This window comes from Dryocola sp. LX212, from assembly GCA_041504365.1.
Classification (GTDB): Bacteria; Pseudomonadota; Gammaproteobacteria; order Enterobacterales; family Enterobacteriaceae; genus Dryocola.
This window is the reverse complement of record CP167917.1, coordinates 2,819,141-2,873,105: the sequence shown is the minus strand read 5'-3', so window position 1 is coordinate 2,873,105 and position 53,965 is coordinate 2,819,141. Positions and strand designations below refer to the sequence as shown.

Annotated in this window: 74 protein-coding genes and 3 tRNA genes (2 of these 77 cut by a window edge); 59 read left to right on the top strand and 18 right to left on the bottom strand. The window is 51.8% G+C overall.

Translation table 11 applies throughout. The annotated features are described in order from the left end of the window. Positions 1–575: the start of a flagellar basal-body MS-ring/collar protein FliF gene (gene fliF / locus ACA108_13955; protein XEX94487.1), read on the bottom strand. Its footprint begins 1,120 nt before the window's first position; the window shows 575 of its 1,695 coding nt (coding positions 1–575); it begins with the start codon at positions 573–575; the stop codon falls past the left edge of the window. 229 nt (positions 576–804) lie between these two features. Here fliF and fliE point away from each other — a divergent pair, with 229 nt between their 5' ends. From fliE to yedD, 3 genes are all read left to right on the top strand, one after another. Continuing rightward, on the top strand, positions 805–1,116 hold the full coding sequence (gene fliE, locus ACA108_13950; protein ID XEX94486.1) for a flagellar hook-basal body complex protein FliE: 312 nt from the start codon (positions 805–807) through the stop codon (positions 1,114–1,116). Between the two features lie 1,006 nt (positions 1,117–2,122). Further along, positions 2,123–2,827: a lipopolysaccharide core heptose(II) kinase RfaY gene (gene rfaY / locus ACA108_13945; protein XEX94485.1), complete on the top strand. Its 705-nt coding sequence runs from the start codon at positions 2,123–2,125 to the stop codon at positions 2,825–2,827. Positions 2,828–3,079: 252 nt separating this feature from the next. Continuing rightward, positions 3,080–3,493, top strand: coding sequence for a lipoprotein YedD (yedD, locus tag ACA108_13940; GenBank protein ID XEX94484.1), 414 nt, complete (start codon positions 3,080–3,082; stop codon positions 3,491–3,493). 76 nt (positions 3,494–3,569) lie between these two features. Here yedD and amyA read toward each other — a convergent pair whose 3' ends face one another. The 4 genes from amyA to fliD all read right to left on the bottom strand — a co-directional run bounded on the left by amyA (position 3,570) and on the right by fliD (position 7,365). Then, positions 3,570–5,057, bottom strand: coding sequence for an alpha-amylase (gene amyA / locus ACA108_13935; GenBank protein XEX94483.1), 1,488 nt, complete (start codon positions 5,055–5,057; stop codon positions 3,570–3,572). A 93-nt stretch (positions 5,058–5,150) separates the two neighbouring features. After that, the gene (gene fliT, locus ACA108_13930) at positions 5,151–5,525 is read right to left on the bottom strand and encodes a flagella biosynthesis regulatory protein FliT (protein ID XEX94482.1); all 375 of its coding nucleotides are present in this window, start codon (positions 5,523–5,525) and stop codon (positions 5,151–5,153) included. Continuing rightward, positions 5,525–5,932, bottom strand: a complete 408-nt coding sequence (gene fliS / locus ACA108_13925; protein ID XEX94481.1) for a flagellar export chaperone FliS — start codon at positions 5,930–5,932, stop codon at positions 5,525–5,527. The genes fliT and fliS overlap by 1 nt, the downstream gene beginning before the upstream one ends. A gap of 17 nt (positions 5,933–5,949) precedes the next feature. Beyond that, positions 5,950–7,365 carry a flagellar filament capping protein FliD gene (gene fliD / locus ACA108_13920; protein ID XEX94480.1) on the bottom strand — a complete coding sequence of 472 codons (1,416 nt, stop codon included), beginning with the start codon at positions 7,363–7,365 and terminating at the stop codon, positions 5,950–5,952. Positions 7,366–7,394: 29 nt separating this feature from the next. On the opposite strand from fliD, the gene ACA108_13915 reads away from it, so the two are divergent. From ACA108_13915 to tcyN, 8 genes are all read left to right on the top strand, one after another. Continuing rightward, the gene (locus tag ACA108_13915) at positions 7,395–7,607 is read left to right on the top strand and encodes a hypothetical protein (protein XEX94479.1); all 213 of its coding nucleotides are present in this window, start codon (positions 7,395–7,397) and stop codon (positions 7,605–7,607) included. Positions 7,608–7,631: 24 nt separating this feature from the next. Next, a complete protein-coding gene (locus ACA108_13910; protein ID XEX94478.1) occupies positions 7,632–8,849 on the top strand; it encodes a FliC/FljB family flagellin in 1,218 nt (405 codons plus the stop codon). Positions 8,850–9,009: 160 nt separating this feature from the next. Further along, entirely contained in the window at positions 9,010–9,729 is a 720-nt protein-coding gene (locus ACA108_13905) for an RNA polymerase sigma factor FliA (GenBank protein XEX94477.1), read from the top strand. A 38-nt stretch (positions 9,730–9,767) separates the two neighbouring features. Next, entirely contained in the window at positions 9,768–10,319 is a 552-nt protein-coding gene (fliZ, locus tag ACA108_13900) for a flagella biosynthesis regulatory protein FliZ (protein XEX94476.1), read from the top strand. 85 nt (positions 10,320–10,404) lie between these two features. Next, positions 10,405–11,205 carry a cystine ABC transporter substrate-binding protein gene (tcyJ, locus tag ACA108_13895; protein ID XEX94475.1) on the top strand — a complete coding sequence of 267 codons (801 nt, stop codon included), beginning with the start codon at positions 10,405–10,407 and terminating at the stop codon, positions 11,203–11,205. Between the two features lie 130 nt (positions 11,206–11,335). Continuing rightward, the gene (gene dcyD / locus ACA108_13890) at positions 11,336–12,322 is read left to right on the top strand and encodes a D-cysteine desulfhydrase (GenBank protein XEX94474.1); all 987 of its coding nucleotides are present in this window, start codon (positions 11,336–11,338) and stop codon (positions 12,320–12,322) included. 80 nt (positions 12,323–12,402) lie between these two features. Continuing rightward, positions 12,403–13,071: a cystine ABC transporter permease gene (gene tcyL, locus ACA108_13885; protein XEX94473.1), complete on the top strand. Its 669-nt coding sequence runs from the start codon at positions 12,403–12,405 to the stop codon at positions 13,069–13,071. Further along, positions 13,068–13,820 carry an L-cystine ABC transporter ATP-binding protein TcyN gene (tcyN, locus tag ACA108_13880; protein XEX94472.1) on the top strand — a complete coding sequence of 251 codons (753 nt, stop codon included), beginning with the start codon at positions 13,068–13,070 and terminating at the stop codon, positions 13,818–13,820. Before tcyL ends, tcyN begins: the two co-directional genes overlap by 4 nt. A gap of 174 nt (positions 13,821–13,994) precedes the next feature. Here tcyN and ACA108_13875 read toward each other — a convergent pair whose 3' ends face one another. Then, on the bottom strand, positions 13,995–14,189 hold the full coding sequence (locus ACA108_13875) for a hypothetical protein (GenBank protein ID XEX98193.1): 195 nt from the start codon (positions 14,187–14,189) through the stop codon (positions 13,995–13,997). Here ACA108_13875 and sdiA point away from each other — a divergent pair. After that, complete coding sequence (gene sdiA, locus ACA108_13870; GenBank protein XEX98115.1) at positions 14,103–14,768, top strand: transcriptional regulator SdiA; 666 nt, start codon at positions 14,103–14,105, stop codon at positions 14,766–14,768. The two genes, ACA108_13875 and sdiA, sit on opposite strands and share 87 nt — an antisense overlap. Positions 14,769–14,839: 71 nt before the next feature. Here the strand turns inward: sdiA and ACA108_13865 are convergent, their stop codons facing one another. Continuing rightward, positions 14,840–15,064 carry a DUF2594 family protein gene (locus ACA108_13865; GenBank protein ID XEX94471.1) on the bottom strand — a complete coding sequence of 75 codons (225 nt, stop codon included), beginning with the start codon at positions 15,062–15,064 and terminating at the stop codon, positions 14,840–14,842. Positions 15,065–15,545: 481 nt separating this feature from the next. Here ACA108_13865 and uvrY point away from each other — a divergent pair, with 481 nt between their 5' ends. The 6 genes from uvrY to ACA108_13835 all read left to right on the top strand — a co-directional run bounded on the left by uvrY (position 15,546) and on the right by ACA108_13835 (position 19,094). Next, the gene (gene uvrY, locus ACA108_13860) at positions 15,546–16,205 is read left to right on the top strand and encodes a UvrY/SirA/GacA family response regulator transcription factor (protein ID XEX94470.1); all 660 of its coding nucleotides are present in this window, start codon (positions 15,546–15,548) and stop codon (positions 16,203–16,205) included. After that, on the top strand, positions 16,198–18,030 hold the full coding sequence (uvrC, locus tag ACA108_13855) for an excinuclease ABC subunit UvrC (GenBank protein XEX94469.1): 1,833 nt from the start codon (positions 16,198–16,200) through the stop codon (positions 18,028–18,030). The genes uvrY and uvrC overlap by 8 nt, the downstream gene beginning before the upstream one ends. Before the next feature lie 58 nt (positions 18,031–18,088). Beyond that, positions 18,089–18,637: a CDP-diacylglycerol--glycerol-3-phosphate 3-phosphatidyltransferase gene (gene pgsA / locus ACA108_13850; protein ID XEX94468.1), complete on the top strand. Its 549-nt coding sequence runs from the start codon at positions 18,089–18,091 to the stop codon at positions 18,635–18,637. Between the two features lie 159 nt (positions 18,638–18,796). Then, positions 18,797–18,872 (top strand) — tRNA-Gly (locus tag ACA108_13845). A 51-nt stretch (positions 18,873–18,923) separates the two neighbouring features. Further along, positions 18,924–18,997: transfer RNA gene (locus ACA108_13840), tRNA-Cys, on the top strand. Between the two features lie 11 nt (positions 18,998–19,008). After that, positions 19,009–19,094: transfer RNA gene (locus ACA108_13835), tRNA-Leu, on the top strand. Positions 19,095–19,220: 126 nt separating this feature from the next. Here the strand turns inward: ACA108_13835 and ACA108_13830 are convergent. The 11 genes from ACA108_13830 to ACA108_13780 all read right to left on the bottom strand — a co-directional run bounded on the left by ACA108_13830 (position 19,221) and on the right by ACA108_13780 (position 25,889). Further along, complete coding sequence (locus tag ACA108_13830) at positions 19,221–20,231, bottom strand: tyrosine-type recombinase/integrase (GenBank protein ID XEX94467.1); 1,011 nt, start codon at positions 20,229–20,231, stop codon at positions 19,221–19,223. Further along, positions 20,231–20,458, bottom strand: a complete 228-nt coding sequence (locus tag ACA108_13825) for a DUF4224 domain-containing protein (protein ID XEX94466.1) — start codon at positions 20,456–20,458, stop codon at positions 20,231–20,233. Before ACA108_13825 ends, ACA108_13830 begins: the two co-directional genes overlap by 1 nt. A 93-nt stretch (positions 20,459–20,551) precedes the next feature. Continuing rightward, on the bottom strand, positions 20,552–21,250 hold the full coding sequence (locus tag ACA108_13820; GenBank protein ID XEX94465.1) for a DUF551 domain-containing protein: 699 nt from the start codon (positions 21,248–21,250) through the stop codon (positions 20,552–20,554). Then, a complete protein-coding gene (locus ACA108_13815; protein XEX94464.1) occupies positions 21,247–21,549 on the bottom strand; it encodes a hypothetical protein in 303 nt (100 codons plus the stop codon). Before ACA108_13815 ends, ACA108_13820 begins: the two co-directional genes overlap by 4 nt. 3 nt (positions 21,550–21,552) lie before the next feature. After that, positions 21,553–22,170, bottom strand: coding sequence for an ead/Ea22-like family protein (locus tag ACA108_13810; GenBank protein XEX94463.1), 618 nt, complete (start codon positions 22,168–22,170; stop codon positions 21,553–21,555). Continuing rightward, a complete protein-coding gene (locus ACA108_13805) occupies positions 22,163–22,570 on the bottom strand; it encodes a hypothetical protein (GenBank protein XEX94462.1) in 408 nt (135 codons plus the stop codon). The genes ACA108_13810 and ACA108_13805 overlap by 8 nt, the downstream gene beginning before the upstream one ends. Further along, on the bottom strand, positions 22,563–22,907 hold the full coding sequence (locus ACA108_13800; protein ID XEX94461.1) for a hypothetical protein: 345 nt from the start codon (positions 22,905–22,907) through the stop codon (positions 22,563–22,565). Before ACA108_13800 ends, ACA108_13805 begins: the two co-directional genes overlap by 8 nt. Next, positions 22,900–23,358, bottom strand: coding sequence for a hypothetical protein (locus ACA108_13795; GenBank protein ID XEX94460.1), 459 nt, complete (start codon positions 23,356–23,358; stop codon positions 22,900–22,902). Before ACA108_13795 ends, ACA108_13800 begins: the two co-directional genes overlap by 8 nt. Beyond that, positions 23,346–23,885: an HD family hydrolase gene (locus tag ACA108_13790; GenBank protein ID XEX94459.1), complete on the bottom strand. Its 540-nt coding sequence runs from the start codon at positions 23,883–23,885 to the stop codon at positions 23,346–23,348. Before ACA108_13790 ends, ACA108_13795 begins: the two co-directional genes overlap by 13 nt. Positions 23,886–23,981: 96 nt before the next feature. Then, on the bottom strand, positions 23,982–24,866 hold the full coding sequence (rdgC, locus tag ACA108_13785; protein ID XEX98114.1) for a recombination-associated protein RdgC: 885 nt from the start codon (positions 24,864–24,866) through the stop codon (positions 23,982–23,984). Between the two features lie 366 nt (positions 24,867–25,232). Next, entirely contained in the window at positions 25,233–25,889 is a 657-nt protein-coding gene (locus tag ACA108_13780) for a LexA family protein (protein XEX94458.1), read from the bottom strand. Between the two features lie 66 nt (positions 25,890–25,955). On the opposite strand from ACA108_13780, the gene ACA108_13775 reads away from it, so the two are divergent. The 41 genes from ACA108_13775 to ACA108_13575 all read left to right on the top strand — a co-directional run. Then, positions 25,956–26,186 carry a Cro/CI family transcriptional regulator gene (locus ACA108_13775; GenBank protein XEX94457.1) on the top strand — a complete coding sequence of 77 codons (231 nt, stop codon included), beginning with the start codon at positions 25,956–25,958 and terminating at the stop codon, positions 26,184–26,186. Positions 26,187–26,211: 25 nt separating this feature from the next. Next, positions 26,212–26,673 (top strand): YmfL family putative regulatory protein, encoded by a 462-nt coding sequence (locus ACA108_13770; protein XEX94456.1) that lies wholly within the window; start codon positions 26,212–26,214, stop codon positions 26,671–26,673. 240 nt (positions 26,674–26,913) lie between these two features. Next, the gene (locus ACA108_13765; protein XEX94455.1) at positions 26,914–27,081 is read left to right on the top strand and encodes a DUF4222 domain-containing protein; all 168 of its coding nucleotides are present in this window, start codon (positions 26,914–26,916) and stop codon (positions 27,079–27,081) included. Next, positions 27,078–28,097 (top strand): conserved phage C-terminal domain-containing protein, encoded by a 1,020-nt coding sequence (locus ACA108_13760; GenBank protein XEX94454.1) that lies wholly within the window; start codon positions 27,078–27,080, stop codon positions 28,095–28,097. Before ACA108_13765 ends, ACA108_13760 begins: the two co-directional genes overlap by 4 nt. Continuing rightward, positions 28,094–28,576 (top strand): hypothetical protein, encoded by a 483-nt coding sequence (locus ACA108_13755; protein ID XEX94453.1) that lies wholly within the window; start codon positions 28,094–28,096, stop codon positions 28,574–28,576. Before ACA108_13760 ends, ACA108_13755 begins: the two co-directional genes overlap by 4 nt. Beyond that, on the top strand, positions 28,573–29,451 hold the full coding sequence (locus ACA108_13750) for a DNA adenine methylase (GenBank protein ID XEX94452.1): 879 nt from the start codon (positions 28,573–28,575) through the stop codon (positions 29,449–29,451). The genes ACA108_13755 and ACA108_13750 overlap by 4 nt, the downstream gene beginning before the upstream one ends. A gap of 8 nt (positions 29,452–29,459) precedes the next feature. Then, positions 29,460–29,810 (top strand): LexA family transcriptional regulator, encoded by a 351-nt coding sequence (locus ACA108_13745; GenBank protein ID XEX94451.1) that lies wholly within the window; start codon positions 29,460–29,462, stop codon positions 29,808–29,810. Beyond that, positions 29,807–30,208 (top strand): RusA family crossover junction endodeoxyribonuclease, encoded by a 402-nt coding sequence (locus ACA108_13740; protein ID XEX94450.1) that lies wholly within the window; start codon positions 29,807–29,809, stop codon positions 30,206–30,208. Before ACA108_13745 ends, ACA108_13740 begins: the two co-directional genes overlap by 4 nt. 23 nt (positions 30,209–30,231) lie before the next feature. Further along, positions 30,232–30,942, top strand: coding sequence for a phage antirepressor KilAC domain-containing protein (locus ACA108_13735; GenBank protein XEX98113.1), 711 nt, complete (start codon positions 30,232–30,234; stop codon positions 30,940–30,942). Continuing rightward, complete coding sequence (locus ACA108_13730; GenBank protein XEX94449.1) at positions 30,939–31,961, top strand: DUF968 domain-containing protein; 1,023 nt, start codon at positions 30,939–30,941, stop codon at positions 31,959–31,961. The genes ACA108_13735 and ACA108_13730 overlap by 4 nt, the downstream gene beginning before the upstream one ends. Continuing rightward, complete coding sequence (locus ACA108_13725) at positions 31,954–32,370, top strand: antiterminator Q family protein (GenBank protein XEX94448.1); 417 nt, start codon at positions 31,954–31,956, stop codon at positions 32,368–32,370. The genes ACA108_13730 and ACA108_13725 overlap by 8 nt, the downstream gene beginning before the upstream one ends. A 225-nt stretch (positions 32,371–32,595) precedes the next feature. Next, positions 32,596–33,021: a tellurite resistance TerB family protein gene (locus tag ACA108_13720; GenBank protein XEX94447.1), complete on the top strand. Its 426-nt coding sequence runs from the start codon at positions 32,596–32,598 to the stop codon at positions 33,019–33,021. Next, complete coding sequence (locus ACA108_13715; GenBank protein XEX94446.1) at positions 33,018–33,173, top strand: DUF3927 family protein; 156 nt, start codon at positions 33,018–33,020, stop codon at positions 33,171–33,173. The genes ACA108_13720 and ACA108_13715 overlap by 4 nt, the downstream gene beginning before the upstream one ends. Positions 33,174–33,297: 124 nt before the next feature. Next, complete coding sequence (locus ACA108_13710; GenBank protein ID XEX94445.1) at positions 33,298–33,696, top strand: putative holin; 399 nt, start codon at positions 33,298–33,300, stop codon at positions 33,694–33,696. Further along, complete coding sequence (locus ACA108_13705; GenBank protein XEX94444.1) at positions 33,693–33,968, top strand: phage holin family protein; 276 nt, start codon at positions 33,693–33,695, stop codon at positions 33,966–33,968. The genes ACA108_13710 and ACA108_13705 overlap by 4 nt, the downstream gene beginning before the upstream one ends. 2 nt (positions 33,969–33,970) lie before the next feature. Beyond that, entirely contained in the window at positions 33,971–34,585 is a 615-nt protein-coding gene (locus ACA108_13700; GenBank protein ID XEX94443.1) for a glycoside hydrolase family 19 protein, read from the top strand. Then, positions 34,582–35,055, top strand: coding sequence for a lysis protein (locus ACA108_13695; protein ID XEX94442.1), 474 nt, complete (start codon positions 34,582–34,584; stop codon positions 35,053–35,055). Before ACA108_13700 ends, ACA108_13695 begins: the two co-directional genes overlap by 4 nt. Continuing rightward, positions 35,048–35,284 carry a hypothetical protein gene (locus tag ACA108_13690; GenBank protein ID XEX94441.1) on the top strand — a complete coding sequence of 79 codons (237 nt, stop codon included), beginning with the start codon at positions 35,048–35,050 and terminating at the stop codon, positions 35,282–35,284. Before ACA108_13695 ends, ACA108_13690 begins: the two co-directional genes overlap by 8 nt. Before the next feature lie 77 nt (positions 35,285–35,361). Continuing rightward, positions 35,362–35,580 (top strand): hypothetical protein, encoded by a 219-nt coding sequence (locus ACA108_13685; protein XEX94440.1) that lies wholly within the window; start codon positions 35,362–35,364, stop codon positions 35,578–35,580. 177 nt (positions 35,581–35,757) lie between these two features. Continuing rightward, positions 35,758–35,985, top strand: a complete 228-nt coding sequence (locus ACA108_13680; GenBank protein ID XEX94439.1) for a hypothetical protein — start codon at positions 35,758–35,760, stop codon at positions 35,983–35,985. Next, the gene (locus tag ACA108_13675; GenBank protein XEX94438.1) at positions 35,963–37,426 is read left to right on the top strand and encodes a glycosyltransferase family 2 protein; all 1,464 of its coding nucleotides are present in this window, start codon (positions 35,963–35,965) and stop codon (positions 37,424–37,426) included. The genes ACA108_13680 and ACA108_13675 overlap by 23 nt, the downstream gene beginning before the upstream one ends. Before the next feature lie 103 nt (positions 37,427–37,529). After that, positions 37,530–37,742: a DUF551 domain-containing protein gene (locus tag ACA108_13670; protein XEX94437.1), complete on the top strand. Its 213-nt coding sequence runs from the start codon at positions 37,530–37,532 to the stop codon at positions 37,740–37,742. A 50-nt stretch (positions 37,743–37,792) separates the two neighbouring features. Further along, on the top strand, positions 37,793–38,416 hold the full coding sequence (locus ACA108_13665) for a hypothetical protein (GenBank protein XEX94436.1): 624 nt from the start codon (positions 37,793–37,795) through the stop codon (positions 38,414–38,416). Beyond that, positions 38,373–38,741, top strand: a complete 369-nt coding sequence (locus ACA108_13660; GenBank protein XEX94435.1) for an HNH endonuclease — start codon at positions 38,373–38,375, stop codon at positions 38,739–38,741. Before ACA108_13665 ends, ACA108_13660 begins: the two co-directional genes overlap by 44 nt. Positions 38,742–38,844: 103 nt before the next feature. Then, positions 38,845–39,306, top strand: coding sequence for a terminase small subunit (locus ACA108_13655; GenBank protein ID XEX94434.1), 462 nt, complete (start codon positions 38,845–38,847; stop codon positions 39,304–39,306). Positions 39,307–39,309: 3 nt separating this feature from the next. Continuing rightward, a complete protein-coding gene (locus ACA108_13650; protein XEX94433.1) occupies positions 39,310–40,968 on the top strand; it encodes a terminase large subunit in 1,659 nt (552 codons plus the stop codon). A gap of 58 nt (positions 40,969–41,026) precedes the next feature. Continuing rightward, positions 41,027–42,964 carry a phage major capsid protein gene (locus ACA108_13645; protein ID XEX94432.1) on the top strand — a complete coding sequence of 646 codons (1,938 nt, stop codon included), beginning with the start codon at positions 41,027–41,029 and terminating at the stop codon, positions 42,962–42,964. A 200-nt stretch (positions 42,965–43,164) separates the two neighbouring features. Next, positions 43,165–44,511: a phage portal protein gene (locus ACA108_13640; GenBank protein XEX94431.1), complete on the top strand. Its 1,347-nt coding sequence runs from the start codon at positions 43,165–43,167 to the stop codon at positions 44,509–44,511. After that, a complete protein-coding gene (locus ACA108_13635; GenBank protein XEX94430.1) occupies positions 44,508–45,401 on the top strand; it encodes a phage gp6-like head-tail connector protein in 894 nt (297 codons plus the stop codon). The genes ACA108_13640 and ACA108_13635 overlap by 4 nt, the downstream gene beginning before the upstream one ends. Continuing rightward, entirely contained in the window at positions 45,398–45,724 is a 327-nt protein-coding gene (locus tag ACA108_13630) for a head-tail connector protein (protein ID XEX94429.1), read from the top strand. The genes ACA108_13635 and ACA108_13630 overlap by 4 nt, the downstream gene beginning before the upstream one ends. 69 nt (positions 45,725–45,793) lie before the next feature. Further along, positions 45,794–46,000 (top strand): hypothetical protein, encoded by a 207-nt coding sequence (locus ACA108_13625; GenBank protein XEX94428.1) that lies wholly within the window; start codon positions 45,794–45,796, stop codon positions 45,998–46,000. A gap of 2 nt (positions 46,001–46,002) precedes the next feature. Then, a complete protein-coding gene (locus tag ACA108_13620; GenBank protein XEX94427.1) occupies positions 46,003–46,335 on the top strand; it encodes a phage head closure protein in 333 nt (110 codons plus the stop codon). Next, positions 46,328–46,813 (top strand): HK97-gp10 family putative phage morphogenesis protein, encoded by a 486-nt coding sequence (locus tag ACA108_13615; GenBank protein XEX94426.1) that lies wholly within the window; start codon positions 46,328–46,330, stop codon positions 46,811–46,813. The genes ACA108_13620 and ACA108_13615 overlap by 8 nt, the downstream gene beginning before the upstream one ends. Beyond that, positions 46,810–47,175, top strand: coding sequence for a DUF3168 domain-containing protein (locus tag ACA108_13610; GenBank protein XEX94425.1), 366 nt, complete (start codon positions 46,810–46,812; stop codon positions 47,173–47,175). Before ACA108_13615 ends, ACA108_13610 begins: the two co-directional genes overlap by 4 nt. Positions 47,176–47,236: 61 nt before the next feature. Then, a complete protein-coding gene (locus ACA108_13605) occupies positions 47,237–47,734 on the top strand; it encodes a phage tail tube protein (GenBank protein ID XEX94424.1) in 498 nt (165 codons plus the stop codon). Positions 47,735–47,772: 38 nt separating this feature from the next. Next, positions 47,773–48,153, top strand: a complete 381-nt coding sequence (locus tag ACA108_13600; GenBank protein ID XEX94423.1) for a phage tail assembly chaperone family protein, TAC — start codon at positions 47,773–47,775, stop codon at positions 48,151–48,153. A 268-nt stretch (positions 48,154–48,421) separates the two neighbouring features. Next, the gene (locus ACA108_13595) at positions 48,422–50,977 is read left to right on the top strand and encodes a phage tail tape measure protein (GenBank protein ID XEX94422.1); all 2,556 of its coding nucleotides are present in this window, start codon (positions 48,422–48,424) and stop codon (positions 50,975–50,977) included. Then, entirely contained in the window at positions 50,977–51,450 is a 474-nt protein-coding gene (locus ACA108_13590) for a hypothetical protein (GenBank protein XEX94421.1), read from the top strand. Before ACA108_13595 ends, ACA108_13590 begins: the two co-directional genes overlap by 1 nt. Beyond that, positions 51,447–51,929 (top strand): DUF1833 family protein, encoded by a 483-nt coding sequence (locus tag ACA108_13585; GenBank protein XEX94420.1) that lies wholly within the window; start codon positions 51,447–51,449, stop codon positions 51,927–51,929. Before ACA108_13590 ends, ACA108_13585 begins: the two co-directional genes overlap by 4 nt. Positions 51,930–51,938: 9 nt before the next feature. Then, positions 51,939–52,319, top strand: coding sequence for a nitrite transporter (locus ACA108_13580; protein ID XEX94419.1), 381 nt, complete (start codon positions 51,939–51,941; stop codon positions 52,317–52,319). Beyond that, positions 52,316–53,965, top strand: the 5' portion of a protein-coding gene (locus ACA108_13575; protein ID XEX94418.1) for a host specificity factor TipJ family phage tail protein. Its footprint extends 1,077 nt past the window's final position; the window shows 1,650 of its 2,727 coding nt (coding positions 1–1,650); the start codon lies at positions 52,316–52,318; the stop codon falls past the right edge of the window. Before ACA108_13580 ends, ACA108_13575 begins: the two co-directional genes overlap by 4 nt.

The following is a 53,965-nucleotide window of genomic DNA, read 5'->3' as shown; positions in this document are numbered from 1 at the left end:
ATTTGCCCTTCATCAAGGGCGCGGCCGGGCTGCAGGCTCAGGGTAACGGAGGCGGAGGGGGCTTTCTGTTCACGGACGAATAAAGAAGGCTTCGGCATGGCGAGGTGAACGCGGGCGTTTTTCACCGGGCCGAGCGTCTCGATGGTGCGGGCAAGCTCCCCCTCCAGCGCGCGCTGGTAGTTAACCTGCTCGCTGAACTGGCTGATGCCGAATTTTTCCTGATCCAGCAGCTCAAAGCCCACCGCGCCGCCTTTTGGCAGCCCCTGCTGGGCCAGACGCAGACGTAGGTCGTACACTTTGTCCGCCGGGACTTCTATCGCGCTGCCGTTGTCGGAGAAGCGATAGGGGATATTCATCTGGGTCAACTGGGTGACAATCGCACCGCCGTCCTGGTCGGCCAGGTTGCTGTACAACACTTTGTAGTCAGGCTGTTTTGCCCACAGCGCCAGGGCCACGATAATCGCGATGGCGGCCGCACCCGCGACGATTAATGGGATCTTAGGGTTTTCACGCAGCCGCGCGATCCACTCCTGAGCTTTACCGGGAGGTGTTTGTGTCTGTGCCGCAGCGGTCATTGCGTACCTCGCGGCTTAGCGAAGAGAGAAAAATTCGTATAAAGAGTGGACAAAACGAGCTCCCGGGTCGACAAACACGACAAAAGTTCCAGATAGATGGCGAGGTCATTATTTTCTTTTCGGGAAATTTCGATGGCTGAATTAGCTCTGTTTTTTACGTCTATTTAACGCCTTTGTCCTATTGACAAGATGGTAATCTTGCCGCGTTCAACAAAACTGGGGCAGAAAAATGGCAATTCAGGGGATTGAAGGCGTTATTCAGCAGCTGCAGGCAACCGCGCTTTCCGCGGGCAATCAGGTGCAGAGCTATGAGCCCAAGGTGAGCTTCGCCGGGGAGTTACAGGCCGCGCTAGGGCGCATCAGCGATACGCAGGCGGCGGCAAGAACCCAGGCGGAAAAATTTGCGCTGGGCACGCCGGGCGTGGCGCTCAACGATGTGATGGTCGATCTGCAAAAATCTTCCGTTTCCATGCAGATGGGCATTCAGGTGCGCAACAAGCTGGTTTCCGCTTATTCAGAAGTGATGAATATGCAGGTGTAGCGCGTTAAACAAGTTGATAAGTATCGTTATCACAGTGCTTTTGCGTGGTACATCTACTTAACGTGAACGATGATTTTAATCGTGAGCCGCTGGCCATTGAGGGCGATTTTTATCTGCCCGTCACTCGGGTTGATACCATGATGTAGCGTTGGTAAAAAAACAAGAGTGTTGCTCAGAGCATGTCTTCGCAAGATAAACCGCATAGAGTCACACAAGCTCCGGAGCTTATTGGTAGATAAAATCATTTGGAGGTCGTGGGCGATTAATCCCACGCAGACCTCTCTGTGGTTTACGGATAGGTAATATTCCCCACAACATCTTTGCTAAAAATCTATTAAGTAATTAAGTAATTAAGTAATTAAGTAATTAGTGTTTTTTGTCACGATATGATGAAGATAATAGAATGATTTGTTTTTTTACATTCCGTATCAAAGATTTGAATTACTTCTGTTCTGGATTGCTTTATTTTTTATCTATGGCTGAATAAGCATCAAGCAGAACAAGGAAATGGTTTATTTGTCTACGTCATATATAAAAAATCGCCTGGCTGGTTAATTTTATTAGTAGTCTGTTAAAGGATACCTTTTTACCTGCCATGGACATCAGCCATGGTAGTAGAAGAGTTTGCGATGGCGTGTTTTATCGCCGCGATTGTTCGCTTGGTGAGGGGGTGGAAATGATGAAATTAACAATCTAATTTATGATACAGGTATATTATGCCCAGTTTAGATTGATTGGCTATATCGTCTTCAACTCTGCACCGGACAACGCAAACGCTGTTTGGTGGAAGGCATCACTCGAAGACGTTTATCGTGACACGCTTTGTGCCAGCAACATTATCCCTGATAACGCAAGTGAGCTGCAGCGCCAGTCAACCCCAGTGTGCTCACAGTTTATCCCTGCTTTTGTTGAGCAACGTTTAACACAATGCTCGGTAGGTTGAAAATGTTGTGTGCCGCTTTACGCTCAAGGTTCATTATTCTGGTTCGTTATTTTTGGTAAAAACATGGCTTACTCATTGAATGTCAATAATTATTCTGTTCTAACTAAAAATTCTGATGAACGATATATTGAAATACTCAACGATGTATTTAACTATAACATATCAGTATTAAAAGTGTTTCGTAGTGTTGAAGATACAAAAGTTATGCTTATTTCTACAAAGTATGGGAGGTTTGTTCTAAAATTTTTTTCACCAAAGGCAAAAAAAATTGAAAGGTTTGCTAAATCTATGATTAAAGGTGATTATTATGAAAACCTTTTTATTCAAACTGAGCGAGTAAGGGACGAGGGATTTTATTCAGTTAATGATTTTTATCTGCTGGCTGAGAAAAAAACGTTAAGATTTGCGCATCATTATATTATGCTTATTGAATATATTGAAGGCGTAGAGTTGTCAGATGTCAACATCATCGACAGCACCCTTAAGATAAAAATTGATACAGCAATAGCAGGTTTACATCAACATGGTATGATATCAGGTGCTCCACACAAAGGTAATTTTATTGTGGTCGAGGACGAGATCAGAATTATTGATCTTTCCGGTAAGCGCTGTACCTCACAGCGACGAGCAAAAGATAGAATAGATCTTGAACGGTATTATTGTATTCCAAATAAAATAAAAGATTACGGTTTTTATTCTTTAATTTATAAGATGGTATTAAAAAAAACAATAAGAAAGTGGAAAGAAAAAATATTCGCTCGTGTTTGAATAAGCTGTCCATGCGATACGCGGCATAAAGTAGTGGGTAAAAGGTTATTACAACGTGTACCGCCCTCATACAAACAATGGGTGATCGCTGTGCCTGGATGAAGCATAGTGGAAACACATTATTCCGGTGTCCTGATTTTGCGCTCTACTACAATAATCAATATGCAGGTATAGTCGTCGGGCGGAGATAAATGCTGGCGGGCAAAGGGCTTTAATGCCAAAATTCTTTTTTCTCCGCGCTCAGGACAGACGATGAAGAAGGTTGCCATTTTTGTAGCGCTGCTCGCCCTCAGTGGTTGCGTGCAGGTTGATGATTATCGTGAAGTTGTGAAAACGCCGGCCCCGGCAGGGTATGCGGGATACTGGCAGTCGGAAGGGCCGCAAAGTGAGATGGTCAGCCCGGAGGCTATCGCCTCGCTGATCGTCACCCCGGAAGGCGACACGCTGGACTGCCGCCAGTGGCAGCGGGTGATTGCCGTGCCGGGTAAGCTGACGCTGCGTTCCGACACGCTGTATAACGTCACGTCGAAGCGTGAAATCTATAATATCGAACGTGAAGGCGATCGCCTGGAGTATGCGGGAATGACGTTAAAACGCGTTGACCGCCTGACGCAGGAGTGCGCGGATTATCTGGACAAGCATCCACAGACACCTGAGGTTAAATGATTTAAGTGGTGGATGGCGCATGCGCTTATCCACCCTACGATTGACCCGGCAAGGCGGCCACCCGCCGAGGCTTTAGTTACAGCACATCCTCCATCACCCATACGCTGACGCTGCCGCCGTTACAGGTAAAAGTGGCGCTACCGTTCTCATCCGTCGTGACCGTCTCTTCACGATTGCCCAGATAATCGCGCCAGTCTTTATTGCCGTAGTTATCCCCCAGCGCAATGGTTTTCTCGCCTTCGTCGCCGTTGGACAGCACCACGACGCAGCCCGGCATCTCTTCCGTGCCGCTGCGGCTGAAGGCAATGCAGTTAGGATGGTCGAAATAGAGCGTCTGTACGCCGTGGGCGTAAAGTTCGCGGGCGTGGATCAGGTCGGAGAGCTGCTCAATAACCGGCATGTCGATATGATAGGTTTCGCCGTCGCCCCCTTCGTCGTCGTAGCTTGCCCCGAACAGGTCCGCATAAAACACGGAGGGAACGCCGTTTTCGCGTAGCAGAATCAGCGCGTAGGCCAGCGGTTTAAACCATGGCTCTACCGGTGCCTCAAGCGCCTGCAGCGGCTGGGTGTCGTGATTCGTGACCAGCGTCATAGCGTGGAACGGGTCCGCTTCCACTAAAGTGCCGGTAAATATCTGGCTCATGTCGTAGTTGCGGCCCTCTTTGGAAGCCTGGTGGAATTTCATCTGTAGAGGCGCGTCGAACAGCAGAGTTTTGCCCTCCACCTGGGCAATGTATTCCTGCAGCTTGTCGACCTCGTGGGACCAATATTCCGCCACGATAAACAGCGGTTGCTCCGCCACTTCCTGAACGTGTTCGATCCACTCTTTGTAGAACCAGGCCGGAATGTGCTTCACGGCATCAAGACGGAAGCCGCTACAGCCGGTCTGCTCCATCACCCAGCGAGCCCAGTATTTGATCTCTTCGGTCACCGCCTTGTTGCGGAAATCGATATTTTCGCCCATCAGGTAATCGAAGTTGCCCAGCTCGTCGTCCACCTGGTCGTTCCAGCCGTCCCCGGTATAGTCGTTGATAATTTTAAAGATGCCGTCTTCGGTTGGGTTTTCGATATGGTCCACGCCGCTGAAGCATTTGTAGTCCCAAATAAACTCGGAATATTTTCCGGCGCGGGCGGGGAAGGTGTAGCGGGTCCAGGCCTCGCATTCAATCACTTCATCAGAGATTTCGTTGCGGTTATCCTGGTTGACGCGGTTAACGCGAACCTTCTCTTTTTCGTCTGCGCCCATTTTGTGGTTAACTACCACGTCCAGCAGTACGCCAACGTCATTCTCTTTCAGCGCTTTGAGAGCGGCCAGCAGCTGAGCCTTATCACCATATTTTGTCGCAACGCTGCCTTTTTGGTCGAATTCCCCCAGGTCAAACAGATCGTAGACGTCATAACCCACGGAGAAGCCGCCCGAGCTGCCTTTATAGGCCGGGGGCAGCCAGATCATATTGATACCAATTTCATTCAGATTGGGGGCCAGCGCTTCAACTTCACGCCACAGCTCACCGCCGCCGGGATAGTACCAGTGGAAACATTGCAATAAGGTCGGGTTGCGCATAGTCGAGCTCCATGAGGCAGGGATCACAATTATGGCTGATTTATCTGAATTTGCCCGGTGCGAAAAAGTGGCGGCTTTACCGCACCTCAGGGCTCAGGAGGGAACGTCCTGGCTGTCTCTTGGCGCCAGAATCTGCCCGCCCTGTTTGCCGTAGGCGGACAGCACAGACTGCTGAATTGAGGATTGCCCCACCAGCCTGGCCAGCTCATCCATGCGGGCCTGCAGGAGGCGCTTCACCTCGCTTTCATTGTCGAGAATGGCGCGAAGCACGGGGCGAAGCTGTTCCTGCGTTTGCGTGGAGATCTTAAGATCGCGCATGGATTGAGTCAGTTCATGCACCGCCTTAACGTAATCCATTTCACTGGCGATCAGATCGTCCCACAAGCCCGCCCGGGCGTTGTGCAGCATCACCTTACTTTGCTCTAACAGCTGCTGATAGAGGGTATACAGTTGCGGTGCATGGTTCATTAGACGACGTCCTGGATCCGGTTAGGCGACTGAACTTCTTTCCAGGCATCGGCAATGTTTCTCAGCAGGTTTTCGACCTCTTCGATCGCGCCGATATCATTGTGCAGGTTGGCCTGAAAAATACGTCGTACCATATAGGCATAAAGCGCGAGCAGATTCTGCGTCAGCTCATCGCCGCTTGTTTCATCGATGCCGACCTTCAGGCCGTTATCGATGATGTTAATTGCTTTGGAGAGCGACAGGCCTTTGCCCTCCAGGTTGCCGTCCTGCAAAAACAGCCGCGCGCGCACTAAGGCGTTGAGCGCACCGTCAAACAGCATGGTGACCAGCTGCTGCTGGCTTGCGCTCATCACCGCGCTTTCGACTTCCATTTTTGCGTAGGCCTGAGTACCTCTTGCGCCGTACATGTCTTCTCCTGGGTTAATTAACTTTTACTGCTGCTGGTTGACTCAAACTGCTGGGTCAGATAGCTGCTGGTGGAGTTAAGCGAGTTCATCAGCACGTCCAGCTGGGTAAACTGCGCTTTATAGCGGGCCATTTCGGTGTCGATGCGGTCGCTGGCCTTGTTGTACTGATCGGTCAGGTTGTTCAGCGTCTTGCTGACGCCGTCTTTGGCGGCCTGGATAATCCCGGTGCTGGACAGCCAGCTCGTCAGGTTGCTGCCGATGGTGGTGGTAATGCCGGAGGTTTTGCCATCGCCGACGATCATGTCTTTAACGCCGGAAGCATCTTTTTTCAGCGCCGTCTCCAGCTTGCTGTTATCCAGCTCCAGATTGCCGGTGTCCGGGTCCGTGGTGATGCCAATTTGCGCCAGCGTTTTAAAAGAAGAGCTGCTTTGCGTATTGGTCAGCAGGCCTTTCAGCTGCGTCTGGATGGTGCGTAGGGTGCTGTCGCCCAGCAGGGCGCCGTTGCTGGTGTCCTGGGCGTCCGCGCCGGTGTCCACCGCCGTGTATTTGGTTAGGGTGCCGAAGGTATCCTGCAGCGCGTTATAAGCGTCGACCCAGGCCTTAACGGCGGTTTCCGCTTTCGACGTATCTTTAGTGATGGTCAGCGTCTGGTTGCCGGTGGTGACATCCTTCAGGTTAAGGGTGATGTCTTCCAGTGCATCGCTGATGGTGTTGCTGCTGTTGGTAATTTTAATGTTGTTAACGGTCAGCTCGGCGTTCTGCGCGGTAACGCTCTCTTCCATACCGTTACCGGCGTCGGTGCTGGTGCCGCTGTAGCCCATAAAGGATTGCAGGGCGCTGTCGCCGCTGACGCTGAGGCTCATGGCGTTGTCGCTGCCGGTATCGTCAGAGGTCACGGACAGGCGGTACTGGCCGCCGCCGACGTTGATAATGCTGGCGCTGACGCCCGCTTTGGCATTGTTGATCGCGTCGCGGATGCCAGCCAGGGAAGAGTTAGCGGCGCTGATATCAATCTTGACGGGCTTTTTATCGCCGCCCTGCTGGATGGTCAGCACGCTGTCGCCGGTGGCAATCGCCGTTTTGCTGTCCGGCTGAGAATTTTTGGTCGTCAGCGTTTGCGCCTGGGCCAGCTGGGTAACGCTAATCGTATATTTCCCGGCAACGGCATTGCCGGTTGTCGTTGCGCTGAATGCCGTAGAGCTGCTGCTTGTGGACGTCGCAGAAAATAAGTCAGCTTTATTCAGTGCGCTATTCGCAGTCTGGAAGGTTTCCAGCGCGCTTTTTAAGGTGCCGTAAGCGCTGAGCTTTGCGGTATAGGAAGTCTGTTGGGTAGAGATAGGTTTTAAGGTCGCTTTTTGCGCAGCTTCCAGGCTGTCCAGAATATTGCTCAGATCCAGGCCAGACCCGACTCCCAGCGTTGAAATACTTGCCATATTTTTTCCTTAATGTATCGACGCATATAATGAATACCGGGATTATCGGCCTGGAAAACACAAAGTTTACGATTAATTTGTTTTTTTTAATGGCGGGAATAGCGGCAGCGGTAAAGAGTATTTCCGCCGCTAAAAAAATAACGGCAGGAGGAGAAAAAAAATCTAAAGGTTGTGGGGGACCAGACGATAACAGGTTTAACGGCGCAGAGCCGAAGGGTGGAAACCCAACCCATAAACCCTAGAGTTGAAACACAGGAAAACAAATCATGGCACAAGTCATCAATACCAACAGCCTCTCGCTGATTACTCAGAACAACATCAACAAGAACCAGTCCGCTCTGTCGACTTCTATTGAGCGTCTGTCTTCTGGCTTACGTATCAACAGCGCGAAAGATGACGCTGCGGGCCAGGCGATTGCTAACCGTTTCACTTCTAACATCAAGGGCCTGACTCAGGCTGCCCGTAATGCCAACGACGGTATCTCTGTTGCACAGACTACTGAGGGCGCGCTGTCCGAAATCAACAACAACTTACAGCGTGTACGTGAGCTGACCGTTCAGGCATCTACCGGTACTAACTCAGCTTCCGACCTGTCTTCAATCCAGGATGAAATCAAATCTCGCCTGTCTGAAATTGACCGCGTATCCGGCCAGACCCAGTTCAACGGCGTGAACGTGCTGGCTAAAGACGGCAAAATGTCTATCCAGGTTGGTGCTAACGATGGCGAAACTATCGATATCGACCTTAAGAAAATCGACTCTACTACTCTGGGCCTGAATACTTTTAATGTAACAGGTCCAGTTAGCGAAGCTGGTGCGTTCGGTAAAACTTCCTCAGCTACAGCTGTTACTGACTTTACAAAATACTACGGTGCAACAACGCAAGTCGCTGATGCGACAGTTGCTGAAAAAGGTGGTGCTAATACTCTGTCCACTCGTCTTGGTCTTGCTGCTGGTGGTGCAACCTTCGCAGACGATGTTTACGCAGATGATAACGGCAACCTTTTTGCGAAAGTAACTGTTAAAGCTACTACTGATGCAGAAAGCAATAACCTGAAAGCCAACGGTTTTGATATCGCTAAGGACGCACAGCAAGACTTTTATGTGGCAATTGATCCTGAGTCTGCAAGCCTGACCGATCCAACAGAAGCAGCATTTACACTGGATACTTCAAGCCTAAGTCTTTCCAGCCTGACATCCGGTGCTACTACAGATCCGCTGGCTAAACTGGACGATGCTATCGCTTCCGTAGATAAATTCCGCTCTTCCCTGGGTGCAATCCAGAACCGCCTGGGTTCCGCGGTAACCAACCTGAACAACACCACCACCAACCTGTCTGAAGCGCAGTCCCGTATTCAGGACGCCGACTATGCGACCGAAGTGTCCAACATGTCTAAAGCGCAGATCATCCAGCAGGCCGGTAACTCCGTGCTGGCTAAAGCTAACCAGGTACCACAGCAGGTTCTGTCACTGCTGCAGGGCTAATCGCCTTAAACCTGTAAAACCCTGCTCCGGCAGGGTTTTTTGTTTTTTCCGCTCCCATACCCGCAAATAACCCCTCCTTTCGCCCACTATTCTGACGATTAAAACCCCTCCAGAAACGGATAATCATGCCGATAACTCAACTAACGCAGGGCTGTTTATCGTGAATTCACTGTATACCGCTGAAGGTGTGATGGATAAACACTCGCTGTGGCAGCGTTATGTTCCGCTGGTGCGTCACGAAGCATTGCGCCTGCAGGTTCGTCTGCCGGCGAGTGTTGAACTTGACGATCTGCTACAGGCGGGCGGCATCGGGTTGTTAAACGCAGTCGATCGCTATGATGCCCTGCAAGGAACGGCATTTACCACCTACGCGGTGCAGCGCATCCGTGGGGCAATGCTTGATGAACTGCGCAGCCGCGACTGGGTGCCGCGCAGCGTCAGGCGTAACGCCCGCGGCGTGGCACAGGCGATTGGTCAACTGGAGCAGGAGCTGGGGCGCAACGCGACGGAAACGGAAGTGGCGGCGCGTCTGGATATCCCGCTCGAAGAGTACCGTCAGATGTTGCTCGACACCAATAACAGCCAGCTCTTCTCTTATGACGAGTGGCGGGAAGAGCACGGCGACAGTATCGAGCTGGTTACCGAAGAGCACCAACAGGCAAATCCTTTGCAGCATCTGCTGGAAAGCAATTTGCGCGGACGGGTGATGGAAGCGATTGAAGCGCTGCCGGAACGCGAACAGCTGGTGCTGACCCTTTACTATCAGGAAGAGCTCAACCTCAAAGAGATTGGCGCCGTTCTGGAAGTGGGGGAGTCGCGGGTCAGCCAACTGCACAGCCAGGCGATCAAACGCTTACGCATCAAGCTGGGTAAGTTGTAGGGAGTGCCGCACGACTGGCAGACCACCTGGACATTAACATGACGGTGCAGCAATCGAAAAGACGGCCCTTAAGCCGCTACCTCAAAGACTTTAAGCACACGCAGACCCACTGCGCGCACTGCGGCAAGCTCCTTGACCGTATTACGCTGACGCGCGGCGGAGAGATCGTCAATAAAGCGACCATCGCGCAGCTTGACACGCCCATTGACGAAGCCGCCTGGTTCACCGAACAGCAGCAGTGGATGGCGCTTTGCCGCTTCTGCGGCGACCTGCACTGCAAAGAGCAGGGCAACTACTTCGACATCATCGGCTTTAAGCAGTATCTGTTTGAGCAGACGGAAATGAGCCACAGCACCATCCGCGAATATGTTGTGCGCCTGCGTCGCCTGGGCAACCATCTTGCTGAACAGAACGTCCCCGCGCCTGACAGCTTACAGCAGCTGCTGGATGACTCCCTTGAGGCATGGCTGCCGCCTACCAACACCAACAACTACCGCATTGCGCTGCGTAAGTACTGGCAGTTTCAGATGCAGATCGCAAATCTGTCCGTTAGCGGGCAGGAAAATAAAGCAACTTCAGATATATATTAATATGGAATAAGTTGTAGCGGACTGGTTTTGACGGCTTACGGCAAGTCGCTACACTACGACAAAATAATGCATCGCTGGGGTAACAATGAAAATAGCAATGGTAGGACGTCAGGCGCTGATGGGTGTGCTGGCTGTGGCGCTGGTTGCCGGGGCAAGCGTAAAAACCTTCGCGGCAGAAAATTTACTCAACAAAGTTAAAGAGCGCGGCACGCTGCTGGTTGGGCTGGAAGGCACCTATCCTCCGTTCAGCTTCCAGGGTGACGACGGCAAGCTGACAGGTTTTGAGGTCGAGTTCGCCGAGCAGCTTGCTCAGCATTTAGGCGTGAAGGCCGCGCTGAAACCCACCAAATGGGACGGCATGCTGGCGTCGCTGGACTCCAAACGTATCGATGTGGTGATTAACCAGGTCACTATTTCTGACGAACGTAAGAAGAAGTATGACTTCTCCACGCCGTACACCGTTTCCGGTATCCAGGCGCTGGTGAAAAAAGGCAATGAGGGCAGCATCAAAACGGCGGCTGACCTGAAAGGTAAAAAGGTTGGCGTGGGTCTGGGCACCAACTACGAACAGTGGCTGCGTGAAAACGTGCAGGGCGTAGACGTTCGCACCTATGATGACGATCCGACAAAATATCAGGATCTGCGCGTAGGCCGTATCGACGCTATTCTGGTTGACCGCCTGGCGGCGTTGGATCTGGTGAAGAAAACCAAGGACACGCTGGCCGTAGCGGGCGATGCTTTCTCCCGTCAGGAAGCGGGCGTTGCGGTTCGTAAGGGCAACGAAGATCTGGTTACCGCTATCGACAATGCCATTGCCGATATGCAAAAAGACGGCACGATGAAAAAACTGTCTGAAAAATGGTTCGGTGCTGACGTCACCAAATAAGCACTGAGCAGATCCCCGGGCGGATACGTGAAAGCGTGATCCGCCTTTTTTATTTGTATTTGCGGGCGGCGGCCCGTGTTGGTACATAATGAGGGATGTGGATTTACCTATCGGTTTACTGGAGTAGCTCATGTCGTTGCACAATCTGACCCGTTTCCCGCGCCTGGAGTTTATCGGCGCGCCTACGCCGCTTGAGTACCTGCCGCGTTTCTCTGACTACCTTGGCCGGGAAATCTTCATCAAGCGTGATGACACTACGCCAATGGCGCTGGGGGGCAACAAGCTGCGCAAGCTCGAGTTTCTGGCGGCGGACGCGCTGCGCGAAGGTGCCGATACGCTGGTTACGGCGGGGGCGATTCAGTCGAACCATGTGCGCCAGACGGCGGCGGTTGCGGCAAAGCTGGGGCTGAAATGCGTGGCGCTGCTCGAAAACCCCATTGCCACGCATGCGGAAAACTATCTCACTAACGGCAACCGGCTGCTGCTCGATCTCTTTGATGCGGAAATCGAGATGTGCGACGCGTTGCACGCGCCGGACGCCCAGCTTGAGGAACTTGCTATCCGGCTGGAAGCCCAGGGGTTCCGGCCTTACGTCATCCCGGTTGGCGGCTCGAACGCGCTGGGTGCGCTGGGCTATGTGGAAAGCGCGCTGGAAATTGCCCAGCAGTGCGACAGCGCGGTGAGCGTCTCGTCCGTTGTGGTGGCATCCGGCAGCGCGGGAACACACGCCGGGCTGGCCGTTGGGCTGGAGCAGGTGATGCCGGACGTTGAGTTAATCGGCGTGACGGTGTCCCGCACCGTTGCCCAGCAGCAGCCGAAAGTTGAGGCACTACAGCAGGCCGTAGCGCATTCCCTCGATTTAACGGCCCGGGCGTCCATCACGCTGTGGGACGATTATTTTGCCCCGGGCTACGGAACGCCGAACGAAGAGGGGCTGAAAGCCATTAAGCTGCTGGCTCGTCTGGAAGGCATTCTGCTTGACCCGGTCTATACCGGTAAGGCGATGGCCGGGCTGATCGACGGCGTGGCGCAAAAACGCTTTAGGGATAATGGCCCCATTATCTTCGTGCATACCGGTGGCGCTCCGGCGCTGTTCGCCTACCATCCGCACGTTTAAACGGGTTTTGTAGGGTGGAAAAGCAAAGCGTCATCCACCTTTTTTATCAAAAGAACAAGCAGGACAGGGTGTAATTTACGATGCAAGAAAGTCTGCAACTGGTGATCGATTCGGCACCTTATCTCCTCCGCGGGGCTGTTTTCACGCTACAGCTGAGTATCGGCGGCATGTTCTTCGGGCTGCTGCTCGGTTTTATACTGGCGATGATGCGCCTGTCGGCATTTTTGCCGTTCTCGCTGCTGTCGCGCTTTTACGTGTCGATTTTCCGCGGCACGCCGCTTATCGCCCAGCTGTTTATGATCTACTACGGCCTGCCGCAGTTCGGTATCGAACTGGATCCTGTTCCGGCGGCGATGATTGGCCTGTCGCTCAATACTGCGGCCTACGCCTCAGAAACGCTGCGCGCGGCGATCTCCTCTATCGATAAAGGGCAGTGGGAAGCCGCCGCCAGCATCGGCATGACGCGCTGGCAGACCCTGCGTCGCGCCATTCTGCCGCAGTCTGCGCGCGTAGCGCTGCCGCCGCTCAGCAACAGCTTTATCAGCCTGGTAAAAGACACCTCCCTTGCGGCGACCATTCAGGTGCCGGAACTGTTCCGTCAGGCGCAGCTGATCACCTCGCGCACGCTGGAGGTCTTCACCATGTACCTGGCCGCCTCGCTGATTTACTGGGTGATGGCGACCGTCTTGTCTGCCCTGCAGAACTACTTCGAAAATCAGCTTAACCGCCAGGACAGGGATCCGAAATGAGTGCTATCAACGTTAAACAGCTGGTGAAAAAGTTTCACGGTCAGGCGGTGCTCCACGGCATTGACCTGACGGTGGAAGAGGGTGAGGTAGTGGCGATTATCGGGCCAAGCGGCTCCGGTAAAACCACGCTGCTGCGCTGCATCAACCTGCTCGAACAGCCAGAGTCCGGCACCATCCAGGTCGGCGAGATTACTATTGACGCCGCGCGGTCGCTCAGCAAACAGAAAAATCTCGTGCGTGAGCTGCGCCAGCATGTTGGCTTCGTGTTCCAGAGCTTCAACCTCTTCCCGCACAGAACGGTGCTGGAAAATATTATTGAAGGACCGGTCATCGTAAAAGGCGAGCCGAAAGAACAGGCCACGGCTCGCGCGCGTGAACTGCTGGCGAAGGTGGGGCTGACGGGGAAAGAGACCAGCTATCCGCGTCGGCTGTCCGGCGGTCAGCAGCAGCGCGTGGCCATCGCCCGCGCGCTGGCGATGCGTCCGGAAGTGATTCTTTTCGATGAGCCTACCTCCGCGCTGGATCCCGAACTGGTGGGCGAGGTGCTGAGCACTATTCGTCAGCTGGCGCAGGAAAAGCGCACGATGGTGATCGTGACCCATGAAATGAGCTTTGCCCGTGACGTAGCGGACCGGGCCATCTTTATGGATCAGGGGCGCATCGTGGAGCAGGGGCCTGCCAAAGCGCTGTTTGCCAGTCCGCAGCAGCCCCGCACCCGGCAGTTCCTTGATAAGTTTTTGACCCAGTAATTTGCTTTGCCCTCTCCGCATGGAGGGGGCGGAAGTAAGACCGATCATTATCACGGAACAAAACTAAATAAGTAGCGTTCTCCCTTCATTAATATTGACGCTCAGAGATGCATTCACCTGAACCGGTCGGTCGGGTAATAAATCACATATATAAATTGACTAAATGTGTTAGCGTTAGACATTCAAAACATGAATATATATAGCGATGGAGACACGCCAGATATAATGCGTGATTGCGACTTTTTTAGCTGGCGACGGGAAATACTCGGTATTTTCCAGTCTATAACTGATGCCCGCGAAATTATCACCACGATTCACCGACAGACGCAGCGGTTGGAATTTGATTACTTCGCTTTTTGCGTCAGGCATCCGGTGCCTTTTACCCGTCCCAAAACCTCGGTTATTTCCACTTACCCCGCGGCCTGGCTCGAGCATTATCATAAGGAAAACTATTTCGCTATCGACCCGGTGCTGCAGCCGGTGAATTTCATGCGCGGCTTTCTGCCGTGGAACGACGAACTTTTTAGCGGCACGCCGGAATTCTGGGACGCTGCGCGGGATCATGGCTTGCGCCTGGGCATGACCCAGTGCGTTATGTCACCGAGCAGGGCGGCGGGGCTGCTGTCGGTATCGCGAGCGTCCGTAAAGGGAAAACTGCTGCCAGACGATCAGCTAAATGCACGTTTGCAGTATCTTGCGGAGCTGAGTTTAATGACGCTGGCAAGGCTGGACGATCCTTCAGTTGAGCCGATGTCGCTGAAACTAAGCAGGCGGGAAAGAGAGATTTTGCAGTGGACGGGCGAGGGGAAAACATCGTCGGAGATAGCGATGATTTTATCGATCTCGGAGAATACCGTGAATTTTCATCAGAAAAATATGCAGAAGAAATTTAACGCGCCGAATAAAACGCAGATAGCCTGCTACGCCGCGGCGATGGGGATAATCTGAGGGACTTTACGTTCTGCGTGCCAGACGACTACGGCGGATGAAGCCAGCTTCACTCCGCCGTCACTTACCGCTTACTGGCGATAGGCTTGTTTAATTTGCTTAACAGTATTGCCAAATACTTCAGCGTGCGCCGCGTCTTCCATCTGAGCGATTTGCTTTTCCATTTTGATAATGACTTTGCCTGCATCGGCCTGGCCCAATGCTTTGAGCATCTGGGTTAACATCACTTTCAGGCAGGTGACTTCGATAGCCAGTTCGCTATGGTTATCAGCGGTGGAAAAATCAGGAGTGCTCATTTACTTTCCTCAAGTCTCAGTTAGTACACCGTCATTCAGCGCAACGGCTTTCGTAAGGCGGCGGAGTATAGCACAGAGATTCACGCAATTATTAGCGCTAAAGCCCGCGTTTAGTTTATAGCCATGTTTAGAATTTTTGCCACCGGGTCTGGTGTCCAGACATATTAGGTCACAAGATGTTAATTAAATCGAAAATGTTTAAGATTTGTTTGGTAAAGGTTAAATTGCGAGCCATGTAATCCATTGAAGTGCTTTAGAGTCTGTTCGTTAATCACCTTTTTTAAACATTCATTGAAAATAGATGTTTTTGCATAGAATTAACATGCGGGGCGTGAGCTGTACGGCGCATGTACAATTAAAGTTCCGAAAACTGCGGGCGATCCTGCTTTCTCTATTTTTACATTTTAAAGTTACTCTCAAAACCTGTTAATATGCCCGCCTGAGCATTTATCAGCGTTATCCCTTTTCTGGAGAGTTTCCTTTGATCAACGTTCTTCTTGTTGATGACCACGAACTGGTGCGCGCAGGGATACGACGCATTCTTGAAGATATCAAAGGGATTAAGATATCAGGTGAAGCAAATTGCGGTGAGGACGCCGTGAAATGGTGTCGCGCCCATCCGGTTGATGTCGTTTTAATGGACATGAATATGCCCGGCATCGGTGGACTTGAAGCCACGCGCAAAATTGCTCGTTATTCTTCAGACATCAAAATCATTATGCTCACCATCCACACGGAAAACCCACTGCCGGCCAAAGTTATGCAGGCTGGCGCTTCCGGCTATCTAAGTAAAGGCGCAGCGCCCCAGGATGTGGTGAATGCCATTCGCTCGGTGAATGCGGGCCAGCGCTATATTGCTTCGGATATCGCCCAGCAGATGGCCCTGAGTCAGATTGAGCCGGAAAAAAGCGAAACCCCCTTTGCCAGTTTGTCCGAGCGCGAATTACAGATTATGCTAATGATCACCAAAGGCCAGAAGGTCAATGAGATCTCTGAGCAGCTTAATCTGAGCCCGAAAACGGTGAACAGCTACCGTTACCGAATGTTTAGTAAACTGAATATCAGTGGCGACGTTGAGCTGACTCACCTGGCCATTCGCCATGGGTTATTCAACGCGGAGACGTTAACCAGTAGTGAGTGAGATTTTCGAACCTGCAGCCTTCCTTAAAACGGTAACCAGCAAACCTGGCGTCTATCGTATGTACGACGCAAGCAGCACGGTTATCTACGTCGGTAAAGCCAAAGATCTTAAAAAGCGCCTGGCGAGCTACTTCAGAAGCAATCTGTCTAGCCGCAAAACCGAGGCGCTGGTGGCGCTCATCCATCATATTGACGTCACCGTTACCCATACCGAAACCGAAGCGCTGCTGCTTGAACATAACTACATCAAGCTCTATCAGCCTCGCTACAACGTGCTGCTGCGCGATGACAAATCCTATCCTTTTATCTTTCTCAGCACGGACACCCATCCCCGGCTGGCAATGCACCGTGGCGCCAAACATGCGAAGGGTGAGTATTTCGGTCCCTTCCCTAACGGCTATGCGGTAAGAGAAACCCTGGCGCTGCTGCAAAAAGTGTTCCCGGTTCGCCAGTGTGAAAACGGCGTTTATCGCAACCGTACGCGGCCCTGCCTGCAGTACCAGATTGGCCGCTGCCTCGGCCCCTGCGTAGCGGGGCTGGTCTCTGAGGAGGAGTACGCGCAGCAGGTTGAGTACATCCGTCTTTTCCTCGCGGGGAAAGATGACCAGGTTCTGACCCAGCTCATCGGGCAAATGGAGCTGGCGAGCAAAAACCTCGAGTTTGAAGCGGCCGCGCGCATACGCGATCAGATTCAGGCGGTAAGGCGCATCACCGAGAAGCAGTTTGTCTCTAACACCGGTGACGACCTGGACGTCATCGGCGTGGCCTTTGACTCCGGCATGGCCTGCGTTCACGTGCTGTTTATCCGCCAGGGCAAAGTGCTGGGCAGCCGAAGCTATTTCCCGAAGGTGCCGGGCGGTACGGAGCTTGCCGAAGTGGTGGAAACCTTTGTCGGTCAGTTCTATTTGCAGGGCAGCCAGATGCGGACCTTGCCAGGCGAAATCCTGCTCGACTTTACGCTGCCGGATAAAACCCTGCTGGCGGACTCGCTTTCCGAAGTTGCCGGGCGTCGCATCCATGTTCAAACCAAACCACGCGGTGACCGTGCCCGCTATCTGAAACTGGCCCGCACCAATGCCGCCACCGCGCTGGTGACCAAACTTTCCCAGCAGTCCACCATCCATCAGCGGCTTAACGCCCTCGCTCAGGTTCTTGAGCTTCCGGACATTAAGCGCATGGAATGTTTTGATATCAGCCATACGATGGGGGAGCAGACCGTTGCTTCCTGCGTGGTGTTTGATGCTAATGGTCCGCTGCGTGCCGAATACCGCCGCTATAATATTGCGGGTATCACGCCGGGCGATGACTATGCGGCGATGAACCAGGTGCTGCGCCGTCGCTACGGCAAAGATATAGAAGAGAGCAAAATCCCGGACGTCATTCTTATCGACGGCGGGAAAGGGCAGTTAGGCCAGGCTAAAACCGTGTTCGCAGAGCTGGACGTGGCGTGGGATAAGCATCACCCGTTGCTGTTGGGCGTTGCCAAAGGCACCGATCGTAAAGCGGGTCTGGAGACGCTATTCTTCGAGCCAGAGGGCGAGGGCTTCTCTTTACCGCCTGATTCGCCGGCGCTGCACGTGATTCAGCATATTCGCGATGAGTCCCACGACCACGCCATCAGCGGGCACCGCAAAAAGCGGGCAAAAGTAAAAAATACCAGTACGCTAGAAACAATTGAAGGCATTGGGCCAAAACGTCGCCAAATGCTGTTGAAATATATGGGCGGATTGCAACCGTTAATGAATGCGACCGCTGAAGAAATCTCAAAAGTGCCCGGTATCTCGCAGGCGTTGGCAGAAAAGATCTACTACTCGTTGAAACATTGAGGTCTCTGTAGCAACATAGGGACAATTTCTCACTTACGACAGACAGTTATCCGGCACTATGCAATTTAATATCCCAACGTTGCTTACTCTGTTCCGTGTCATCCTTATCCCATTCTTTGTGCTGGCTTTTTATCTGCCGTTCACCTGGGCGCCGTTCCTTTGCGCTTTCATCTTCTGGCTGGCAGCCATCACGGACTGGTTTGATGGTTTTCTTGCGCGCCGCTGGAACCAGAGCACCCGCTTTGGCGCCTTCCTCGATCCCGTCGCGGATAAAGTAATGGTGGTGGTCGCGCTGGTGCTGGTCGTGGAGCATTATCATGCCTGGTGGGTGACCCTGCCTGCGGCGACCATGATCGCCCGTGAAATCATCATCTCCGCCCTGCGCGAGTGGATGGCAGAAATCGGCAAGCGCAGCAGCGTGGCCGTCTCATGGATTGGTAAAACCAAAACCATGGCGCAGATGCTTGCGCTGATCGGCATGCTGTGGCATCCAAACGTGTGGATTGAATACCTCGGCATCGGTTTGTTCTTTATCGCCGCAGTGCTGACTTTCTGGTCAATGTTCCAGTATTTAGCCGCCGCGCGCGGTGATTTGCTCGAACCGTGATCTAAGCGGCGTAAAATTCAGCAAACGAAACGCCAGGACGGAAAATTTCATTGACTCACTGCGCCATCTAAGTAGAATGCAACGCATCGAACGGCGGCACAGCTTGTCGGAAGATAATAAAATCAAGTGATTAGCAACACAGTCACTGATTCAAAATTTGCGGGAATAGCTCAGTTGGTAGAGCACGACCTTGCCAAGGTCGGGGTCGCGAGTTCGAGTCTCGTTTCCCGCTCCAGATTTATGTAATAGCGTTCAGCTGTTACAGCCTGCAAAGGTAAAAGATTAAGGCGCGTTAGCAAAGCGGTTATGTAGCGGATTGCAAATCCGTCTAGTCCGGTTCGACTCCGGAACGCGCCTCCACTTTTCCCAGCGCCCGGGTGGTGAAATCGGTATACACAAGGGATTTAAAATCCCTCGGCTTATGGCCTTGTGGGTTCAAGTCCCACCCCGGGCACCACGGGAATAAAAAGAATAAAATCAATGATAAGCAGTGTCGTGTAAACCTCCTACGGGAGGTTTTTTATTGCCTGCGATTTCCCTTTCACCATTGTTTCGCCATTCGATTTCGCCATGAAGAAGGGCATTACTGCCCTCCTACTACCGGCACGACTGCAATTTTTCTGTTATACCGTGCTGTCTGAGAGGCATTCTTATGGCCCGATATTTCCTGCTTCTCGTTCAGTGAGCCTTCGAGATCAGATATCCCTTTTGCCTTCAGATCGTGGAACGTGAACTGAAAATCTAGTTCAGGGAATTTCTCTGCTGCAGTTTTCTTTGCTTTCATCCATTGAGCATTGAAAGCATCGCGTGTGTAGCGAGAGCCTGATGGCTGGTGGAGGACATAAATGCTGCTCATACCTTTATTTATGTTCAGCTGGCCAGCTAAATCAGTTGCAGCACGTAGGCGTTCTGTCCAGGCTTTGATCTGGGATACAGAAGTCTTGCTTTGCTGGATCAGAATGCCCTGATCGGTTAACTGATGTTTTTTTAGATCAAGGATATCCCCTTGCCTGGCACAACAGAGGTAGGCGATTTCCATCGCCACCTTCACCGCTGTTGGGGCTACATCATATAGCGAGCGATACTCCAGATCGGTTATATAACGCGTCCTGGCCTGTTCTTTAAATTGTTTAACCCCCTGGCAAGGATTCAATTTTACCTTTCCTCGCTCATATGCCCATCGGAACACCCTCGACATAAATGCCTTTTCCCTGTTCGCCTGTACACGGCTTTTTACACCTCTTTTATCCATATACTTACGGATATGCTCAGGCTTAATATTGTCAGGTTTCATTTTCCCGAAAACGATATTTACTTTTGAAAAGTATTTGGTGTAATCCTTACGCGTTTCTGTAGCCAGTTCGTGGAAATCACCGGAATTAAAGAACTCCTGACACAATGCAGAAAAGTTGCTTCCAGTTTTAACCTCGTTAATAAACCTTTCGTATTCAGCCCATACCTGGGCTTTTGAAAGATCTGAATTACATAATCTTATTGTTCTCCCATCCGCAGAGCGAAACTCGTAAGCTGATCGTCCTCTTCGAACACGTGGAGGCATCCAGTTATCATCAGGGTTTTTTCTAACTCTAGGCATCACATATCCTTAAAGTTTGGTTCTGCCTCTTCAGGGTTAACCGGTGTTGCTCGTAGTCCAACCGGGTTGGAAACGTGTTCCCAGGTTGTACCAGGTCTGCCATCTTTCCTCGGTATGAAGAAAACTCCACACTCTTTTAATGCTTTGCACTGGAGGGAAGGGCGGCGATAGCCGGTTAATTGGTATAGATCCTCTGAAGTTAGGAAGCGTTGTGATAGTTCGCTCACGGTAAATCCTCCACATCCGGCTGCACCCGGGTTAATTTCTGAAAGCGCAGGTGCCACAACCACCGCGGGCACCTTCGCGACACACTTCGCAATTCACTGCTTTTTTGACATCACTACCTTCGGGGCGCTGGCCACTTCATCATGTTGCGGGGCGGCTGCGAGTGGCATCCAGTGTGTAACCCTGCCACTTAATGCAGCATCTGACCACTCATCACCATTCCATGAGCAATTCCATTGATAGTGGCTTTTCCCGAGGCTGTTAATCTCTTCGACGTAGCACCAGTAACGACCACCTTCTTCTGGGTTACGATCAATGCATTTAATCCAGCCTTCGGGCAACTTGTACGGGTTGCTTACAGGCTCAACTTTTAGCGAAGCAGCGCGCAACGCTTTAGCTATTTGCTCACGTAGCTGCTGTGTATCGCGGTATTTTATTGCGACATCCCGCAAATCGTTAACAAGCTCGCGGAATTCGTGCTCTTTCGTAGGAACAGTCACAGCCTGTAGTGGTGGGACTGCGTAGAGTGGTCGAACTTCGCAACCCTCCCTGGTGGCTTGCTCTGCACCACTTTTCCCAACACCAAGCCAGTCTCCGTTTACTGATTTAAATTGCCAATAAACAGGCTCCTTGCTGGCTTTGCGGTATTCCTGAAGCTCTGCGTATGCCGCCATCAGTCTGCGGGCCAAATCCTGGGCTTCACCATCAACGAGCGGCTCACCTTGCTCGATATCTTCTAGACGTTCTGGGGCAAGCCAAAAATCCTGCTCGTCTGTTAGTTTGTTATTGGTCATTTGAACCTCGATTCGGTCATGAGATTGTGCAAAACAAAATAGCGGTATTCGCTGCTAATTTTTGACAACCAGGAGAGCAAATTACGGTTGTGTTGGATAACGAATTTCTCCCACAAGTGATCACCCAACTGCTCCCCAAACCAATCCACCATTATGTAACCGGACAGATGATGCTGTAGCCGCTGGAGGCTCATCACCGCACGAGAAAAGCCGAATGCGTCCAGCTCCTTTTGCTTGGCTCGGAATGCCTCGGGATCATCCCGAAAGGATTTCATGAACACTTCGTATGCTGTGCTCATTTGTCACTCCCCCGTATCCAGTGCTATGCCCACTGCTGAGCAGGCAGTGCGGATTGATTCAATGCACTCAGCTTTAAGTGGTGAAAGGTTCACGGAAATTTCAGCACCGCCCCATCTCACCGGCCGATTGAAATTTGGCAGCTTCACGGTTAGCGTTCTGGCTTCCAGCCCTGCGATGCGATCAAGTGCCGCCAGGTGTTCATCGATTTCCTTTTCTCGCTCTCTGATGTTCTGCTTTGCGAGGCGCTTCCATGCATCACGGAAGCGATTACTGTCAGTTAGTTGCTGCTGCGCCTGCTCCAGCGCCGCTATCAGTGCCAGGACGTTTTCCGGGCGGCAGGCAACGACGAATTCAGCATTTTTAAACCCGGTTTCGTCGAAGGCTATAAAGCCATCCTCGTCATACTCTTCGCGAATTATGGCGACGTCAGAATTACTTGAGTCGAGAAGCAAATCCCCGCGCTCAGAGTAAACTCCAGCTGCCTTCCAGCCTTCGCGGCAATCATCCCCATTGCCGTAAGTGCCATCCGTATCGATATGGTCTGAATACCACTCGCCCGGCGTCGCTTTCTCCGCTGCTGCTTTCATGCTGGCAATCAGCTCTTCGGTTCCCTTATTCATGACTTGCTCCTTTGCGTGGTGCGCCGCGGTATTCTGGTTCAGGTTTGTACTGTGGCGGGGCGACAGTATTCGCCAGCACCACTTTCCATGTTGCAGCGTTATTCCTCAGCCAGCGTCCGTTGTCATCGTCAAAGAAGCCAGGCTTAACGGGATGAGTAAGAGGCTCAAGCACGTCACACGGCACGGCGACGTTGCCACAGCCGCAGTTGTAATAAGCCAGCTTCGATTTAATAAGGGTTTCCGTGTAGCGTCCGGCAGTCTCAATGCGCCCCCGGTATCCTGAGTTATTGTCAGCCCATAGCAAGATATACGGATTATTGCGCTGCGTATGAGCGACGCTAATAACGAAGTATTCGCGCTCACTCACTGGCTTCATCTGCACCTCTGCTGTGTTAGTCATTCCATGCCTCCAGCTCACCTTCGATTTCCTCGTCTATCTCGTCGTTTGTTGCGTCGCTGTCGAGAAAAACACGAGCCTCCATCAGGTAGTGCAGACGACGCTCGTTGTACCATGCAGCAAATTCTTGCGACCAGCCTATGGTTGGCCCGTCATAATCAAATTTTGCGTTATTCTCGGCCATTTTCTGGACCATGCAATCGGCAGTGGTCAACGCGCATTCACGGATACACCCATGCAGATGACGCTTCCGCCAGTACGGGCTATGCTTCGAGTCACAGCGCACTTTAAATTCAACTTCCCAGCGACGAATGCAGCGTGCGTTTAGTGATTTAGACATTGCCAGCCTCCTTGTGCAGCTGGGCTGGATTAGAACTCCCTATCTTTGCAACACAGAAATCAGTAATTCTTCTGGCCAATCCTTTGTCTTGTTTCCCACACGACAAAAGTCCGGCGGCGGTAATCACGTCAGTTAAAAATCGAGATTCTTCTATGCTCAATTGATTGGTTGCTGGAGTCTCTGGAGAATGGTCAATAGCTGGGTGCCATGCTGGATCTTCTCCAGCCCAAACATAACAACTAGTTGCAATAAAGTTATTCAGACCTGCATTCTCCGCTGACAGCGCGTCACGCTCTTTCAGTGCCTGCACTACTGCCGCAGTGTTTGTTGCCAGCCGCTCAGTTATTTCTTTCACGAGCTCAGAGTAAATCCCAACCTCAGTGATGCTGGCCGAATAGTTGCGAGCCAGGGCGACAAGCTCGCTGGTGGACATATCAATTAGGCGTTGCATGCTGCCTCCACTGTCAGTTCGTTAAAGCGCTTCATGAAAATGCTATAGGCCTGCCCAGGGCGGAGTGGATGGATTTGGAAATCAGAAGTAGGCACGACGCCTTCGAGGATTGGCCAGGTAGTTCCATCGTGAATATCCAGTTCGTGGCGCTCTGTCTCGAGCATGATCAGGTCGGCATACTTAACTGGCAGGCTCATCGCTTCTGGTAGCCCAAACTTTCTTCGGATCACTGATTCGACGTAGTTCTCTATCTGACGGTAATCAGGCAGCAGACGCTTAAGCGGGGAAGGGATGTCACACACATACGCTTCCTGGGCATCATGAAGCAATGCTTCCAGGGCGAACTCTGGCGCCACCAGTAAGCTGGTAAGAACAGAATGCTGCGCTACAGAATAGAACTCCGGCAGATGACCGGCGAAGCGGCAGCAGTTGGATAGTGCTGTGGCGATATCTTCGATCACGATATCGTCTGGGTGAATGTTCTGGAAGTCGATATGCTTCCCTGACAAGGTCTGAATATAAGACATTAGGTTCTCCACTAAATAAGAGCGCTACTGCACCGGCGCCGAATTTTGGTTATAGGAAGCCCAACCCATTGAGCATGGGCTTCTACAGTTATTCGCTTATCGCTTTGCTTCGCCGCCGAGTGCGGCAGCCAGGCCCGATATCAAAATAGAAAGTTCACCAGTGAACAGAATGAAATCCGCATCAAAACGATGAGCAGCATCTTCACGGTCAATATCATCGTTCTGCTCGAGCAGAGAATCGGTAAACTTAACTTTTCTGATCACCATGTTGTCATCCAGGGTAAAGCTCACACGATCCTGCCAATCCAGCGCCAGGCAGGTCACAACTTTTCCTGCTTCGATGTGTGAGGCCACTTCGTCACTGACGAGATCCTGGCTGGTAACGCGCGCCGTACCGCCGTCTTCAAGAACGGCCTTCAGTACAGCTTCATCGCCCATCTTTAAACCTGATGGCAGGCTGCTAGTGCGTACCCAATCGGTTAGTGTCAGTTCGATTGGCGATTCCATCGTGAGCGGCACTACTGGCAGAGAGCCTAACGTTTTGCGGAGCAGGGCAAGTGCGTCTTCTGCACGTTTGGCACTGGCCGTATCAACGATGATCAGTTGCTTCTCAGTGTCGACCCAGATACTGGTCGTGTGATTTCTGGTAAAGGCACGCGGTAGCAGAGAGTGAAGCACTTCATCGCGAAGCGCATCTTTCTCTGTTTTCTTCAGCTTGCGGCCCTGGTCCTGTTCCAACTGAGAAATCTTTTTGGACAACTCTTCCTTGATAACTGGTGCCGGTAATATTTTTTCTTCGCGTCGAATAACGAGCAGCAGCTGCGCGCCGGCAAGATGGAAGAGGCGAGTGGACAATGTCCCTAATGGTGAAACCCACCCGGTTTGGGACATGTCCTGACTGCCGCATGGTGAGAAAGCAAACGTCTGAAGCTGGCTGGCGAACGTGGCTTCATCTGAGATGATTTCCACTTCGCGGGACATGCGGTAGATAAACAGGTTTTTGAGTATTGGTTTGATCACGTTAATTCTCCGTTGGCGACCCCTGCACGGGCCGCTGGTTAGGTTCTCCACTACTACATCGGTGAACCCGCTACCTGTGCCATCCAGAGAGTAAGCGACTCAAACACTGGCGGCGGGTTCACTGATGTACCCTGGTAAAAAGCTGGCGGTTACCGCGGACATAACGGGAAAGAGACGGGCCGCCAGAACAGGGATGTAAGGCATTTCTTCGTATTAGCAGTTGACGCTATGAATGTAGGATATCTTACTCATGCGTGTCAATGCTAAAAGTAGGAAAACTTACATTGAAGGCTGAAAAAAAGCCGACAATGTCGGCTTTATCAATCGTTAGAGGTCGGTAATTATTTGGCGGACTATGCCTACAATACGACAATTACCGTTCACTTCCATTACGCGGTAGTTTGGATTAAGCGGGATTAGGTATTTCAAAGGCCCATCAATGACGAACTTTTTGAGGGTTGCTTCAGCTGAGCCTTCTATCTGAGCAACAACTATCTTTCCACTGGCTTCGTAAGGACTACCAAAATCAGGATCAACAACGACCAGTGACCCTTCAGGAATGCTTGGCGCCCCGTTTGGGTTAGTCATGGAATCACCCCTGACTTTCAGCGCAAATCCTTCATCACAGAGGCTCGCCGAGGTGTAAATCCATTCGCTAATATCGTCCTCGGTAATTGGTGCGCCTGAATCTGTCCATTCCCCAGCTTGAACCCAGGAGAGGATAGGGATTCTCTTCACGCCAAACTTCTCGGTAGGCTTACTTTGCGGAACGTCCGTATCCGGATCGCCAGCGCCATCTATCAACCACTGAGGGTTGCATTTCAGCGCAGCCGAAAGAGCCTGGAGGTTAGAACCGCCTGGCTCGTAGTCGCCAGATTCCCACCCGGTGACAGTAACTCGGTTAACACCCACAAGCTTCGCTAAAACTGCCTGAGTCAGTTTCATTTCTTTACGACGGGTGCGTATACGTTCATTCATTTTCATGTAGGCAATCCTACCATTTTATGATGTAGGATTCCTTGACCATGTGATGTAAGATATCCTACTATCATGAGGTTCCTATTAACTACAAGCGAGATAAAAATGAACAAAGATGAAGTCATTTCCTACTTCGGTGGTGTTGGTAATGTTGCAAAAGCCCTTGGCATATCACACGCGTCCGTCTCCGGCTGGGGTCCAGTTATCCCAAAGGGACGAGCATTTGAGATCCAGTCCCTGACCAATGAGGGTTTGAAAGTCGATGCATCCTTGTACGTAAAGACTAACGAACCAACAGTCTGACAGTAACTACCAAAGGAAAAACAAGATGGTAGAGCAAAGCCTCAAAGAAGTAGTGAAAGCAATGTGTAAGGCCTACCCAGGCGGCCGTGAAGCAATGGCTGGCGCGCTGGGCATGACCATGACCCAGTTTCATAACAACCTGTACGAGAAGAACGGCTGTCGATTCTTCGAAGTCGTAGAACTGGAGGCTATGGAAGACATCAGCGGGACTTCAGACCTGGCTGATTACTTTGCAAAACGCCGCGGCGCTCTGCTGGTGGAAGTGCCAAATCTGGAAGAGCTGGACCGTGTGGACCTTTTCAGCAAAGCGATGCGTACGGCAGCGGCACGCGGGCAGGTTGACCAGATTATTGAGAAAGCGCTGGAAGACGGAGTGATTGAACAACATGAAGCTGACGAAATTAATGAGCATCACCGCCGCCACCTGGCAGCTCGTGAAGAAGAGATCCGCGCTATCTGCGCTTTGTTCGGACGTAAAAAGAAGTGACGCCAGCGGGCGTGCAGGCCCCTGGCGTCTTGGCGTGTCAATTCGTGGAGAACATTAACGCATGAACAGTTTAACCAGAAACAGCTCAGTACCGCAAATCCGTTGCCGCTTAGCAGCAGGTGATCGTGATGTTGGCCCGTTCCTGTATGAAGCAAATTTACAGGGTGAGTGGGTAGTCATCAACTACCAGTTCGCCCGCTGGTTGGTAGAAGACATGCAGATCCGTCGAGAGGCAGAGCAATGCAGGAACTTGACCGTAAGTACTGGGACAGGCGCGGGATACTCGTCCATGTCATTGGATACGATCGGGCAAAGCAGCAAGTCATCTTCATGCGTGAAGACTATGAGCACGAGTGTATGCAGCCTGTTGAGCGGTTCCGCGAGAAATTCAAAAGGGTTGAAGAATGAGCACTAAGTTAAGCAGCTATGTGTGGGACGGCTGCGCGGCGGCGGGAATGAAACTGTCCAGCGTTGCTATCATGGCGCGCCTGGCCGATTTCAGTAGTGACGAAGGGGTTTGCTGGCCTTCAGTGGCTACCATCGCCCGCCAAATTGGTGCGGGTGAAAGTACGGTACGCACTGCCATGGCTAATCTGGAAAAGGCTGGATGGATAACACGTCGCCAGCGTCGTAACGGTAACCGTAATGCATCGAACGTCTACCAACTGAATGTCGCGATGCTGCACGCTGCTGCTAACCATCAACCGCCAGTTTCTGACGCATCAGAATCTGACGCGTCAAAATCTGACACCTCAAAATTTGACGGGTCGAAATCAAGCAAGAAAGCCAGTTTTCACCCTCCAGAATCTGGCGGGGATCCGTCAGTAAATTCAAAACAAGATCCATCAGAAGATAAAGACTCTTGTCAGCCTGCTGCGCAGACCGACCGTGACGTTGAAATCACTGATCTGGCTAAACAGGTCTTAACCCATCTGAACACGGTCACCGGCTCCCGGTACCAGGTCAGCAAGTCCTCAATGGAAAACATCCGGGCCCGTCTGGGGGAAGGTTTCTCGCTGGAAGACCTGCAGCTGGTTGTTGATTACAGCCAGGCGAAGTGGGGCAACGATATCAAGATGGTCGAATACCTTCGTCCAGCCACCCTGTTCCAGAACAGCAAATTCCCGGGTTATCTCCAGGCTGCAACGAAGTGGCATGCAGCCGGTCGCCCTGAGAACGTGAATGGTCAGTGGGTCAAACCTGGCGAAACTCCAGTCGGCGATACTACGGAGCGCGATGCGGCATACCGTCGGTACGTCAGCGGCACAATTTCCCCGAACAAACCAAGCGAACTTGAAAAACGGGTATGCAAGGCGGCCAATGCGGTGAACCTGCGCAAGCAGCGCCCTGAATTTGCAATGAGCCGCTGGAACGCAATCTGGAAAGAGCAGGCGCAGCGCGGTGACCAGGGGGAAGCAGCATGAGACATCAAGTCCAGAAGATGATCGTGAACTTCATAAGTGAAAACCCAGGCTCTCAGATTTCTGCCGTTGTGAAGGCGATGCCTGAAATAGACAGATCTTCGATTTCCTCAGCTCTAACCCGTCTTGCATTACTGGGGAAGCTAAATCGTAAACAGGGCGTACAAGGCTGCTTTGAATACACCCTGGCGAATGGTGAAAGTGTACCCGCAGTTATTCCGGCCGCCACCCCGGCGCCAGCACCAGTTATTCATCAGGCTGCAATTTCTCCACTGGAATGGGAATGCAAATTCAGCAAAGCGGAGGACTTGTTGAACAAGGGCATGACCCGGCGCGCAAACCATGCTTTCCTGGAACTTCTGGACGTAACGTCAGAAGCAACTTTGCGCGAAAAGGTCATCCGCCGCCGGAACTGCTGCGGAAGCAAACCACACGGTGATGATTCAACTGTCGCTGGTCGTTATGTGGGAGATCACAAATGACTTTTGGTTCTGAAGAAAACGCTTTGACGATTGCAACGCATGAAAACGCCACCCATGCACGCCCGTTCCAGCGTTCGTTCTTGAAATGGGCTGGTGGTAAGTATTCGCTACTCAGCGAACTGGACCGCTTTATTCCGGCTGGAAAACGCCTGATCGAGCCATTCGTTGGCGGCGGCAGCGTATTCCTGAACTCTGACAAACATAGCACCTTCCTGCTGGCGGATGTGAACGCTGACCTGATCAACCTTTACCAGATGCTGGCCATCGTGCCGGCGGAAGTGACCCGTGCCGCGCAGCTGATGTTCGAACGGATGAACACCCCGGAGAAGTTCGACGCCATCAGAGCAGAATTTAATGGCCATCTGCAGGATTCCATCACGCGCGCCGCGGCATTTCTTTACCTGAACAGGCACTGCTTCAACGGCCTGGTCCGCTACAACAAAAATCACCAGTTCAATGTCGGCTACGGCAAATACCCTGCACCGTACTTCCCGGCAGAAGAGATATCTGAATTCACCAGGATGGCGCACAACTGCGTATTCCTGAACGCAGGGTTCCGCCGGACGCTGGTGCTGGCGGGCGAAGGTGATGTTGTTTACTGCGATCCGCCGTACGAACCGCTTCCTGGTACGAATGGTTTTACATCCTATTCAGCTGGTGGCTTCAACTGGGAGGAACAGGTGTCGCTGGCAGAGAGTTGTGTGGCAGCGCACCAGCGCGGCGCCAGGGTAGTAGTGTCGAACTCAACAGCACCAAAAATTATCGAGCTGTACGAACAGCACGGTTTCGAAATTCACAGGGTCAGCGGACGTCGCTCTATATCGAGCAAAGGCAGCACGCGTGAATCGGCTCGTGATCTGATCGCAACGCTTTAGGAGGAACAGTGGAAGATAAAAACAAGCTATCACCTCGTCAGCAGGAAGTGCTGGCCCTGATTAACGACTTTCATAACCGGAACGGGTTTCCGCCGACCAATAGCGAAGTGGCTGAGCTCATGGGCTTCAGTTCGGCGAACGCGGCTACTGTTCACCTGCAGGCGCTGAAACGGAAGGGCTTCATAACCATCAGCAAAGGGAAGGCCAGGGGCATTCAGATCGTAGGCAGCCAGACACCATCGCAGCAGCGAGACGAGGCGCTGGCCGTCCTGCGTGATTTGTTTGCCTGCAATGTTGGATCAGCGGAGCGCGCCGCCGAGCTGCTGAGTCGCTACGAGCCAAAAGGGGAGCCGGCATGAAACTTACCCTGCCATTCCCACCAAGCGTAAACACGTACTGGCGCGCCCCAAATAAGGGGCCGTTAAAAGGTCGCCACCTGGTCAGCGAAGGTGGGCGCAAGTTCCGTAAGGCGGCCTTTGCATCAGTAGTGACCCAACTCAACCGGATCCCACAGCCGATGTTGGGCGATCTGTCGGTCAACGTGGTGCTCTTCCCGCCGACCAGACAGCGCCGCGATATGGACAACTACCTCAAGGCGCTGTTTGACTCACTGACGAATGCCAGAGTCTGGGACGATGACTGCCAGATTAAGCACATGGAAGTGAGTTGGGGTCCGGTGATAGCAAAGGGGAGCGCGGAGGTAACTATTCGCGAATTTATCAACGAGACCGTAACGGGTGCAGCCGTCGGTCAATGAAAAGTGGAGAACGTATGCAACAGATGATGAATGTCATTCCAGTATGCCCAAAGCACCACGCAGCCATGAGCGGAAAGCTGATGTCATCCAGAGAGATAGCGAAGCTGGTGCAGAGCAAACATGGTGATGTAAAACGTTCGGCCGAACGGCTCGCCGCTGGTGGTATTTTAAGCGCGCCGTTGGCGCACACCCCCTATCAACATGAACAAAACGGCCAGTGGTATGAAGAGTACTGGTTTGAAAAACGAGATTGCCTGGTCCTGGTTGCGCGTCTGTCTCCTGAGTTTACTGCGGCTGTAGTGGATCGCTGGCAGGAACTGGAGAGGGGTGGGTCGATACCACAATCTTTACCTGAAGCGCTTCGACTGGCTGCCGATCTTGCTGAGCAAAAACAGCAGCTGGAGAATCAGCTTCTGATTGCGGCGCCGAAAGTAGAATTTGTCGATCAGTATGTGGAGGCTAAGGGATCGCTGACGTTCAGACAGGTGGCCAAGCTGCTTAATGCCAGGGAGTCAGACTTCCGGCTGTTCCTGATGGATAAGCACATCATGTATCGCCTGAATAATATGCTCACCCCACATCAGCGGCATACGGAAGCTGGGCGCTTTGAGATCAAAACAGGAACAGCCAACGCCAACAGATATGCATTTGCACAGCCTCGCTTCACTCCGAAAGGCGTTAAGTGGATTGCCGGGCTATGGGCGGAACATCTACAGCAGGGCGGTTCAGTATGAGGGCTTTGCTTAAACCGGTGATCGTTCGTGAGCTCGGCGTGGTGATGCTTCGCCCTGGCCCCGAGTTATTCCCATTATTTTATGACCGCGTTCTTATCGACAGGGCCCCTGAATACATGAGCGGGGTTGCTTCGGGTGAATTGCCAGCGGCGCGCCAGGCCCTGGGTGATGATCCGGCACTAACTGCCTTCTTTGACAGTCCTAAAGTGATCAGCGCGGCGGGCGGCATTAATACGCTCGAGTCCTGGCTGCTGAGACAATCTGATGACTGCCAGTGGGCAGGATCGGATTACCACTCCAACCAGATTAAAACGGCCCGCTTCCACACCGGCGCGCTGCGCCTGTGCTGGCACTGCGATAACATGATCCACGACCACTACACAGAAAAGCTGGTGGCTATGGCCAGGACGAACGTCACAGCCTGGATTATCGATACCGCGCGCATCAACCTTTTGTTTGATGAGAGCCATGTCCTGACACTCCCGGAGCTCTGCTGGTGGGCACTGAATATGGAGATTGTGGACGCGCTGCCGGAAGATATGGCCCGCCGCGCGCTGCGCATGCCAAAACTTAGAATTCCGTCAGTATCCAGGGAGAGCGACATAGTCCACGAGTTACCGGCCACCAGCATCGTGCAGGAGAAGGCGAAGAAGGTACTGGCGCTCAAGGCAGACCCCGAGACACCTGAATCCTTCATGTTGCGACCGAAGCGCCGCCGCTGGGAGAATGAGAAGTACACCCGCTGGGTAAAGCAGCAGCCTTGCATGTGCTGCAACCAGCAGGCAGACGATCCCCACCATCTTATTGGCTCCGGTATGGGTGGAATGGGTACCAAAGCGCATGACCTGTTTGTGATCCCTTTGTGCAGAAAGCATCACGACGAGTTACACGCTGATACCGCGGCATTTGAAGAGAAATATGGCAACCAGACACAGCTGGTGATCAAGTTCCTGGACCGCGTGCTGGCAATCGGCGTGATCGGTACAGAAAAAAAGAATAGTGGAGAAAAAAATGCGTGATATTCAGAAGGTTTTAGAGCGTTGGGGCGGCTGGGCTGCCAGTGAAGGTTCGAACGTTGATTATTCTCCGATTGCCGCCGGGTTCAAAGGCCTCCTACCGCAAAGCAGCTCCAGTCGCCTGTCCTGCACTGATGACGATGGCCTGATCATTGAGAGTTGCATGGCGAAGCTTCAGAAGAAAAAGCCATACGAACATTCACTGCTGGTGGCGCATTACATCCTCGGTATATCGAAGCGCAAGATGGCGAAGGCCAGAAAGAAGGATGAGAAGATTATCAGGATAGAAATTCAGATGGCGGAAGGCTTTATAGATGGCTGCCTGGCGATGCTGGATATCAGGCTTGAAATGGACCCGGAAACAGAAAGTGAAAAAGTATTAGTGCGGTCCGCAAATAGTTTAGTAATCTGATAAGAGTGGTCACAACGACACAGCACTTATTAAATCAAAAAACCTCGCTCCGGCGGGGTTTTTGCGTATTACAGGCTCGCTTCGGCGGGCCTTTTTCATATCTGCGCCACGCTCGGCGCATTAAACCGCAGAGTCTTTCAGGGTGAGCCTTAGCAGTGGTCAGTGTGACCTCGTCTGCGGGCTGTCCACTCTGAGCGTAAGGCTCACCACTAAAGGAAGGTCACTATGTTTGGTTTGTTCAAGAAGAAAGCACGTAAAGCGATGGTTGAAGTTAAGAAGATGGAAAATCGCGATGCAGTAGAAGCTACCGTTTGGGGTTGTTACTCCATTGCTTACGCTGATGAAACTTGCGACGCATCTGAAATCGCAACGCTGGAAAAGACAATACAGGCAAAACCAGCGTTCTCTGCATTTGCGGGTGAAATCGCCAGCATGAGCAGCAATATTCGCGCGCAGTACGAAGCGTCACCACGATCTGCAAATGCTCAGGCTATGCGCGAGCTGGCAGATGTTGCTGGTACACCTGACGCGGTTGACGTGCTTTGCCTGTGCCTGGACGTTGCTGATAACGACGGTATTGGTAAAGATGAAGAAAAGCAGCTGAAGAAGATTGCTCAGTCTCTGCAGCTGTCTCTGGACGCCTATCTGTGACAGGCAAACTCCGCTGGGCCGCTGCCGCTGTGCTGTTGTTCCTGGTGGTGGCTATCGACTTCACTGGCAAGATGATGTCCATGCTGGCTGATGGTGTGCTGGTGACTGGCGTCGTTGCTTTGCTTTGGCCACTGGTCAATAAAGACAAATAGCTTTCCGCAAAAGGCAACTGAAAGGGTGCCTTTGACAGAGAGTTAAAATACAGTCGTAACTTATAACGAATCATCCCTTTGCCCTGGCCTTTGCCGGGGCTTTTTCATTTGAGGCGCACGCAATATGTCTGCTGAATCACTCACTGTCGCTGCGGTGGTGACCTCCGGAACGACAGGGGTGACGTTTGCCGCCATGTTCCCGGAAGCCACTCCAGCAGTGATGCTCTGCGCTCTTGCTGGCGCGGCAATGTACGTCCTTACTGCAGAAGAGCACCGGATCTGGAAGCAAATCATCTTCGCGCTTATTTCGTTTATCGGCGGGGTGTTCTTCGCCGGCACCGCGTCGGAAATTCTTGCGGGGCTGCTTAATGCTGCCCTGGGCGTTCTTACCCCACCAGTACACGTTAAGGTGTCGCCAGCTATCGGCGCGCTGGTGGCTTCCACAATCTCAGTCGTTGTTCTTCTGCGCATTCTCTCTAAATCAAAGACCGCCAGCCCAAAGCTGGAGGGAGGTGGTGAATGACGTGGGAATCGCTCCTGCTTAATGCCAATGCTGCCGTGTGCATGTTGATTGCGATCCGGCTTATGTTCTTCCAGAGAAACGGGCGACGACACCGCCGCCTAATGGCATTGCTTGCTTACATCATCATTCTGGCAGCTGGCTATATCTCTTTCCGCATCTGGTTCGGGCAATACATCCATGTTGACCCGGCAGAGCTGCTGCTTAACTTCACTATCTGCGTAGCCGTCTGGCGAGCCCGCGGAAACATAGCTCAGACGGTAGTCAGGAGTTAGCTTTGAACCAACAACAATTTCAACGGGCGGCTGCCATCAGCGCCGGGCTGGCCGCGCGCTGGTTTCCGGCAGTAGATGCAGCGATGCGAGAGTTTGGCATTACGGCCCCGGTGGATCAGGCAATGTTTATTGCCCAGGTCGGTCACGAGTCAGGTGGCTTCTCCGCAGTAGTAGAGAGCCTGAACTACACCCCGGCTGCGCTAGAGGCCACGTTCGGCAAGCGCATCACACAACAGCAGGCTAATGCCCTGGGCAGAACGACCCAGCAGGCGGCCCGGCAGGATGCTATCGCCAATCTGGTATACAGCAACCGGCTTGGCAATAAAGCTGCGGGCGATGGCTGGAAGTATCGCGGGCGAGGTCTTATTCAAATAACAGGCCTTGAAAACTACCGTTTCTGCGGTGCTGCTTTAAAGCTCGATCTGGTTTCCGCACCAGAGCAACTCGAGCAGGAATTGCAGGCGGCGCGCTCGGCGGCGTGGTTCTACACGTCAAAAGGCTGTATGGCATATGGTGCCGACGTTAACCGGGTTACACGCATTATCAACGGCGGCCTGAACGGTATTGAAGACCGCAAAGCTCGCTACAACAGAGCGCGGGCGGCGCTGGTGGTATGACATTCTTCAACTGGAAAACCTTCGCCGTAGGCATGCTGATCGTGATGATGGTTGTCACTGCGAAAATAGCTGCTCATGAGAAGAGGCGCGCCGAGTCGGCAGAAATAAATTTGGCGCAGGCTACCAGCACCATTGAGAATTTGAAAACCCGACAGCGTGACGTAGCCGCGCTTGATGCCAAATACACAGGAGAGCTTGAAAGTGCAAAAGCGAATATTGAGCAACTGCAGCGCGATGTTGCTGCTGGCGCTAAGCGGCTGCGCGTCTCGGCCACCTGCAAGCCAGTGTCCAAATCCACCAGCGCCACCAGCATGGATGATGCTACCGGCCCCCGACTTACTGACGCCGCTGAACGGGATTATTTCACCCTACGACAGCGTATCGAAAAAGCAGGAAAGCAAATAGCTGGCCTGCAGGAATACATCCGGCAGCAGTGCCTATCCCAACCGACAGGAAAATCAAATGAGTGAAGCAAAACCGCAGGACGGCAGCACAATTAAGGGCTATCGCACGTTATCGCCTGGCGACATCGAAGTAATGAACCGTTTTAAGGATGTCAGCCGGCACTTTTTGAGCCTGCTGGATACAGCAAAAGAAACTGGCGCTGATCCGCGTTGGGTTGCAATTGCTAAAACTGAAATGCAGAAAGCCTGCATGTTCGCCTGCCGTTCTGTTGCCCAGCCAGACGACGACTGTTAGGCATTACAACAGGCATTCACTGAGTGCCTGTGATAATGCTAACCTGTTTATGTCAAAGTAGATTAAGAGGGTTAAGCGTGAACAATATTATGACTATTAGTGAATTATTTGAAATTGGTAAATCATATTATCCCGAAGGACATTTCAGGGTTGAAATTTGGGATGTTGGTATTAGATTCGTAAACTCGGTGACTAAAAATGATGAGGAGGTTGAGGCAACGTCTTTTCTTCAGGCTGACCTCAGATCTTTAACTCCTTCAGCTGTTCGCGGATTTTTAGATGCCGAACTCCGCTGACTGTTTATTTAATAAACTGCTCGCTCTATAAAGTAAACCTTCGCCTCGCACTAGCGGGGCTTTTTTATGCGCATCGCACGCGCACATCTAAGAAAGTCTTTCAGCAGTGAGCCTAGGCAACCCGTTTACTTTCGGCGGCTTTGCCGTGCGACAGGCTCACGTCTAAAAGGAACGCACATGAACAAGCCAAAAATAGCTTGGTGTAAACGAGAGCAAATATTCAATTGCGATTCTGTTGAAAAGACGCCGGGCGAAATTTGTTTCATAAATGGTAAAGGAGAAACACCTTTCAAAGCATTCAAAGAATGGGCGTGTTTATTCAGAGTGTACATATTGAGCAACAATGCAAAGAAGCTAGATAGCGGAGGGACAGGGATTAAATATGAAACACTCAGTAATCGTTGATGGTGTTACTTATAGTCCTGAACACTTTGCTCATTCGTCCATTGGCATTGCCATAACTACTCATAACAGACCTGAAGTGCTTAAGCGTGCCATTGAGCAGCATACGAAGCATCTCCCTTCTGGTGCGCTGGTGGTTGTGATAGACGATGGGTCAAAGCCTGCGGCAGTAATTCCTGATGGCGTGAAACTGGTTCGCCATGAGTTATCACGCGGTATTGTGGCTTCTAAGAACGCCAGTCTGGCAGCGCTCTTGGACGCGGGATGTGAGCATCTCTTTCTGTGGGATGATGATGCTTGGCCCATAGCCGCTAACTGGCATCTTCCCTATATCGAATCACCTGAGCCACATCTTGCTTACCAGTTTCTTGACCTTGCAGGGCCAAAGAAGCTGAACGATATGGCCGTTCTTTACCGGGACGATAAACACGTGGCTTATACCGGCCAGCGCGGCGTTATGCTGTATTACCATCGCAGCGCCATCGAAAAGGTTGGTGGTTTCGACCCAGTCTACGGGCGTGGGATGTACGAGCATCCTGATCTGGCGTTACGCATTCACAATGCCGGGCTAACGACGTGGGCGTTCGCCGATGTGGTCGGTTCCGAAAAGCTGATTTACTCGCTGGATGAGCACGAAGCAGTAGAGCGTTCAGTGCCTCGCCCACAGCGTGAAGCTCTTGAGCGATGCAACGCGAAGATATTTGGTGAGCGACGAGACGCCGGATATACCGGGTTTGCCGAATTCCGCCAGCAGCGGAACGTAGTGATCACATCATTACTGACAAGCCAGCCAGACCCACAGCGTGGGGTGAAGATGAATGCTGACCCGGCACTATTATCAGTCTGGGCATCATCTATTCGCGGAGCTGATGCTGTTGTGCTCGCAGATGAAGTGGTTCGGCCGCCAGATGGTGCTTTGCTGGTTATTGTTCCACCTGTTGAGACGAGTGTTTATTTTGCCCGCTGGCTGCATATTTACCAGTACCTTCGAGAGCACAAAGAGATCAGGTTCGTCTGGTGTACCGATGGCACCGACGTTGAGATGCTGCGTGAACCTTGGGAAGAAATGCAACCTGGCATCATCTATGTAGGGTCGGAGCCAAAAACCTACGACGATGTCTGGATGAAGCAAAGCCACCACGGGCAGGTTTACAGCGCGTTCCTGAGTGAGAACCGAAACAGCACAATGCTTAATGCTGGCTTGCTTGGCGGCAGCCGGGAAGATGTGATGGAGTTTGCTCATCGTATTCTCCGTTTGTATTACCGTATCGAAAGCCACCGCTTCTGGGGTACTGAAAAATCACCTCAGACAAAGGTAGATATGGCAGCGTTCGGCATTGTTGCTAAATCATTTGGCGATAGAATAGTTACCGGTCCGAAAATCCATACAGTCTTCAAGACTGAGGGGATCGGCAAGAAGTACGCTTGGTGGCGCCATAAATAGTACAGATGTGAAATAATAAATGAGTGGCTAGGGTAGCTCCTGAAAAGCGACATCGTCATCGCCTGCCACTCATTCTTTGACGAGCAACTAAGACGAGGTTGTTATGGGCATTGATAAAAGCCAGTGGATAAGCGTTGAAGATAGGTTGCCAGAAAGCAAAAAAGATAGGTGGTCCGCTGAAGTAATAGCGCTTAGCGATACCGGAGACGTGTTCAAATTAACCTGCATGGGAACGTACTGGCAAAGAACGCAGGCATTCGTTGATTCCGGGTCTGAAAAGATAACCCACTGGATGCCGTTGATATATCCAGAATAAAGAAAAGGTCGCTAAGGCGGCCTTTTTTATTGTGAGCTGAAAGGTCAATCATGATCGATATAAAATTCGTGGTAGTAGGTCATCATTCACGCCGTGAAATGGCGACCAACCTTGCAGCATTGCTTGGTGCTCACCTACTTATTGATGAAGCAGAACACGGTGCAAACTGGAATCATCGTCGTGCTTTAGTCTGGGCAGAAGAGCAGGATAGTCGCGTTGTAGTTCTGGAAGATGATGCGACCCCCGTTAGTGGCTTTGCTGAGTTAGCCAACGAATGGCTATCCAGATTCCCCGAAACCCTTATCAGCTTTTATTTGGGAACCGGTCGCCCACCGCAGTATCAGCTCGAGATAGCTACGAAGCTGGTGCTGTCTGATAAGAACCGAACTGACTACATTACGATCCCCCGGCTTATTCATGGCGTCTGCTACAGCATACCGCCGCAGCACCTCGCCAAAGTCTTATCAAGATGGAACCACAGCAAAGCGGCTGACTATGCCGTCGGCGATGCTTACGGTGGTCCTGTGCTCTACCCATGCTACTCACTCGTTGACCATGCTGATGGCATGCTTGCTGAGAAGCCGAAGGACAACATGCCACGCCTGGAAAGGCGTAAAGCCTGGAGGTTAAATGGCAAAGCTCACAACGTTACAACCACGACTCAAAGCGATTGAAACGCGACGACTCAAGCCAGTGTATGGCGAGCATCGGCGCATCAGCGGTAGTGCCAGGGTTGGGATGAAACGGAGGGTCTACAAGCGCGACGGCGGACATTGCTGCATGTGCAAGCGAGTAGTTGACCTGTATGACAGCCAGCTTGATCACCGCGTCGCCCTACAGTTCGGCGGGAACAATGACGAAACCAATCTCTGGACCATTTGCACTGAATGCCACACGGCCAAGTCAGCACGCGAAGCATCAACTGGTCAGCCCGATGAGGAAGCCATGAAGCATAGGGTTCCTGAGTGTCGTGACGGCCTCGATACGGTCGTTATTTGACATGTAAAGGGTGGGGGGGTATCAACAAAAGTAAACCCAAAATGCGCTGGACACCACGCCCCCTCTCACGCGCAGAAAAAATCCCCTTTTGGAGGGTGTAAACATGTTAACAGGACAGAAGCGCAAGTTTGCTATCGCGCTGATGTCCGGCTCAACTCAGACTGCCGCTGCTATAGAGGCTGGTTATTCTGAGAAATCCGCGCGTTCCAAGGGTTCGCAGCTGGCTAAAGACCCGGATGTCATCGCGTTTATGAAGAAGAAGCGTGTTCCGGAAACCGCTGTAGAAGTCTCAGCCGCCGAGCCGAAAACCCCACCGCCGGTTGTTAACAATCTGTCCGGGAATTTCGATGACCCGCTCGAATTTTTAAAATCAGTAATGAACGATCTCTCCGAGGATACTGACGTCAGAAAAGACGCAGCAAAGGCCATGCTGCCTTATATCCATCCGAAGAAGGGAGAGGGCGGGAAAAAAGACGCCCGTAACGCTGCGGCCAAGATAGCAGCAGGGGCCAGCAAATTTGGTGCGATGGCACCGCCTAAGCTTGTCGTGAATAATAAGGGGTAATCTATGGCTGAATGGACCACGGCCTGCCTCGACTGGGAGAACAGGCTGGTCGAAAAGGCTTCGATTATTCCACCCCCGATATTTCCAGAGCAGGCCGAATACGCCCTGGGCATTTTTAAAGAACTCCGGGTATCAGATCTACCGGGTAAGCCGACTTTTGGCGAGTGCTCGGAACCCTGGGTTTTCGATTACGTAAAAGCTATTTTTGGCGGATATGAAGCCGAGACGGGAAAGCAACTGATCCGAGAATATGGTCTGCTTATCTCGAAGAAAAACACAAAATCAACCATTGCCGCGGGCATTATGCTGACGGCGGTTATCCTCTGCTGGCGAGAAGATGAAGAGCATCTGATTCTGGCACCAACTAAAGAAGTCGCGGACAACAGCTTTAAACCGGCGGCCGGGATGATTCGTGCCGACGACGAGTTGTCGGATATGTTCCAGGTGCAGGACCACATCAGGACTATCACCCACAGGGTGACGCGCAATACCCTAAAAGTTGTGGCAGCCGATACCGATACGGTTTCCGGTAAAAAGGCCGGCAGGATACTTGTTGATGAGCTCTGGTTGTTCGGCAAGCGGCAAAATGCTGAAGCCATGTTTATGGAAGCACTCGGCGGGCAGGTGTCCCGTGAAGAAGGTTGGGTGATCTTCCTGACTACGCAAAGTGACGAACCGCCTGCCGGTGTATTCAAAGAGAAGCTTCAGTACTGGCGAGACGTCAGAGACGGGAAGATTCACGACCCCAAAACGCTGGGCGTTCTTTATGAATTCCCGGAATCAATGGTGGAGAAAAAGCAGTATCTGCTTCCTGAGAATTTCTACATAACAAACCCAAACATGGGGCGTTCGGTCAGCGCTGAGTGGCTTGAGGACCAGTTGCGGAAGAATCAGTCCAAAACTGACGGCACACTGCAGCAATTCCTGGCTAAGCATCTCAATATTGAAATCGGCCTAAACCTCCGAAGTGATCGCTGGGCCGGGGTCGATTTCTGGGAGCAACAGGTGCAGGCAGTATCCTTCGAGGATATTCTGCGGCGTGCTGAGGTTATTACCGTCGGGATAGACGGCGGCGGCCTGGATGACTTGCTGGGACTCTCTGCTATTGGTCGCGACAAAGATACCCGCGAGTGGTTGTGCTGGTGCCATGCCTGGGCGCATAAAATTGTGCTCGAGCGTCGTAAAAGTGAAGCATCGCGTCTTTTGGGGTTTCAGAAAGACGGGGATCTGACCATCGTTGAGTTCGTCGGGGAGGATACTGACCAGCTGGCTGAGCTGGTGGGTCGCATTCACGAAGCCGAATTGCTCGACAAGATCGGCATTGACCCGTCAGGGGTTGGTTCGATTCTGGATGCGCTAACCGAAGTAGAGATACCGGCGGAAAGTGTGGTAGGCATCAGCCAGGGCTGGCGCCTGGGTGGTTCAATCAAAACGACTGAGAGAAAACTGGCCGAAGGTGTACTAATTCACGGCGGCCAGCCAATGATGGCCTGGTGCGTGGGTAATGCCCGCGTTGAACCTAAAGGGAATGCTATCCTGATTACTAAGCAGGCCAGCGGGAAGGGGAAAATAGACCCCCTGATGGCCTTATTTAACGCCGTGTCGCTGATGGCTCTTAACCCGGAAGCGAAGAAACAGGATTACCAGGTATTTTTCATATGACATACACGTCAGTTTATGACCCGCTCCGGCGGGTTTTTTCGTTTCTGGAGGCAGATAAATGACGTTTAAACGCGCCTGCACTCTCATGACGGTGAAGTCGGTTAACGAGGATGAACGGATTATTACCGGCATTGCCTCTACTCCTTCTCCCGATCGAGACGGTGACATTCTGGAATCAGGCGGGGCGACCTATCGAAGTGAAACTCCCTTCCTGTGGCAACACGACCGCTCTCAACCTATTGGGACCTGTACCCCGAAGATGGTCAAGGAGGGGATGCAGATCACAGCAAAGCTGGCGAAGCCTACCCCGGACATGCCGTCACAGCTTGCCGCGAGGCTTGATGAGGCATGGGCTTCTATCAAAGCCGGGTTGGTTCGTGGCTTATCGATCGGCTTCCTTCCCAAGGAGTACTCCTACCTGGATGAGGGCGGCGTACGTTTCATTAAATGGGACCTTCTGGAAGTGTCCGCTGTGACTATCCCGGCAAACGCCGAGTGTTCCATCCAGACCGTTAAATCTTTCGACCGTCAGTTTTTCGCCGCGTCAGGCAATGAAAAACTGGTGGTCACAACAACACCATCTGCTGGCGCTACAGCAAAAAAAACTATCGAAATTAAAGGAAAAAATATGAATCTCTCCGAGCAAATTAAAAGCTTCGAAAACAAGCGTGCAGCGCTGGCAGCATCTCTTAGCGACGTTATGAGTAAAGCCGCTGATGAGGGGCGTACTTTGGATAGCGAAGAAACAGAGCAATACGATAATGTTTCCGCCGAAGTGAAGTCTGTCGATGAACACCTCAAACGTCTGCGTGACCTTGAAAATAACATGGCGGCCACTGCTGTTCCTGTTAGCAAAGCCGCTAATGGAACAGTAAGCACGGTTGACAACCGTGGTCCTGGTATTATTCGCGTTGAGCAGAAACTGGAAAAAGGCATCGCTTTTGCTCGATTAGCTAAATCCCTTGCGGCGGCAAAAGGTGTGCGATCTGAAGCTCTTCAGATTGCCAAGAACAAATATCCCGACGATACGAAATTACACCATGTACTTAAAGCAGCGGTAAGTGCTGGTACGACTACCGACCCAGAATGGGCTGGTTCACTTGTCGAATATCAGGAATTTGCGGGAGATTTTGTTGAATTCCTGCGTCCGAAAACTATCATCGGTCAGTTTGGCACTGGCAATATCCCTTCATTACATGAAGTTCCATTCAATATCCGTATTCCGGTGCAGACGTCTGGTGGGGCGGCGCAATGGGTAGGACAGGGCAAAGCAAAACCACTGACAAAATTTAACTTTGAAACAGTCACTTTCGGTTTTTCAAAGGTTGCAGCAATCTCTGTTCTTACTGAAGAGCTGTTGCGCTTCTCAAATCCAAAGGCGGATGTTCTGGTTCGAAACTCTCTGGCCGAGTCGGTAATTGCTCGACTGGATACAGACTTCGTGGACCCAGCCAAAGCTGCTCAGGCTGGAATTTCTCCCGCCTCCATTACCAATGGTGCGACAACAATCCCGAGCACTGGCGATCCGGATGCGGATAGCACTGCAGCTTTCGAAGTTTTCATTGCTGCTGATCTACAACCAACAGGTGCCGTCTGGTTGATGTCCAGCTCCACTGCACTGGCATTATCAAAACGCAAAACCCCTCTGGGTGCTAAGGAATATCCTGACATGACAATGTTCGGTGGCACCTATGAAGGTCTCCCTGCGATTGTTTCGCAATATGTTGGTAACCAAATTGTCCTCATGAATGCCCCAGATATTTATCTGGCAGATGAAGGTGGTGTAGCTGTTGATATGTCCAGCGAAGCATCACTGGAAATGGAGTCTGCGCCAACCGGTGATAGCGTTACTCCAACAGGAGTCGAGTTAGTTTCTATGTGGCAGACCAACAGCGTAGCAATTCGTGCCGAACGTTGGATTAACTGGCAGCGCAGACGCACAGCAGCCGTTGCAGTAATTAGCGGCGTTAACTATAGCTCAGGCCAGACAAGCTAAAACGGAGGGCGGGGGGAACCCCGCCATATTTATGGCAAGGATCAAATACCTTCAGCGAACGCATGACTCATTGCCTGGCGATGAAAAAACCGTGAATGACCAGTGCGCGAAGGTACTGGTTTTGATTAAAAAGGCTGAATACGTAATCGTCCGGCGTGCTGGTGGCAATAGAAGAAAAAAGATAACGAGGGGGCCGGCTGATGTTGGGATTTTTTAAGCGGAAAGAGAAGGCGCTGCAGCAACCCTCTAATCAGGGATGGACCTCTATTTTTTCTTGGGTCAGGGAACCATTTGCAGGTGCCTGGCAACGAAATATGGAGGTCAGCAACCCGACAGTACTGGCTTATTATGCTGTGTTTTCCTGTATTTCTCTTATTGCCAGCGACATATCCAAAATGCCTCCCGCTTTGAAGGCTAAAGGCTCAGACGGTGTATGGAAAGACTTGCAGGACGCAAAAATAGATAAGCTTTTTAAAAAGCCGAATGCTTTCCAGAATCGTATTCAGTTTTTGGAAACGTGGATCAACTCGAAACTTTGTCACGGCAATACGTATGTGATGAAGGTTAAAAATGCTGCGGGCGCCATCAATGAATTACGTATTCTTGACCCAAACAAAGTTACGCCTCTTGTGGCGGAGGATGGCTCGGTTTTTTATCAAATAAACCCCGATAACATCAGCGGACTACCGGCGCAGGTCACCGTACCGGCGCGTGAAATTATCCACGATCGCTTCAACTGCCTGTTCCATCCGCTGATCGGGGTATCGCCAATTTATGCCTGCGGTATGGCTGCTATGCAGGGCAAACACATTCTGGAAAGCTCTGCGTTCTTCTTTAAAAATGGTGGCAAACCGAGTGGTGTTATTACCATTCCCGGCTCTGTCAGTGAGGAAAAGGCCAGGGAGATAAAAACTAATTGGGATACCGGCTATACAGGGGAAAACGCTGGCAAGACTGGCCTGCTGTCAGGCGGTGCTGAATATAAAGCGGTGACCATGTCTGCGGTCGATGCGCAGACGGTGGAGCAACAAAAGCTTTCAGCTGAAATGTGCTGTTCTGCATTTCACGTTCCTGCGTACAAGGTCGGCGTGGGCGAGATGCCGTCTTACGACAACATTGAATCTCTTGAGCAACAGTATTACTCGCAGTGCCTGCAGGTGCTTATCGAGTCGATTGAAGTGCTGCTGGATGAAGCTCTGGATCTTGATGGTCGTAAAGGCGTTGAGCTTGATATCAGCTCGCTTCTGCGTATGGACAGTGAGCGACGCATGAAGACTTTGGGCGAAGGGGTGAAAAATACCATTCTTACCCCGAACGAAGCGCGCAAAAAAGAAAACCTGCCACCCGTCGATGGTGGGGATGCGCTCTATCTTCAGCAGCAAAACTACAGCCTTCCGGCGCTGGCCCGGCGCGATGCATCTGACGATCCGTTCAAGTCGTCATCCACGCGGCAGCCAGAACAGCAGGAAGAATCAGCCAGTAAAGCTTTCTCTGCTGACGAATTGTCTGCAATGAAAGCCATGATCAGAGGAATGATTGCCAAATGAATGACCGTGAACTGGCAATAATTAAAGCCGTCACCGAAGAAATCAGCGGCGTGCTTTCATTACTCCGGGAAAGCTTTGCAAAGCAACTGGAGCAACAGCAACAGGCTTTTGAAGAAAAATTTTCATGTCTGAGTAAATCACTACAGGAGATAGTTGACTCTCCGGAACCAGATTTGTCGGCTATAGCGCGTGAAGCGGCAGCCCTGGTTCCCGAGCCGGAAATCCCGGATCTTCCTGACATCGACGCGCTGGTGGCTTCTGCGGTGCAGGCGCTTCCCGCTCCGGCTCCAGGTAAAAGCGTATCCCCTGAAGATGTTCAGCCGATGCTTGAACAACTGGTTAAAACAGCTGTATCAGAAATTAAGGTGCCAGCCGCTCCCGAGATTCCTGACATTAACGCATTAGTCACCGCCGCGGTGCAGGCTCTCCCAGAACCAGAACCCTCTAAAAATGGTACAGATGGACGAGATGCCCTGCAGCTTGAGGTGTCGCCATTCATTGACGAAGAGAAGAGTTATCCTCGCGGCAGTTATGCAACTCACTCAGGAGGGCTGTGGCGCGCGTATGAAAAAACGCACGGCATGCGCGGCTGGGAATGTCTTGTTGACGGCGTATCTGGAATTGATGTCACAAACTCTGATGAGAGGAATTTCACGGTAGCGGTGACGCGCGCCAGTGGTGCAGTAGAAACGAAATCCTTCTCTATTCCTACGCTGATTTATCGCGGCGTCTTCAAGTCTGGTGATGTGTATAAACGAGGCGACACGGTCACCTGGGGTGGTTCGATGTGGCACTGCGATGAAGAGTCGACAGATAAGCCAGGTGAAAATGGATCGAAAGGCTGGACGCTGGCGACCAAGCGCGGACGGGACGGGAGGGATAAAACGTGATTGAACTCGTTACGCTTGAAGAAGCGAAGATGCATTTACGCATCGATGATGATTACGGTGATCCCGACCTGACGTTAAAAATTCAAGGCGGAAGCGCTGCGCTGTTGGCGTATATCCAAGGGAGTCGCGATAAGGTCGTCGATGAAAATAACGATCTTATTGAAGGTGAACCGTTGACCCGGATGCAAACAGCGTTGCTGGTGCTGCTTGGATATCTGGACAGGAATCGTGGTGCAGAGGAGGAAGAGAAGCTTAAGCAGGGAGAGCTTCCTTTTGCTGTATCGATGCTCATCTACGACCTTCGCCGTCCGACAATTATTTAGGAGTCTTTATGGCATGTTCAGGCTGTGAACGCCGAAAGGCATGGCTAAAAAAAATGATGCGGATCGCATATGAACGAGCAACAGGCAAACAATCTATTCGAGGCATTGAGCAAGCAGACGCAGGCCCTTCAGGAACAGACAATCGCAATCACCCGGCTGGCTGATTCAAATATTGCGCTGTGCGAATTGATTCTTCAGGCATTAAACGAAGGCGCTGATGATGAAAATACTATCGACCAAAAGTTTTATCTCAACGGCAAACCCGCCAGGGGGTAACAATGAAAGCTGGCCCATTACGCCATCGCGTGATGCTACAGGAACCTTTGAAAACTCAGGATCCAGAAACTGGCGCAATTGTTGATTCCTGGGTGGACGTTAAGGAAATCTTTGCAGAAGTGACGGCAGTCTCGGCACGTGATTTTGCAGCTGCTCAGGCGTTTCAGAATAAAATCACATCCCGCATAAAAATACGCTATCGAACAGGTATCAGCGATAAGCACAGAATCCTCTTCAGGGGAGAGATTTACAACATAGAGGGCGTGCTTCCCGACCCAGACAGCGGGCTGGAGTATTTAACGCTCCCCTGTTCAAGTGGGGTGAACAATGGCTGATGGTATTGAGTATTCAATCACTGGCGTTGACTCCCTCATTGGGAAAATAGAAAGCATAAGCTCCGACCTTAAACGCAAAGGTGGCCGGGCAGCGCTGCGCAAAGCATCGATGGTCATTGTTGAAAAAGCAAAGTCTAACGCCAAGCGGTTTGACGATCCGACTACGGGAAGAAGCATTGCCGACAACGTTGCGCTGAGATGGAACGGCAACCTTTTTAAGCGAACAGGTGATTTGGGTTTCAGAATTGGCGTACTGCATGGCGCAGTACTTTCAAAGCACCCGGACAAATCCACCAACGCACCAACCCCACACTGGCGCCTGTTGGAGTTCGGAACGGAGAACATGAAGGCACAGCCATTCCTTCGTCCCGCCGCCGAATCAAGCGTAAATGAAGTGATCAACGTATTTGCAACTGAATACGAAAAATCGATAGACCGCGCGATTAAGCGAGCACAGAAGAAAGGAGTCAAACCATGATCCCTCCCATCTTCGCAGTTTGCTCTGCCAGTGATGTTGTTAAAAGCATGCTCGGCACATCTCCTGTTCGGCTATATCCATTTGGTTTGCAAGATGATGTTGTCACTTATCCCTATGCGGTATGGCAAAACATATCCGGGCAACCAGATAACTATCTTGGTCAGCGGCCAGATGTGGATCGCTACTCAATACAGGTTGATGTTTATGCCGATACGCCTGTGCAGGCAATGAATACGGCTCGCGCCTTGAGAGATGCAATCGAAGGTGAAGCTTACATCACACGATGGGGCGACCAGACCAGAGATCAGGAAACGAAGCGATATCGATACTCCTTTGATGTTGACTGGATAGTCAGCAGGTAACCCATAACCCAATCCTTCCCCAACCGGCCTTGAGCCGGTTTTTTTATACCCGGAGATAATTATGTCAGTAGTGACTCAAGGCACTCAAATGTTCGTCCTGCTCAATGGAGTGGTAAGCGAAGTTGAATGTATTACGTCGTTTTCACCCGGCAGCAGCCCTGCAGATCAAATTGAAGATACCTGTCTGAGTGAAACCAATACCCGCACCTATAAAAAAGGGTTGCGAACTCCCGGGCAGGCCACTGTTGCGCTGAATGCTGACCCAGCAAATGCGAGCCACGTAATGCTCAGCAATTTAGCCGAGTCCAGCGATCAGGCCGATCTCACATTCGCAATTGGTTGGGCTGATGGCACCGATGCGCCGACTGCCGCGCCAGCGGGGGACCCGGACGCTGTTGACGGCCTGGTTCTGCCGGATACGCGAACCTGGTACGTTTTCCAGGGATATGTCTCTGACTTCCCGTTTGACTTCCAGGCCAACACCGTTGTGCAAACCTCCGCAACCATCCAGCGTTCTGGTCAGGGCGTCTGGGTTCCTAAAGCACAACCAACCAGCTAAGCAACAGCGGGGGAAACCCCGCCAGTCGAGAGGAATTTATGAAACTGACTTTGAACGCACTTAAGCAAATCGGGGCATTTACGGGACGCCCGGTTGAGAAAGAAATCACCTGGAAAGCGCAGGACGGCACAGAATGCACGGCAACTACCTACATCCGTCCAATGGGTTATCACACCGCAACCAGTGAAGTTCTGGCTCTGTCCGGGAAAGTTGATGGTGTGGCAGGTCGCATCGCTGCATCTATTTGCGATGAGAATGGAAAGCAGGTGTTATCTGTTGCTGATATTACCGGCGAAGCAGACCCGGAACGCGGAGGCCTTGATGGCAGCCTGACAGTTGCGCTTCTTATCGCAATTCAGGAAGTCAACAGCATGGGAAAGACGAGCTCAGCGCAGACGACGAGTTCTGGTGCGAATTAGTCCTTAACGGGATCGGCGGGAGAACAGTAGCCGAGGCAAAGGAGCGCATCAGCTTAACCGAATATCGCGACTGGATTCTTTACAGGCAGAAGTTCGGAAGCCTGAATCCCATGATGCGCACCGAGTGGGCTGCTGGCCTCGTTTCATCTGTGCTGGCAAACGTCAATCGGGGCAAAGATACCCCACCTTTCAAAATCACCGATTTTACCCCCCATTTAAATGAGCCCGCTATCAATCTGGAGCAGGCTATGCAGGAGTGGAAATAAGCATGGCTGGTAAATCACTCGGCACACTGACTATCGACCTGATCGCCAAAACCGGCGGGTTTATTTCTGGGCTTAACCAGGCGGAAAGAGCCTCCGAAAAATGGGGGAAGCAGGTACAAAAGGATGCTGAAGCAACCAGTGCTGCTATCGCTGGGACGGCCGCAGCCGCGGTAGCCGCCGGTGCAGCTATTGGCGCCGCCGGTTTTCAGTTACTCAAATCAACATCTAAGCAGATTGCGGAAACAGACCGCTGGGCAAAATCCCTGAATATTGCCACACAGGATTTACTTGCGTGGCAGTTTGCAGCAGAAAAAGCAGGCGTTACCGGGGACCAGATGGCTGATATCTTTAAGGATATCGGCGACAAGATTGGTGATGCAGTACTGAACAAATCAGGCGAGGCCGTTGATGCGCTAAATGCCCTTGGACTGTCTGCTGAAAAGTTATCAAAAGTAACCCCAGATAAGCAGCTGTTAGCTATTGGTAATGCGCTGGAAAAAATCGGCACGAACGCTGAAAAAACCACGATCCTTGAAAGCCTCGGCAATGACCTGTCGAAACTGTTGCCACTTTTTGACAACAATAATAAAAAGTTAGAACAGTTCATAAGCCTGGCTAAAGATTACGGAGTTGCACCAGACCCTCAATCTATTGACGACCTGGTAAAGGTCAATGCACTTTTTGAAGATATGGAAGCCCAGGTGCAGGGGCTGAAAATGGAGATTGCTTCAGGCCTGGCTAAAGTTGATCTTTCTCCATTACAGACCGCGCTTGGTGACCTTCGCGATGTATTGACCGATCCTCAAATTCTGCAGGGCATCACCAATCTTGTTTCGGAAGTTGCGCAGTTAGCTGGATGGCTGGTTAAGGCAGCGGCTTCCGCAGGGCAGCTTGCCGCGAGTACGGGAAATCGAATGGCGGCGCTTGGTGGGAATATAGACCTCACCAATGTTGATCAGATTAGCGAGCGAATTGCCTACCTGCAAAAGAATCTGGAAGGGCGCGGCGATACTTATGGGCAGGGCGAATCTTTCTTTGGCTGGATTACTGGTGCAGACGACAGTGTTAAAACGCTCAGCGATGAGCTTAACAATCTGATCGCTACTCGTGACAAGCTCAGCAGGCAGAAGATTCCAGAGCTTCCCTTGGCACCAGCGACAACAGGTACTGCCAATGTGTTCGCGTTACCTGCTGGTGGTAGCAATGGAAAAGCCACGCCTGATGCAGGTGCCAAAAAATTAGCAAGCGCCTTCAAATCTACCGAGCAGAGCTATCTTCGCCAAATAGAGCTCATCGACACAACCGGCAAAAAAACGGCGCAGGTAACAGAACTTGCAAAGCTTAATTTTGACATTACCACTGGCAAATTAAATGGGCTCAATGCATCTGAGCAGGAGAGGCTGAAGCAGCTGGCTACCGAACTTGATAGCCTTAATGCCATTAAAAAAGCCAACGAAGAAAACCTCAAGCTGGCTGAGTTCACGACAAACCTGCAAAAGCAAAATCAGAATGCAAAAGCCTCGAATGATTCTGATTTTATCGGCGCAGGCATGGGGGAGAAGGCCCGCCAGCGCATGAAGGAATCGCTGGATATTCAGCGCGACTTTCTCGATAAGCAGGCTGATCTCCAGAAGCAATATCAAAACGGGGACATCAGCAAATCGCTTTACGATGAGGAAACGGATGCTCTGCAGCAGGCGTTAAATGAGCGCCTGGATATCCAGAAGGATTATTACCAGAAGTCCGACGATCAGATGGGCGACTGGCAGGACGGCATAATGGATGCCCTGAACGACTATGCGGACAATGCGGCTGATTATTATCAAATTGCTGCTGATAGTATGACGTCAATCATTGGCGGCGCCACCTCTTCCATATCTGACAACCTGCAGGATTTGATTCACGGCGCCGAAGACGTCGGGGACTTTTTCAGCAATATCTTTGCAGACCTTGGTGACACAATCATCAAGACACTTTCCGATATGGCCGCTCAGTGGCTTGTCTATCAGGGTGTTCAATTGCTGGTTGGGAAGTCCACTCAGGCCGCGGCGGCCGGTTCATTAATCGCAAACGCTCAGGCCACATCTTTGCAGGCCCAACTGGCGGCTTACGCCTCAACCGCCGCTATTCCTATTGTTGGTCCTGGTCTGGCACCCGCTGCGATGGCGGCCGCTGCCGCTGTAACGGTTCCTCTGGTAGCGGGAGTCGCAACATCATCTCTGTCCGGCATGGCGCACGATGGCATCGACAGTGTACCGGAAACAGGCACCTGGTTGCTGCAAAAGGGTGAACGTGTCGTAACGTCCCAGACATCAGCGAAGTTGGATGAAACTCTGAACAGAGTCAATCAGCAGACTACAGGCGGGAAAGATTACGCGCCAACGTTCCAGATTAACGTCAATGGCGACCCATCCGACACTCAGATTGCAATGATGAAGAAAGCCACAGCAGATGGCGCGAAGCTTGGGTATCAACAGGCCTCAAGCGATCTTGCAACAGGGAAGGGGCAAATCTCTAAAGCAATGCTCAGGTGGAACGCCGGGAGGAGAACGGGCTAATGGCTAAGACAACGAGCATAAATTATCCGGCTGATTACCTGCCCATTCCATTACAGGATGGGTATGGGTTAAAGCCAGTAAGTCCTTTGCTCAGGACAGATTTGTCCTCTGGCAGGGCCAGGCAGCGCCGACTCTACACCTCAACGCCAACTCAAGCCGCCGTATCGTGGTCGTTCAGCGATCCGGAAGGTCAGCTGTTTGAGGCCTGGTACCGGGACACTATTCATGACGGAGCAGACTGGTTCAACATGCCTCTGCGGTCGCCGATGGGCATAACTGACATGTATGTCTGCCGGTTCGTGGATATCTATGAGGGACCGACAATCGAGGGCGGAAACTACTGGCGCTACACGGCGACGCTTGAGCTTTGGGAGAGGCCAGTACTTGCACCCGGTTGGATTGATTTCCCGGATTACATCATCAACAGCAGCATCATTGATCTTGCGCTTAACAGGGAGTGGCCAAAGGCATGACTGTACTTAATCGACTTTATGCCTCATCCGGAGATGAGGTGATCATCGAAACCCTGCAGATAAATATTGGTTCCGAGGTAATTTATCTGTGTAAGGGTTTTGATGACATTACGGCGATCACCGAAAACGATGAAACTGTTACTTTTCGTGCAGCGGCCATTGATATTGCGCTGCCTGCCAGAAACAGCGACGGCACGCAGGATCTGCAGTTTGCGGTTGATAACATCGACGGGGTCACTTCAACAGCAATACGTAATGCCCTTGATAACCTCACCGAAGCAACTCTGACTTATCGCAACTACATCTCAACAGACCTGACGGCTCCCGCTTCTGTTCCTTATACCCTGGCAGTAAAGAACGGAAACTGGACTGCCACCCAGGCACAAATCACGGCCGGGTATATGAATATCCTCGATACCGCGTGGCCGCGTTACAGATACACCCTACCGTATTACCCCGGTCTGCGTTACATGAGTTAAGGATCACCTATGTTCAATCCTGATAAATACCTTTCAGTTACCTGGCTGAAGGGCGGGCGCGCTTATCCTGAACTTGACTGTTTTGGCATCGTTAATGAAATCAGGCGCGATCTCGGGCTCAACGAATGGCCTGACTTCGCCGGAGTAACGAAAGACGAAGGCGGGCTGAACAGGGAAGCAAAGAGGCTCATGTTATCCCTGAGAAAGTGCGAACCGTGTATTGGTGCTGGTGTCGCTTGTTATTCCGCATCAACGGTGACCCATGTTGGCATAGTCGTTGAGATCGGCGGTCAACTGCATGTTGCGGAGTGCAATCCCGGGAAGAATGTTTCTTTTATTCCTCTGGCGCGCTTTAAACGGCGATTCATTAAAGTGGAGTTCTGGCAGTGACCATCAGAATTTATCCCTCTCGCTTACCCGGCGAACCGCTGGAAACCCACGAACATGGTGCGATCACTATCCATCAGTGGATGGCACGCAACGTTGAAAACTACCGGCCAGACATGAAACACCCGGTTGTGGTTGAGGTGAATGGAGAGAATATCCCGGCCACCGCATGGTTTGACTATGCTATCAAGCCAGAGAGTGACGTCAGGATTTACCCCGTCCCGTATGGAACGGGTCTTGAAATTGCCGCCTGGATTGCTGTGGCTGTGTCTGCGGCTTCTGTAGCCTACACGCTCTTTTTCGCACCCGGTGTTGGTGACTCTGGCAGCTATAATTCCGGCTCCGGTAATCAGCTTGATGTTAACCCTGCAAAAGCCAACCAACCCAAGCTTGGCGACCCTATCCGTGAATTGTTTGGCCGCCGCCGTATCTATCCGGATTACGTAGTCCAGCCGGTAACACGCTTTGACCCAGATGATCCAACGATCATGACTGTGGAAATGTTTGTTTGCCTCGGTGTTGGCAAGTTTTCTTATACCGATGGTGACAAGCGAGTTGGTTCCACGCCAATATCGTCGCTGGGTGATGGTTTTTCATCTGCTGATTATCTTCCGGGAGAGGATGTTTCTGGTGATCGCCGAAGCGAAAACTGGTTCAACTCGACAGAAGTCGGAGGAACATCCTCCGGTGCCGGGCTTGATATGGCACAGACAGCGCCGGACAGCGACGATGTTGTTGCGAAATCGCTAACTGTGTCAGGCCCAACGATAACTTTCAATGGTCTGAGCACGGATGACGGCGACGAGACAACAAACGATCTGCCTGACTCGTGGGTTGAAGGGGCGACGGTTGATGTTATTGTCCCGGATTCATACGTCGTAACCAATGACGGCGCCTACAGTCGAATAACCAGTGATGTTCTTGCAGAAATTGCACCTTACCTTGGGATGCCTGTTTCCATCTGGCACAACAGCTCAGACTATGAGCTCTTCATTGCATCCTATATTCCTCATGCCGACGCTACCGGCAGTGAGGATGAGGTAACCGCTTCTATCACCCTGGCCTATGACAGCGCCACCGGCACGGCATTTACCGGTATTCCTGAAGGTCTTATCCGCCTTTCCGTATCGCATGCCGGAAGCGAATATAAAATATTTGAAGTGGATGGTTCGACTACAACACTGCAGCGCCTTATCGATGGTGTAGTGGATCCAGACTGGCCAGGTTTTTCACCAAGGACGGTTCTGGACTTCTCTGCCTCTGGCCTGAATGAAAACGATGCGTGGATGGGCCCGTTCCTGGCATGCCCAGAAAACGAAACCTGCGATATGTTCGAGGTGAATTTCTTCTTCCCGAGCGGGATTTGTGGCTACAAGGATAGCGGCGGTAAAAAGAACCGGCAGGTGTTATGGGAGATCCAGCACCGCGTTTATGGTTCTGGTTCCGGATGGACAAGCACCACCGGGACGTATGACATGAAGAACATCAACGGGCTGGGATTCACTGAACGAGTGACACTGAGCTCGCCGGGGCTGGTAGAGGTGCGCTGTCGTCGAACGAATGAGCAGGGCGAAGACAATTCCCGGGACAGTATGTACTGGCAGGCACTGCGCGGTCGTCTGTTGGCGCGCCCAGTTTCTTACCCTGCC

Coding starts and splice junctions, on each gene's coding strand:
- fliE (XEX94486.1), top strand. CDS start 805: ATGGCAATTCAGGGGATTGAAGGCGTTATTCAGCAGCTGCAGGCAACC.
- rfaY (XEX94485.1), top strand. CDS start 2,123: ATGGCTTACTCATTGAATGTCAATAATTATTCTGTTCTAACTAAAAAT.
- yedD (XEX94484.1), top strand. CDS start 3,080: ATGAAGAAGGTTGCCATTTTTGTAGCGCTGCTCGCCCTCAGTGGTTGC.
- amyA (XEX94483.1), bottom strand. CDS start 5,057: ATGCGCAACCCGACCTTATTGCAATGTTTCCACTGGTACTATCCCGGC.
- fliT (XEX94482.1), bottom strand. CDS start 5,525: ATGAACCATGCACCGCAACTGTATACCCTCTATCAGCAGCTGTTAGAG.
- fliS (XEX94481.1), bottom strand. CDS start 5,932: ATGTACGGCGCAAGAGGTACTCAGGCCTACGCAAAAATGGAAGTCGAA.
- fliD (XEX94480.1), bottom strand. CDS start 7,365: ATGGCAAGTATTTCAACGCTGGGAGTCGGGTCTGGCCTGGATCTGAGC.
- ACA108_13915 (XEX94479.1), top strand. CDS start 7,395: ATGAATACCGGGATTATCGGCCTGGAAAACACAAAGTTTACGATTAAT.
- ACA108_13910 (XEX94478.1), top strand. CDS start 7,632: ATGGCACAAGTCATCAATACCAACAGCCTCTCGCTGATTACTCAGAAC.
- fliZ (XEX94476.1), top strand. CDS start 9,768: ATGACGGTGCAGCAATCGAAAAGACGGCCCTTAAGCCGCTACCTCAAA.
- tcyJ (XEX94475.1), top strand. CDS start 10,405: ATGAAAATAGCAATGGTAGGACGTCAGGCGCTGATGGGTGTGCTGGCT.
- dcyD (XEX94474.1), top strand. CDS start 11,336: ATGTCGTTGCACAATCTGACCCGTTTCCCGCGCCTGGAGTTTATCGGC.
- tcyL (XEX94473.1), top strand. CDS start 12,403: ATGCAAGAAAGTCTGCAACTGGTGATCGATTCGGCACCTTATCTCCTC.
- tcyN (XEX94472.1), top strand. CDS start 13,068: ATGAGTGCTATCAACGTTAAACAGCTGGTGAAAAAGTTTCACGGTCAG.
- ACA108_13875 (XEX98193.1), bottom strand. CDS start 14,189: ATGCCTGACGCAAAAAGCGAAGTAATCAAATTCCAACCGCTGCGTCTG.
- ACA108_13865 (XEX94471.1), bottom strand. CDS start 15,064: ATGAGCACTCCTGATTTTTCCACCGCTGATAACCATAGCGAACTGGCT.
- pgsA (XEX94468.1), top strand. CDS start 18,089: ATGCAATTTAATATCCCAACGTTGCTTACTCTGTTCCGTGTCATCCTT.
- ACA108_13830 (XEX94467.1), bottom strand. CDS start 20,231: ATGCCTAGAGTTAGAAAAAACCCTGATGATAACTGGATGCCTCCACGT.
- ACA108_13820 (XEX94465.1), bottom strand. CDS start 21,250: ATGACCAATAACAAACTAACAGACGAGCAGGATTTTTGGCTTGCCCCA.
- ACA108_13815 (XEX94464.1), bottom strand. CDS start 21,549: ATGAGCACAGCATACGAAGTGTTCATGAAATCCTTTCGGGATGATCCC.
- ACA108_13810 (XEX94463.1), bottom strand. CDS start 22,170: ATGAATAAGGGAACCGAAGAGCTGATTGCCAGCATGAAAGCAGCAGCG.
- ACA108_13805 (XEX94462.1), bottom strand. CDS start 22,570: ATGACTAACACAGCAGAGGTGCAGATGAAGCCAGTGAGTGAGCGCGAA.
- ACA108_13800 (XEX94461.1), bottom strand. CDS start 22,907: ATGTCTAAATCACTAAACGCACGCTGCATTCGTCGCTGGGAAGTTGAA.
- ACA108_13795 (XEX94460.1), bottom strand. CDS start 23,358: ATGCAACGCCTAATTGATATGTCCACCAGCGAGCTTGTCGCCCTGGCT.
- ACA108_13790 (XEX94459.1), bottom strand. CDS start 23,885: ATGTCTTATATTCAGACCTTGTCAGGGAAGCATATCGACTTCCAGAAC.
- rdgC (XEX98114.1), bottom strand. CDS start 24,866: ATGTCCCGCGAAGTGGAAATCATCTCAGATGAAGCCACGTTCGCCAGC.
- ACA108_13780 (XEX94458.1), bottom strand. CDS start 25,889: ATGAAAATGAATGAACGTATACGCACCCGTCGTAAAGAAATGAAACTG.
- ACA108_13775 (XEX94457.1), top strand. CDS start 25,956: ATGAGGTTCCTATTAACTACAAGCGAGATAAAAATGAACAAAGATGAA.
- ACA108_13770 (XEX94456.1), top strand. CDS start 26,212: ATGGTAGAGCAAAGCCTCAAAGAAGTAGTGAAAGCAATGTGTAAGGCC.
- ACA108_13765 (XEX94455.1), top strand. CDS start 26,914: ATGCAGGAACTTGACCGTAAGTACTGGGACAGGCGCGGGATACTCGTC.
- ACA108_13760 (XEX94454.1), top strand. CDS start 27,078: ATGAGCACTAAGTTAAGCAGCTATGTGTGGGACGGCTGCGCGGCGGCG.
- ACA108_13755 (XEX94453.1), top strand. CDS start 28,094: ATGAGACATCAAGTCCAGAAGATGATCGTGAACTTCATAAGTGAAAAC.
- ACA108_13750 (XEX94452.1), top strand. CDS start 28,573: ATGACTTTTGGTTCTGAAGAAAACGCTTTGACGATTGCAACGCATGAA.
- ACA108_13740 (XEX94450.1), top strand. CDS start 29,807: ATGAAACTTACCCTGCCATTCCCACCAAGCGTAAACACGTACTGGCGC.
- ACA108_13735 (XEX98113.1), top strand. CDS start 30,232: ATGATGAATGTCATTCCAGTATGCCCAAAGCACCACGCAGCCATGAGC.
- ACA108_13730 (XEX94449.1), top strand. CDS start 30,939: ATGAGGGCTTTGCTTAAACCGGTGATCGTTCGTGAGCTCGGCGTGGTG.
- ACA108_13725 (XEX94448.1), top strand. CDS start 31,954: ATGCGTGATATTCAGAAGGTTTTAGAGCGTTGGGGCGGCTGGGCTGCC.
- ACA108_13720 (XEX94447.1), top strand. CDS start 32,596: ATGTTTGGTTTGTTCAAGAAGAAAGCACGTAAAGCGATGGTTGAAGTT.
- ACA108_13710 (XEX94445.1), top strand. CDS start 33,298: ATGTCTGCTGAATCACTCACTGTCGCTGCGGTGGTGACCTCCGGAACG.
- ACA108_13705 (XEX94444.1), top strand. CDS start 33,693: ATGACGTGGGAATCGCTCCTGCTTAATGCCAATGCTGCCGTGTGCATG.
- ACA108_13695 (XEX94442.1), top strand. CDS start 34,582: ATGACATTCTTCAACTGGAAAACCTTCGCCGTAGGCATGCTGATCGTG.
- ACA108_13690 (XEX94441.1), top strand. CDS start 35,048: ATGAGTGAAGCAAAACCGCAGGACGGCAGCACAATTAAGGGCTATCGC.
- ACA108_13680 (XEX94439.1), top strand. CDS start 35,758: ATGAACAAGCCAAAAATAGCTTGGTGTAAACGAGAGCAAATATTCAAT.
- ACA108_13675 (XEX94438.1), top strand. CDS start 35,963: ATGAAACACTCAGTAATCGTTGATGGTGTTACTTATAGTCCTGAACAC.
- ACA108_13670 (XEX94437.1), top strand. CDS start 37,530: ATGGGCATTGATAAAAGCCAGTGGATAAGCGTTGAAGATAGGTTGCCA.
- ACA108_13665 (XEX94436.1), top strand. CDS start 37,793: ATGATCGATATAAAATTCGTGGTAGTAGGTCATCATTCACGCCGTGAA.
- ACA108_13660 (XEX94435.1), top strand. CDS start 38,373: ATGGCAAAGCTCACAACGTTACAACCACGACTCAAAGCGATTGAAACG.
- ACA108_13655 (XEX94434.1), top strand. CDS start 38,845: ATGTTAACAGGACAGAAGCGCAAGTTTGCTATCGCGCTGATGTCCGGC.
- ACA108_13650 (XEX94433.1), top strand. CDS start 39,310: ATGGCTGAATGGACCACGGCCTGCCTCGACTGGGAGAACAGGCTGGTC.
- ACA108_13645 (XEX94432.1), top strand. CDS start 41,027: ATGACGTTTAAACGCGCCTGCACTCTCATGACGGTGAAGTCGGTTAAC.
- ACA108_13640 (XEX94431.1), top strand. CDS start 43,165: ATGTTGGGATTTTTTAAGCGGAAAGAGAAGGCGCTGCAGCAACCCTCT.
- ACA108_13635 (XEX94430.1), top strand. CDS start 44,508: ATGAATGACCGTGAACTGGCAATAATTAAAGCCGTCACCGAAGAAATC.
- ACA108_13625 (XEX94428.1), top strand. CDS start 45,794: ATGAACGAGCAACAGGCAAACAATCTATTCGAGGCATTGAGCAAGCAG.
- ACA108_13620 (XEX94427.1), top strand. CDS start 46,003: ATGAAAGCTGGCCCATTACGCCATCGCGTGATGCTACAGGAACCTTTG.
- ACA108_13615 (XEX94426.1), top strand. CDS start 46,328: ATGGCTGATGGTATTGAGTATTCAATCACTGGCGTTGACTCCCTCATT.
- ACA108_13610 (XEX94425.1), top strand. CDS start 46,810: ATGATCCCTCCCATCTTCGCAGTTTGCTCTGCCAGTGATGTTGTTAAA.
- ACA108_13605 (XEX94424.1), top strand. CDS start 47,237: ATGTCAGTAGTGACTCAAGGCACTCAAATGTTCGTCCTGCTCAATGGA.
- ACA108_13600 (XEX94423.1), top strand. CDS start 47,773: ATGAAACTGACTTTGAACGCACTTAAGCAAATCGGGGCATTTACGGGA.
- ACA108_13595 (XEX94422.1), top strand. CDS start 48,422: ATGGCTGGTAAATCACTCGGCACACTGACTATCGACCTGATCGCCAAA.
- ACA108_13590 (XEX94421.1), top strand. CDS start 50,977: ATGGCTAAGACAACGAGCATAAATTATCCGGCTGATTACCTGCCCATT.
- ACA108_13585 (XEX94420.1), top strand. CDS start 51,447: ATGACTGTACTTAATCGACTTTATGCCTCATCCGGAGATGAGGTGATC.
- ACA108_13580 (XEX94419.1), top strand. CDS start 51,939: ATGTTCAATCCTGATAAATACCTTTCAGTTACCTGGCTGAAGGGCGGG.